Source organism: Nocardioides aromaticivorans, assembly GCF_013408525.1.
Classification (GTDB): Bacteria; Actinomycetota; Actinomycetes; order Propionibacteriales; family Nocardioidaceae; genus Nocardioides; species Nocardioides aromaticivorans.
Map to the genome: position 1 here is coordinate 1,811,994 of NZ_JACBZM010000001.1, position 57,671 is coordinate 1,869,664.

The 57,671-nt window shown below is 72.5% G+C and carries 48 protein-coding genes (2 of these 48 cut by a window edge); 28 read left to right on the forward strand and 20 right to left on the reverse strand.

All coding sequences use genetic code 11. From position 1 onward, the window contains the following. The 3 genes from BJ993_RS08490 to BJ993_RS08500 form a co-directional block, all read right to left on the reverse strand. Positions 1 to 766, reverse strand: partial view of a helix-turn-helix domain-containing protein gene (locus BJ993_RS08490; protein WP_179648416.1) — the start only. It extends 860 nt beyond the left edge of the window; only the first 766 of its 1,626 coding nucleotides appear in the window; its start codon is at positions 764 to 766; its stop codon lies beyond the left edge, outside the window. Positions 767 to 956: 190 nt separating this feature from the next. Further along, positions 957 to 1,685 (reverse strand): hypothetical protein, encoded by a 729-nt coding sequence (locus BJ993_RS08495; RefSeq protein ID WP_179648417.1) that lies wholly within the window; start codon positions 1,683 to 1,685, stop codon positions 957 to 959. 7 nt (positions 1,686 to 1,692) lie between these two features. After that, positions 1,693 to 3,642: a M13 family metallopeptidase gene (locus BJ993_RS08500; RefSeq protein WP_308645520.1), complete on the reverse strand. Its 1,950-nt coding sequence runs from the start codon at positions 3,640 to 3,642 to the stop codon at positions 1,693 to 1,695. A 154-nt stretch (positions 3,643 to 3,796) separates the two neighbouring features. On the opposite strand from BJ993_RS08500, the gene BJ993_RS08505 reads away from it, so the two are divergent. From BJ993_RS08505 to BJ993_RS26555, 3 genes are all read left to right on the forward strand, one after another. Further along, complete coding sequence (locus tag BJ993_RS08505; protein ID WP_179648418.1) at positions 3,797 to 4,312, forward strand: CAP domain-containing protein; 516 nt, start codon at positions 3,797 to 3,799, stop codon at positions 4,310 to 4,312. Between the two features lie 145 nt (positions 4,313 to 4,457). Further along, positions 4,458 to 4,985: a CAP domain-containing protein gene (locus tag BJ993_RS08510; RefSeq protein ID WP_179648419.1), complete on the forward strand. Its 528-nt coding sequence runs from the start codon at positions 4,458 to 4,460 to the stop codon at positions 4,983 to 4,985. Positions 4,986 to 5,034: 49 nt separating this feature from the next. Continuing rightward, the gene (locus BJ993_RS26555; protein ID WP_179648420.1) at positions 5,035 to 5,610 is read left to right on the forward strand and encodes a CAP domain-containing protein; all 576 of its coding nucleotides are present in this window, start codon (positions 5,035 to 5,037) and stop codon (positions 5,608 to 5,610) included. Positions 5,611 to 5,668: 58 nt separating this feature from the next. Here the strand turns inward: BJ993_RS26555 and BJ993_RS08520 are convergent, their stop codons facing one another. Next, positions 5,669 to 6,634 (reverse strand): NADPH:quinone oxidoreductase family protein, encoded by a 966-nt coding sequence (locus BJ993_RS08520; RefSeq protein ID WP_036549370.1) that lies wholly within the window; start codon positions 6,632 to 6,634, stop codon positions 5,669 to 5,671. 30 nt (positions 6,635 to 6,664) lie between these two features. Then, positions 6,665 to 8,026 (reverse strand): GH1 family beta-glucosidase, encoded by a 1,362-nt coding sequence (locus tag BJ993_RS08525; RefSeq protein ID WP_179648421.1) that lies wholly within the window; start codon positions 8,024 to 8,026, stop codon positions 6,665 to 6,667. Positions 8,027 to 8,113: 87 nt separating this feature from the next. Between BJ993_RS08525 and BJ993_RS08530 the strand changes: the two genes are divergently transcribed. Continuing rightward, entirely contained in the window at positions 8,114 to 8,818 is a 705-nt protein-coding gene (locus tag BJ993_RS08530; RefSeq protein ID WP_179648422.1) for a pirin family protein, read from the forward strand. 111 nt (positions 8,819 to 8,929) lie between these two features. On the opposite strand, the gene BJ993_RS08535 is transcribed toward BJ993_RS08530, so the two are convergent. The 3 genes from BJ993_RS08535 to BJ993_RS08545 form a co-directional block, all read right to left on the reverse strand. Then, entirely contained in the window at positions 8,930 to 9,388 is a 459-nt protein-coding gene (locus BJ993_RS08535; RefSeq protein ID WP_036549375.1) for a MarR family winged helix-turn-helix transcriptional regulator, read from the reverse strand. Then, positions 9,385 to 10,101, reverse strand: coding sequence for a GTP cyclohydrolase II (locus BJ993_RS08540; protein WP_179648423.1), 717 nt, complete (start codon positions 10,099 to 10,101; stop codon positions 9,385 to 9,387). Before BJ993_RS08540 ends, BJ993_RS08535 begins: the two co-directional genes overlap by 4 nt. An 84-nt stretch (positions 10,102 to 10,185) precedes the next feature. Beyond that, positions 10,186 to 10,863 carry a TetR/AcrR family transcriptional regulator gene (locus tag BJ993_RS08545; RefSeq protein ID WP_179648424.1) on the reverse strand — a complete coding sequence of 226 codons (678 nt, stop codon included), beginning with the start codon at positions 10,861 to 10,863 and terminating at the stop codon, positions 10,186 to 10,188. Positions 10,864 to 10,995: 132 nt separating this feature from the next. Between BJ993_RS08545 and BJ993_RS08550 the strand changes: the two genes are divergently transcribed. After that, positions 10,996 to 12,129 carry an acyl-CoA dehydrogenase family protein gene (locus BJ993_RS08550; protein ID WP_218864645.1) on the forward strand — a complete coding sequence of 378 codons (1,134 nt, stop codon included), beginning with the start codon at positions 10,996 to 10,998 and terminating at the stop codon, positions 12,127 to 12,129. A gap of 150 nt (positions 12,130 to 12,279) precedes the next feature. Here BJ993_RS08550 and BJ993_RS08555 read toward each other — a convergent pair whose 3' ends face one another. Genes BJ993_RS08555 through BJ993_RS08565 form a run of 3 tightly spaced genes read right to left on the reverse strand, consistent with a single transcriptional unit; the run spans position 12,280 to position 15,072 of the window. After that, on the reverse strand, positions 12,280 to 12,513 hold the full coding sequence (locus tag BJ993_RS08555; RefSeq protein WP_179648426.1) for a hypothetical protein: 234 nt from the start codon (positions 12,511 to 12,513) through the stop codon (positions 12,280 to 12,282). Between the two features lie 37 nt (positions 12,514 to 12,550). Next, positions 12,551 to 13,465, reverse strand: a complete 915-nt coding sequence (locus BJ993_RS08560) for a YegS/Rv2252/BmrU family lipid kinase (protein WP_179648427.1) — start codon at positions 13,463 to 13,465, stop codon at positions 12,551 to 12,553. Further along, on the reverse strand, positions 13,462 to 15,072 hold the full coding sequence (locus BJ993_RS08565; RefSeq protein WP_218864646.1) for an FAD-binding oxidoreductase: 1,611 nt from the start codon (positions 15,070 to 15,072) through the stop codon (positions 13,462 to 13,464). Before BJ993_RS08565 ends, BJ993_RS08560 begins: the two co-directional genes overlap by 4 nt. 17 nt (positions 15,073 to 15,089) lie before the next feature. Between BJ993_RS08565 and BJ993_RS08570 the strand changes: the two genes are divergently transcribed. From BJ993_RS08570 to BJ993_RS08590, 5 genes are all read left to right on the forward strand, one after another. Further along, positions 15,090 to 15,725: a TetR/AcrR family transcriptional regulator gene (locus tag BJ993_RS08570; RefSeq protein ID WP_179648428.1), complete on the forward strand. Its 636-nt coding sequence runs from the start codon at positions 15,090 to 15,092 to the stop codon at positions 15,723 to 15,725. Continuing rightward, a complete protein-coding gene (locus BJ993_RS08575; protein ID WP_179648429.1) occupies positions 15,722 to 17,302 on the forward strand; it encodes a glycerol-3-phosphate dehydrogenase/oxidase in 1,581 nt (526 codons plus the stop codon). The genes BJ993_RS08570 and BJ993_RS08575 overlap by 4 nt, the downstream gene beginning before the upstream one ends. Before the next feature lie 137 nt (positions 17,303 to 17,439). Then, the gene (locus tag BJ993_RS08580) at positions 17,440 to 18,465 is read left to right on the forward strand and encodes a sigma-70 family RNA polymerase sigma factor (RefSeq protein WP_179648430.1); all 1,026 of its coding nucleotides are present in this window, start codon (positions 17,440 to 17,442) and stop codon (positions 18,463 to 18,465) included. 12 nt (positions 18,466 to 18,477) lie between these two features. Beyond that, entirely contained in the window at positions 18,478 to 19,071 is a 594-nt protein-coding gene (locus BJ993_RS08585; RefSeq protein ID WP_179648431.1) for a TIGR03086 family metal-binding protein, read from the forward strand. 10 nt (positions 19,072 to 19,081) lie between these two features. After that, complete coding sequence (locus tag BJ993_RS08590; protein WP_179648432.1) at positions 19,082 to 20,332, forward strand: low temperature requirement protein A; 1,251 nt, start codon at positions 19,082 to 19,084, stop codon at positions 20,330 to 20,332. Here BJ993_RS08590 and BJ993_RS08595 read toward each other — a convergent pair. From BJ993_RS08595 to BJ993_RS08605, 3 genes are all read right to left on the reverse strand, one after another. Beyond that, positions 20,322 to 21,662 carry an MFS transporter gene (locus tag BJ993_RS08595; protein ID WP_179648433.1) on the reverse strand — a complete coding sequence of 447 codons (1,341 nt, stop codon included), beginning with the start codon at positions 21,660 to 21,662 and terminating at the stop codon, positions 20,322 to 20,324. The genes BJ993_RS08590 and BJ993_RS08595 overlap by 11 nt on opposite strands. Before the next feature lie 82 nt (positions 21,663 to 21,744). Further along, a complete protein-coding gene (locus tag BJ993_RS08600; protein WP_179648434.1) occupies positions 21,745 to 23,214 on the reverse strand; it encodes an NAD-dependent succinate-semialdehyde dehydrogenase in 1,470 nt (489 codons plus the stop codon). A gap of 532 nt (positions 23,215 to 23,746) precedes the next feature. After that, on the reverse strand, positions 23,747 to 25,672 hold the full coding sequence (locus tag BJ993_RS08605) for a penicillin-binding transpeptidase domain-containing protein (RefSeq protein WP_179648435.1): 1,926 nt from the start codon (positions 25,670 to 25,672) through the stop codon (positions 23,747 to 23,749). Positions 25,673 to 25,918: 246 nt separating this feature from the next. Here BJ993_RS08605 and BJ993_RS08610 point away from each other — a divergent pair, with 246 nt between their 5' ends. After that, positions 25,919 to 26,278 (forward strand): hypothetical protein, encoded by a 360-nt coding sequence (locus tag BJ993_RS08610; RefSeq protein WP_179648436.1) that lies wholly within the window; start codon positions 25,919 to 25,921, stop codon positions 26,276 to 26,278. A gap of 73 nt (positions 26,279 to 26,351) precedes the next feature. Here the strand turns inward: BJ993_RS08610 and BJ993_RS08615 are convergent, their stop codons facing one another. Then, positions 26,352 to 27,164 carry an SGNH/GDSL hydrolase family protein gene (locus BJ993_RS08615; RefSeq protein WP_179648437.1) on the reverse strand — a complete coding sequence of 271 codons (813 nt, stop codon included), beginning with the start codon at positions 27,162 to 27,164 and terminating at the stop codon, positions 26,352 to 26,354. A gap of 417 nt (positions 27,165 to 27,581) precedes the next feature. Here BJ993_RS08615 and BJ993_RS08620 point away from each other — a divergent pair, with 417 nt between their 5' ends. From BJ993_RS08620 to BJ993_RS08655, 8 genes are all read left to right on the forward strand, one after another. Then, positions 27,582 to 28,241, forward strand: coding sequence for a TetR/AcrR family transcriptional regulator (locus tag BJ993_RS08620; protein ID WP_179648438.1), 660 nt, complete (start codon positions 27,582 to 27,584; stop codon positions 28,239 to 28,241). 262 nt (positions 28,242 to 28,503) lie between these two features. Further along, positions 28,504 to 29,685: a hypothetical protein gene (locus BJ993_RS08625; RefSeq protein WP_179648439.1), complete on the forward strand. Its 1,182-nt coding sequence runs from the start codon at positions 28,504 to 28,506 to the stop codon at positions 29,683 to 29,685. 167 nt (positions 29,686 to 29,852) lie between these two features. Beyond that, positions 29,853 to 32,804 (forward strand): ICP22 family protein, encoded by a 2,952-nt coding sequence (locus BJ993_RS08630; RefSeq protein WP_179648440.1) that lies wholly within the window; start codon positions 29,853 to 29,855, stop codon positions 32,802 to 32,804. Positions 32,805 to 32,846: 42 nt separating this feature from the next. Further along, positions 32,847 to 36,446, forward strand: a complete 3,600-nt coding sequence (locus BJ993_RS08635; RefSeq protein ID WP_179648441.1) for a beta strand repeat-containing protein — start codon at positions 32,847 to 32,849, stop codon at positions 36,444 to 36,446. 96 nt (positions 36,447 to 36,542) lie between these two features. Beyond that, on the forward strand, positions 36,543 to 38,021 hold the full coding sequence (locus BJ993_RS08640; RefSeq protein ID WP_179648442.1) for an FAD/NAD(P)-binding protein: 1,479 nt from the start codon (positions 36,543 to 36,545) through the stop codon (positions 38,019 to 38,021). Then, positions 38,018 to 39,157: a sortase domain-containing protein gene (locus BJ993_RS08645; protein ID WP_179648443.1), complete on the forward strand. Its 1,140-nt coding sequence runs from the start codon at positions 38,018 to 38,020 to the stop codon at positions 39,155 to 39,157. Before BJ993_RS08640 ends, BJ993_RS08645 begins: the two co-directional genes overlap by 4 nt. A 1-nt stretch (position 39,158) precedes the next feature. Further along, positions 39,159 to 39,797, forward strand: a complete 639-nt coding sequence (locus tag BJ993_RS08650) for a class F sortase (protein WP_179648444.1) — start codon at positions 39,159 to 39,161, stop codon at positions 39,795 to 39,797. A 13-nt stretch (positions 39,798 to 39,810) separates the two neighbouring features. Continuing rightward, positions 39,811 to 40,413: a class F sortase gene (locus BJ993_RS08655; RefSeq protein WP_179648445.1), complete on the forward strand. Its 603-nt coding sequence runs from the start codon at positions 39,811 to 39,813 to the stop codon at positions 40,411 to 40,413. 18 nt (positions 40,414 to 40,431) lie between these two features. Here the strand turns inward: BJ993_RS08655 and BJ993_RS08660 are convergent, their stop codons facing one another. After that, entirely contained in the window at positions 40,432 to 40,884 is a 453-nt protein-coding gene (locus BJ993_RS08660; protein WP_179648446.1) for a MerR family transcriptional regulator, read from the reverse strand. A gap of 66 nt (positions 40,885 to 40,950) precedes the next feature. Here BJ993_RS08660 and BJ993_RS08665 point away from each other — a divergent pair, with 66 nt between their 5' ends. Then, positions 40,951 to 41,868 carry an NAD(P)/FAD-dependent oxidoreductase gene (locus BJ993_RS08665; RefSeq protein WP_179648447.1) on the forward strand — a complete coding sequence of 306 codons (918 nt, stop codon included), beginning with the start codon at positions 40,951 to 40,953 and terminating at the stop codon, positions 41,866 to 41,868. Positions 41,869 to 41,950: 82 nt separating this feature from the next. Here the strand turns inward: BJ993_RS08665 and BJ993_RS08670 are convergent, their stop codons facing one another. The 4 genes from BJ993_RS08670 to BJ993_RS08685 all read right to left on the reverse strand — a co-directional run bounded on the left by BJ993_RS08670 (position 41,951) and on the right by BJ993_RS08685 (position 46,619). Next, complete coding sequence (locus BJ993_RS08670) at positions 41,951 to 42,517, reverse strand: aggregation-promoting factor C-terminal-like domain-containing protein (RefSeq protein WP_179648448.1); 567 nt, start codon at positions 42,515 to 42,517, stop codon at positions 41,951 to 41,953. A 187-nt stretch (positions 42,518 to 42,704) separates the two neighbouring features. Then, positions 42,705 to 44,432, reverse strand: coding sequence for a DEAD/DEAH box helicase (locus BJ993_RS08675; protein ID WP_179648449.1), 1,728 nt, complete (start codon positions 44,430 to 44,432; stop codon positions 42,705 to 42,707). A 75-nt stretch (positions 44,433 to 44,507) separates the two neighbouring features. Further along, on the reverse strand, positions 44,508 to 46,343 hold the full coding sequence (gene glmS, locus BJ993_RS08680) for a glutamine--fructose-6-phosphate transaminase (isomerizing) (RefSeq protein ID WP_179648450.1): 1,836 nt from the start codon (positions 46,341 to 46,343) through the stop codon (positions 44,508 to 44,510). Positions 46,344 to 46,355: 12 nt separating this feature from the next. Then, on the reverse strand, positions 46,356 to 46,619 hold the full coding sequence (locus BJ993_RS08685; RefSeq protein WP_036549412.1) for a hypothetical protein: 264 nt from the start codon (positions 46,617 to 46,619) through the stop codon (positions 46,356 to 46,358). A 237-nt stretch (positions 46,620 to 46,856) separates the two neighbouring features. Between BJ993_RS08685 and BJ993_RS25785 the strand changes: the two genes are divergently transcribed. From BJ993_RS25785 to BJ993_RS08720, 8 genes are all read left to right on the forward strand, one after another. Beyond that, positions 46,857 to 46,988 (forward strand): hypothetical protein, encoded by a 132-nt coding sequence (locus BJ993_RS25785; protein ID WP_257026847.1) that lies wholly within the window; start codon positions 46,857 to 46,859, stop codon positions 46,986 to 46,988. A gap of 195 nt (positions 46,989 to 47,183) precedes the next feature. Further along, positions 47,184 to 47,738, forward strand: a complete 555-nt coding sequence (locus tag BJ993_RS08690; RefSeq protein ID WP_036549415.1) for a YceI family protein — start codon at positions 47,184 to 47,186, stop codon at positions 47,736 to 47,738. A gap of 91 nt (positions 47,739 to 47,829) precedes the next feature. Beyond that, the gene (locus BJ993_RS08695) at positions 47,830 to 48,612 is read left to right on the forward strand and encodes a DUF4261 domain-containing protein (RefSeq protein WP_179648451.1); all 783 of its coding nucleotides are present in this window, start codon (positions 47,830 to 47,832) and stop codon (positions 48,610 to 48,612) included. A 33-nt stretch (positions 48,613 to 48,645) separates the two neighbouring features. Beyond that, positions 48,646 to 49,326 carry a lipoyl protein ligase domain-containing protein gene (locus BJ993_RS08700; RefSeq protein ID WP_051932684.1) on the forward strand — a complete coding sequence of 227 codons (681 nt, stop codon included), beginning with the start codon at positions 48,646 to 48,648 and terminating at the stop codon, positions 49,324 to 49,326. A gap of 148 nt (positions 49,327 to 49,474) precedes the next feature. Continuing rightward, entirely contained in the window at positions 49,475 to 50,371 is an 897-nt protein-coding gene (locus BJ993_RS08705) for a LysR family transcriptional regulator (RefSeq protein WP_036549418.1), read from the forward strand. 47 nt (positions 50,372 to 50,418) lie between these two features. Then, positions 50,419 to 53,112 (forward strand): pyruvate dehydrogenase (acetyl-transferring), homodimeric type, encoded by a 2,694-nt coding sequence (gene aceE, locus BJ993_RS08710; RefSeq protein WP_218864649.1) that lies wholly within the window; start codon positions 50,419 to 50,421, stop codon positions 53,110 to 53,112. Positions 53,113 to 53,135: 23 nt separating this feature from the next. Then, complete coding sequence (gene aceF, locus BJ993_RS08715; protein WP_179648452.1) at positions 53,136 to 54,383, forward strand: dihydrolipoyllysine-residue acetyltransferase; 1,248 nt, start codon at positions 53,136 to 53,138, stop codon at positions 54,381 to 54,383. A 52-nt stretch (positions 54,384 to 54,435) separates the two neighbouring features. Continuing rightward, positions 54,436 to 57,671, forward strand: the 5' portion of a protein-coding gene (locus BJ993_RS08720; protein WP_179648453.1) for a pyruvate carboxylase. It continues 163 nt past the right edge of the window; the window shows 3,236 of its 3,399 coding nt (coding positions 1-3,236); the start codon lies at positions 54,436 to 54,438; the stop codon falls past the right edge of the window.

The following is a 57,671-nucleotide window of genomic DNA, read 5'->3' on the forward strand; positions in this document are numbered from 1 at the left end:
CGCGCAGGGTCATCACGGCGGCCGTCGCGGTGTCGCCGACGGCCATCGCGCTGTAGGCCAGCAGCATCAGCACGCCGCGGTCCACGAAGTCGCGAGGCGTCTCCGGCACGTGGGAGGCCACGGCGAGGGACGCCGCGACACCGTCGCCGTCGCCGCCGTACCCCTGGACCAGCGCCACCACCGACCCGACCAGCGTCTCGAGCCGGCTGCCCGGCACGACCGCGGCCAGCATCGGCTCGACCAGCGCCATGGCGTCGTCCACCCGACCCGAGAAGGCAGCGACCCGGACCTGGCAGACCACCATCAGGACGGCGAACGGATGACCCGACCAGACGTCGGCAGGCACCGGCGGCTCAGCGAGGACCGCGCCCGTGTCCTCCATGCGCACCGCGACCATCGCGGCCTCGGCGACGACATAGCGCGTCCCCGCCCACCAGCGTTCGCGGAGGTCGGCGGCGGCGACGAGGTCGCGGGCCGTGCTCCAGGCCTCGCCGGGATCCGCCTCGACGTCGCCGTCGGCGGCGAGGGCCACGGCGGCGGCACAGATCGCCGTGGCCTCGTCGTCGGCCGCCGCGGCGAGCCCGGCCCGCGCGTACGCCGTCGCGTCGGCGAAGTCACCGAGCCAGAACCCCGCCAGCGCGGCCAGGCCCAGGGCCGCCGGGTCGTCGTCCTGCTCCCAGGCCGCGAGGCAGGCGCTGACCGCGGTCTCCGGGGTGCCCTCGGCGAGGTGCCGCAGCACGTCCCCCATCAGCCCCGAGCGGTCCATGTCCCTCAAATTGCCATGCCATCGGGCGGGTGTCTGCGACCTGGTGTCCTCAATTACGACAAATCACCATCGCGCGGAGACCCCGGCAGTCGCGATATTCGTGGTCCGGTGGGCGGTCTCGCCTCGGGCAACCGCAATTGTGGGGATTGCGGTGGAGCCCGGTGGCGAACCAGCCCCCGGCCACCGGCCCTCAGTCGTCGCGCCAGCTCTCGTTGACGAGGTCGGCCTCGACGTTGCCGCGCAGGTCGGTCCACAGGACGACGCCACCGTGGTCGACCTCGTCCACCTTCAGGTAGATCCAGTGCCCACCGTCGGCGACCGGCCGCACGACGTGCGCACGGCTGGCGCTGATGTCCCCGTCGCTGCGGTCGCGCGCCTCCTCGTCGACGGCCACCAGGACCGCAGGGTCGAGGGAGGTCAGGTCGAAGGGCACCCGGTCGCCGGGATCCTCGGCCGACCACTTCGCGAGCCGCTCGCCGTCCCAGCGCCACAGCTCGGCGAGGTCGCCCGCCTGCTCCGGGGGCACCGACATCCGGATCGCGTCGTCGCCCTCGAACCACACGTCGAGGACCTGGGTCGAGCCGGTCCTCGCCTCGAGCGCGGCTGCGACCTCGGCGAGGCCGCGCCCGGTGACGATCGGGACGTGGACCTTCTCGCGGGGGTACGGGTCGGGGGCGTCCTCGCCGCGCGTGGCGTAGAGGAAGCCACCCGTGGCGATCGCGACGCCGCCGACCACGCACGCAGCGACCTGTCCACGGCTCAGCGGCGAGCGGGCCCGTACGACGGCCGGCGGGTCGCCGGCGAGCGGGCGCCCGTCGCGGCCGCGGCTCTCCCGCTCGACCTCGTCGGCGACGGGTCGGCGGTAGGTCCGCCAGCGCGGCTTCGGCGCCGGCCGGTCCTCCCGAGACTGCTGGCTCACCCGGCGATCACCAGATGCGGACCCGGTCACCCGGCTCGAGCCAGAGGCCGTCGCCGGGCGCGGTGCCGAAGACCTCGTGGAACTCGTCGAGGTTGCGCACGATGTTGGCGCGGAACTCGGGCGGGCTGTGCGGGTCGATCGTGAGGTACTGCTGCTCCTGCTCGAGGCGCCGCTTGGTCCGCCACACGTAGGCCCAGTTGAAGAAGAGCTTCTCGCGGTCCTCGACGCTCGCCTCGCCGCCCTGCGCGATGAGGAAGGCGGTGTGGGCGATGGTCAGGCCGCCGAGGTCGCCGATGTTCTCGCCGACGGTGAGCGCGCCGTTGACCTTCTCGTCGGGCAGGTTGCGCGGCGAGAAGCCGTCGTACTGCTCGACGAGCGCCTTCGACTTCACCTCGAAGGCGGCCTTGTCGTCGGGGGTCCACCAGTCGTTGAGGTTGCCCTCGCCGTCGTACTGGGCGCCCTGGTCGTCGAAGCCGTGGCCGACCTCGTGACCGATGACGGCGCCGATGCCGCCGTAGTTCTCGGCCGGCAGCGCGTCCGGGCTGAAGAACGGCTTCTGCAGGATGCCCGCGGGGAAGCAGATCTCGTTGGTCCCGGGGTTGTAGTAGGCGTTGACCGTCTGCGGCAGCATGAACCACTCGTCGCGGTCGACCGGCGCGCCGATCTTGGCGAGCTGGCGGTCGGTCTCGAAGCCCGCCGCGGACTGCGCGTTGGCGACCAGGTCGTCGGGCACGACCACCAGCGCGCTGTAGTCGCGGAAGCGCACCGGGTAGCCGATCTTGGGCCGGAAGGTGTCGAGCTTCTCGTAGGCCCGCTCCTTCGTCTCCTCGGTCATCCAGTCGAGCTTGCTGATGGACTGGCGGTACGCCGCCAGCAGGTTGGCGACCAGCTCGTCCATCATCGCCTTCGACGACGGCGGGAAGTGCCGGGCGACGTACTCCTTGCCGACGGCCTCGCCCATCGCGCCCTCGACGAAGGACACCGCGCGCTTCCAGCGCGCCCGCAGCTCGGGCGTGCCGGACAGCGTGCGGCCGTAGAAGTCGAAGTTGGTCTGCACGAAGTCGTCGGAGAGGTACGGCGCGGCGGAGCGCAGCACGCGCGAGAGGAACCAGTCGCGCCAGGCCTCGATCGGCGTGGCCTCGAGGACGCCCGACAGGTGCTGGAGGTACGACGGCTGGCGGACCACGACCTCCGCGATCGTCGCCTGCGGGCCGCTCAGGTGGCCGCCGAGGTTGGTGATGTAGGCGTCCCAGTCGAAGCCCGGGCACAGCGCCTTGAGCTCGTCGGCGGTCAGCCGGTTGTAGGTCTTCTGGACGTCGCGCGTCTCGGCCCGCTCCCAGTGGCCCTTGGCGAGGTCGGTGTCGAGCTCGAGGATCCGCTGCGCCGCACCGGCCGGGTCCTCGTGGCCGCCGAGGGTCAGCAGGCGGGTGAGGTAGGCGACATAGGCGTCGCGGACCTCCGCGAACTTCTCCTCGCGGTAGTAGGACTCGTCCGGCAGCCCCAGGCCGCCCTGGACCACGTGGAAGAGGTAGCGGTCGGACTGGCGGTCGTCGGTGTCGACGTACGAGCCGAACAGGCCGTAGCCGCCGATCCGCTCGAACTCGCCGAGGAAGGCGGCGACGTCGCGCACGTCGCGCAGCCCGGCAACGGCGTCGACCAGCGGCTGCGCCGGGGCCAGGCCGGCGGCCTCGACCCGGTCGGTGTCCATGAAGGAGTTGTAGAGGTCGGCGATCTTGCGGGCGTCCTCGTCACCGTCGCCGGACGCGGCGAGCTCGGTGATGATCGCCCGCACGTCCTCCTCGGCCTGGTCGGCGAGCTGGACGAACGGGCCCCAGCTGGACCGGTCCGAGGGGATCTCCGCGTCGCGGAGCCAGGTGCCGTTGACGTGGCCGAACAGGTCGTCCTGCGGGCGGATGGCGGGGTCCATGCCGGGACGGGCGTCGTCGAGGATGCTCACGGGATCGAGCCTAGGACCCGGGTCAATCACCGGCTCCAGCTGGTCGGCCGGGCTGGTCGGCCGGGCTGGCCGGTCGGTCGGACACGCCGGGACCTTGGGCCCATTTCCCCGCTCCGCGCTCATCCGGGTACGCCGCCGGGCCGATCCGCCAGCCATGGCAAGACTCCTGGGGCTGGTGCCCTGCATCGTGCTGGGCCTCGTGCTCGCCGCGCTGCCCGCCCCCTCCGAGGCCGCGTCCACGGCGGGGGTGCAGGACGTCGTACCGACGCGGGTGCTGGTGCAGCGGCTGCTCGAGGACCGGGTGCTCGCGCTGACCAACGTCGAGCGCCGCCGCCACGGCTGCCCATCGCTGCGGGCGAACACCTACCTGCGCAAGTCGGCGCGGGGCCACACGGTGACCATGGCGCTGCACGACCTGATGTCCCACCAGCTGCCCGGCGAGCCGTACTTCAGCAAGCGGATCACGCGCGCCGGCTACCGCAACTGGAGCCTGGTCGCGGAGAACGTCGCCCGCGGCTTCAGCGGTCCCGCGGCCGTGGTCCGGGCATGGATGGCCAGCCCCAGCCACCGCCGCAACATCCTCAACTGCCGGCTGCGCGACCTGGGCGTCGGCGTGGTCCTCGACGGGGGCCAGCTGTGGTGGACCCAGAACTTCGGACGGAAGTGGTGAGCGTGCACGACACCCCTGCGACCGGATCCGGCCTCGCGACCGCGGACGCGGTCCGGACGCCGCGTAACGCTAGTCAGTTCGGACTAGTGAATGGCGGACGGAGCATCGATGTGACGACCTCCCCGACTCACGGACCATCGTTGTCATGAACCGGGGGATTCAGAAGCTCTTCATCGCTGCCATCGTCGTCCTGGCCGCCGCTGTCGCGGCCAGCGCCACGCCGGCAGCCACGGCCACCACCGTGACGTCCACGCAGCTGCGGGGTGCGTCGCTCACGCTGACGGTCAACAACATCCTGGAGAACACGGTGGTGGTGCTGACCAACACGCAGCGCGCACTCGCCGGCTGCCGGCCGCTCAAGGTCAACAGCGACCTGCGCCAGGCAGCCCGCACCCACTCCAAGAAGATGGCGGCCGCCAGCACCATGTCGCACCAACTCCCCGGCGAGCTGAGCCTGGGCCGCCGGATCACCCAGACCGGGTACGTCGGCTGGACCCGCGTCGCCGAGAACATCGCCGCCGGCTACACGACCGCCGGCTCCGTGACCCGCGCCTGGTGGGCGAGCGCCAGCCACAAGCGCAACATCACCGACTGCACGCTGCGCGAGGTCGGCGTGGGCGTGGTGTTCAACGGCCTGCGGATGTACTGGACCGTCGACTTCGGCCGCCGCTGACCGAGCGGTCCGTGCCCGGGTGGTTGACACCGCCACCATGATGAGCCCCGTGCGCCCCACCGCTCTCGGGACCTTGATGAACAAGTCCAAGCTCTCGCACGCTGAGCCCCGATCCCTTGGACTTGCTCCTCTCGTGGTCCTGGCCGCCCTGGCCGGCCTGCTCGCCGGCCCCGCCACGCCCTCCGCCGTCGCGTCCGAGGCGACCACCGGCCCCACACCGACCCGGTCGACGCTGACGCTGACGATGGAGGGCGACGCCATGAAGGCCATCAACCGGGCCCGGATGCAGTCCGGCTGTCCGACGCTGAAGGTCACCACCGCACTACGGGTCTCCGCCCGCCGCCACAGCGCCCGGATGGCCCGCCAGGGCACGTTGAGCCACCGGGTGGCCGGCGAGGCGACGCTGTCGCGCAGGGTGGCCGACTCCGGGTACGCCGGCGCGAGCATGCTCGGCGAGGTCATCGCTCTCGGCCCGACCACCGGTTCCGCGGTCGTGCGGATGTGGCTGGCCAGCTCGCTGCACCGCGGCATCCTGCTGGACTGCCGCTACCGCGACTTCGGCGCGGGCGTGGTCCGGGGCGGCAACGGCCGCTACTGGTGGACCGTGGACCTCGGCCGGCGCTGAGGGGACGACCGGGGGTCTCGTGACGGTCGCTGCGCGACCTCCTCGACCACCGCGTGCGTCAGTCGCGGATGCGGACGACCGACTTGCCGAGCGTCGCCCGCGCGTCCATGTCGAGCAGCGCCTGGCCGAACCCGTCGATCGGGTAGACCTTGCCGATCGGCGGCTTCACGACGCCCGCCTCGATCATCGGCACCAGCTGCGCCCACTGCCGGGCCATGTAGCCCGGGTTGGCGAAGGCGTACGCGCCCCACCCGACGCCGCGGACGTCCGCGTTGTTGAGCAGCAGCCGGTTGACCTTGACCTCCGGGATGCCCTCGCCCGCGGCGAACCCGACCACCAGCAGGCGGCCCAGGGGTGCCAGGGAGCGCAGCGAGTCGGTGAACAGCGAGCCGCCGACGACGTCGAGGACGACGTCGACGCCACGGCCGCCGGTGATCTCGCGGGCGGCGTCCTTGAAGCCCTCGACGGCGATCGCGTGGTCCGCCCCGGCCGCGAGCGCGAACGCCCGCTTCTCCTCCGTGCTGGCGACCGCGATCGTGGTGGCGCCCAGGCCCTTGGCGACCTGGAGGGTCGCGGTGCCCACCCCACCCGCGGCGCCGTGCACCAGGACGGTCTCGCCGGCCTTCAGGCCACCGCGCTCGTCGAGGGCGAACAGGGCGGTCAGGTAGTTCATCGGGAGCGCGACGGCCTCGTCGAACGAGATCGCGTCGGGGAGCACGAAGACGTTCTCCGTCGAGCCGACGACCAGCTCCGCGGCGCCGCCGTACCCACCGACGCCGGCGACCCGCTGGCCGGGCTCGAAGCCGTCGCCGGAGACCACGACGCCGGCGAAGTCGACGCCGAGCGTGAACGGCGGCTCCGGGCGCAGCTGGTACTCGCCCCGACTGAGGAGCAGGTCCGGGAAGGAGATGCCGACGGTGTGGACCTCGACCAGCACCTGCCCCGGCGCGGCCACCGCGTCGGGGACCTCGGTGACGACGATGTCGGAGGGACCGGTGGTGGTGAGGACCTGGACGGCGCGCATGGATCGCAGGCTACACAGCCGGGAGCACGCTCAGACGGGGTGCTCCACGCGGTGCCGGGCCACCAGGTCGGCGTACCAGCTGAAGGAGCGCTTGGGGGTGCGCACCTGGGTCTCGAAGTCGACGTGCACCAGCCCGAAGCGCTGCGTGTAGCCCTCGGCCCACTCGAAGTTGTCGACCAGCGACCACGCGTAGTAGCCGCGCACGTCGACGCCGCGCTCGACGGCCTCGGCGACCGCTGCGAGGTGGGCGGCGTGGTAATCGACGCGCTCGTGGTCGTCGACGATGCCGTTCTCGTCGGGCCCCTTGTTGTAGGAGCAGCCGGACTCGGTGATCACGATGGGGGGTACGGCGGCGCGGAGCCGCGCGCGGAACATGATCAGCCACTCGCGCAGCGCGTCGGGCACGACCGGCCAGCCGAAGTCGGTGAGCGGGTAGCCGAGCACGTCGCGGAACTCGAAGGGCAGCTCGGAGGTCTCGTCGGCCGCCCCGATCCGCATCGGGTTGTAGTAGTTGACGCCGTAGAAGTCGAGGGGCTGGCGCATCGTGGCGAAGTCGCCGTCGCGGACGTGGTCCTCGAGCAGCATCATCATCTCGTCGGAGTAGCGCCCCAGCAGCATGCCCTCGAGGTAGTGGCCGTTCCAGAGGGCGTCGAACAGCTTGGCGGCCCCGACGTCGGCGGGGTCGTCGCTGGCCGGCCAGATCGGGGCGTGGTTGTTGGCGCAGCCGACGCTGGTCGCACCGGCCGCACGGAGCGCGATCGCGGCACGGCCGTGGGCGACGAGGAGGTGGTGGCCCACGGGCAGCGCGTCGAACATGAGCGCCTTGCCGGGTGCGTGCATGCCGACGGCGTGGCCCATCAGGGTGACCACGTTCGGCTCGTTGACGGGGACCCAGTCGGCGACCCGGTCGCCGAGGCGTGCCCCGACGATCGCGGCGTAGTCGGCGAACCGCTCGATCGTGATCCGGTTGAGCCACCCGCCGTCGTCCTCGAGCACCTGGGGCAGGTCCCAGTGGAAGAGGGTCGCCATCGGCTTGATGCCGGCCTCGAGGAGCCCGTCGACGAGGCGGTCGTAGAAGTCGAGACCCTTCTCGTTGGCCGGTCCGGAGCCGGTCGGCTGGATCCGCGGCCACGCGATCGAGAAGCGGTAGCCCTCGGCGCCGAGGCGGCGCATCAGCTCGATGTCCTCGGCGTAGCGGTGGTAGTGGTCGCACGCCACCGCACCGCTCGATCCGTCCACGATCCGCCCGGGCTCGGACGCGAAGGTGTCCCAGACCGACGGCCCGCGGCCGTCCTCGGCCACCGCTCCCTCGATCTGGTACGACGCCGTGCTGGTCCCGAAGCGGAATCCCTTCGGCAACCGGCCGGCCAGGTCCCTCACCCTGTCCGCCATTGGGACCACCCTCCCATGACTCCCACGATGGCGCCCGGACGACGGCCTGCCGCGCGTGCGCCATCGGACACAGCCACAATGTCGCACGTGAACGTCGAGATCCGCAGGGGAACTGACCGGTTCGTCGAGCGCGCCCCCGGGCGGCTCACGCGCCACGCCTTCTCGTTCGGTCCGCACCTGGACCCCGACCGGCTCTCGTTCGGTCCGATGGTGTGCCACGACGACCACGTGCTGGGTCGCGGGGCCGGCTTCGAGGAGCACCCGCACGCCGCTCTCGAGATCGTCACGTGGGTCGTCTCGGGGGCCCTCGAGCACCGCGACGGCACCGGCGCGTCGGCCGTCCTGGAGGCCGGCGAGTGCGGCGTGCTGAGCGCCGGCTCGGGGGTGCGTCACTCGGAGATCGCCGGTCAGGACGGGCCGGCCCGCTTCGTCCAGGTCTGGCTCACGCCCGACTCCCCCGACGCCGCCCCCCGGCACGCGAAGGCGGCCGTCCCCGCCGCGCCCGGCGAGGGGCTGGTCCGCGCGGTCGGCCCCGACGGACCGCTCCCCGTGGGCGTCGCCGGCGCGACGCTCGACGTCGCACGGCTCGCCGCCGGGGAGTCGCTGGCGCTGCCCGCCGCCCCGCTCGTCCACGCCTTCGTCGCCACCGGTGCGCTGCTGCGCTCCTCGCTGGCCGAGCCGCTCAGCGCGGGCGACGCGTTCTGCCTGGCCGACGGGGCGTCGTACACGGTGACGGCGGGGGTGCCGACCGAGATGCTGGTCTGGTCGTTCCACCGCGCCGGTGATGACTGACGAGAGTGCGGCCGGGTGGGGTTGCAGGAATCCCCGGCTGACCGGGGATTCCCGCGCTTGCTGACCGTTGCACGCGTCAACAAGCGCAGGTTTCGGCCACCAAGCCGGCGCTCAGGCCTCGCCGAGCTCCGCGTTGCCCACGATCGCGCTGCCGATCGCGGCGAGCTGGCGGACCTGCTCGGGCGTGAGCCGGTCGAAGACGAGCTGGCGCACGTGCGCGACGTGGCTCGGCGCGACCTCCTCGAGCATGGCGAGACCGTCGTCGGTCAGCGTCACGAACTGTCGCCGCTTGTCCTCACCGCACTGCCGCCGCGCGACCCAGCCGCGCTGCTCGAGCGCGGTGATCGCGTGGCTGAGCCGGGACGGGCTGGACGCGGTCAGCCGGGCGAGGTCGCCCATCGTCAGCGTGCGGTCGGGCTGCGACGAGAGGGTGGCCAGCATCCCGTAGTAGTTGTGCGGGATGCCGACCTCCTCGCGCAGCTTCCTGTCGAGCTCCTGCGGGAGGGCGTGCACGATCCGGATGAGCGGCAGCCAGGCCGCCATCTCGTCCTCGTCGAGCCACTGGGTCACGCGGTCAATTCTCCCAGATCACCGAGGTCCAGCGTGTGGGAAGTGTGGTCGCGCTTGACCGCCAGGTAGCGGTGGTTGGCCTCGGACAGGTGGACGCCGGTGGGCACCCGCTCGTCGACGGCGACGCCGTACGCCTCGAGCTGGGCGGCCTTGTCGGGGTTGTTGCTCAGCAGCCGGATCCGCTCGGCGCCGACCGCACGCAGCATCTGGGCGGCGGCGCGGTAGTCGCGCTCGTCCTCGCCGCGACCCAGCGCGAGGTTGGCCTCGTAGGTGTCCAGGCCCGCGTCCTGCAGCGCGTAGGCGTCGAGCTTGGCGTAGAGCCCGATCCCCCGCCCCTCCTGACGCAGGTAGAGCAGGAAGCCGCCCTCGTCGGCGATCCGCTCGACGGCCTCGCGCAGCTGGGGGCCGCAGTCGCAGCGCTCGGAGCCGAAGACGTCGCCGGTCAGGCACTCGCTGTGGGGACGCACGAGCGGCGGCGTACCACCGTCGGGGAGGGCGGCCAGGCGTCCGCGCCAGTCGCCGAGCCCGAGCAGCAGGTGCTCCTTCCCGTCGACCAGGCCGTGGAAGGTGACGACGTCCGCCGTGGTGGAGTAGCCGTCCGGGAAGCGCAGGGGTACGACGACGCGGGTCCGCACCTCGGCGGCCGGTGCGGCGGCGCGCGGGACCTCGGGGACGGCGGTCGCGCGCGGCGCGCGGGTGAGGCAGGTCGTCATGGCCACTCCATCATTTGAAAGTTGAAATGATGAAGGGAGAAGGCGGTGGAGCGACCCGGTATTCCGGGTCGCTGCGAAAAAGATTCAGGCCTCGGGCCGGAACACCATGTCGTCGGGCACCACGACGCCGAACTGCCCGAGGGTGTCGACGAGCACGGCCGCGACCTGCCGGGTCAGCCGCTCGACGAGCTGCTCCTGGGTCTCGTCGTGGTGGTCGAACCACCAGATGATGCTGGCGTCGACCATCCCCATCACGCCGACGAGGACCCCCTCGGGCGGGTCGGCCGAGAGCGGGGTCTCGTGCAGGTAGGAGCGCGCCGCGTCGACGATCTCGCTCAGCAGCCGGGTCCGCCCGAGGCGCGCGCGGTGCAGCGCCTTGGTCTGCTGCTGGGCGGCGAGGAACCGGAACAGGTGCGGGTGCTCGGCGGCCCACGCGACGCACGGGGCGATCAGCCCGCGGATGATCTTGACGGGCGTGCCGGGCGTCGACAGGTACGGGCGCACCCGGCGCAGGAGCTCGGTGGCGGCGTACCGCGCGACCTCGGCGTCGAGCTGCTCCTTGCTCGCGAAGTGGCGGTAGACGTTGGGGCGAGGGATGCCGGCGCGCTCGGCGATCTGGCCCATGCCGACCGCCGCCCCGCCCTCCTCGATCGCGTCGATGGCCGCCTGCACGACCTGGGCGCGGCGCGCGTCGCTCTCCAGCGCCTCCTTGGCGTTGCGCCGGCGCACGGTCGAGTCGACCCACTTCACCACGTCCACCACAGGTCGAGGCTAGCGTGCGGATACACCTTGTATCCATGGTCGTCCGCGTGGCACCCTGTGTGTGATACACGGTGTACCCAGCGCCGTACCCGACCTCTGGACAGGATCACCATGGCCCGCCGCTCTCCCTGGATGAACCAGGATCTCGACGACTTCCGCGACCTCGCCCGCACCTTCTGCGAGAAGGAGATCAAGCCGAACGTCGAGAACTACATCGCCAACAAGCAGGTCGACCGCGACCTGTGGAACAAGGCCGGCGAGGTCGGCCTGCTGTGCCTGTCGATCCCCGAGGAGTACGGCGGGGGCGGCGGGACCTTCGCCCACGAGGCGATCCTCATCGAGGAGCAGGCCCGGGTCGGCGACAGCTCGTGGGGCGTCTCGCTCCACAACGGGATCGTGGCGCACTACATCCTCAACTACGGCACCGAGGAGCAGAAGCACGAGTGGCTCCCCAAGATGGCCAGCGGTGAGGCCGTCGCCGCCATCGCGATGACCGAGCCCGGCACCGGCTCCGACCTGCAGAACGTGCGCACCAAGGCGATCCGCGAGGGCGACGAGTACGTCATCAACGGCTCCAAGACCTTCATCACCAACGGCGCGCAGGCCGACGTCGTCGTCGTGGTCGTGAAGACCAACCCGGAGGAGGCGGCCGCCGGCATCTCGCTGGTGATCGTCCCGACCGACACCCCCGGCTTCTCCCGCGGTCGCGTGCTCGACAAGATCGGCATGAAGGGCCAGGACACCTCCGAGCTCAACTTCGCGGACGTCCGCGTCCCGGTGACCAACCTGCTCGGCAGCGAGGAGGGCCAGGGCTTCATCCAGCTCATGGAGCAGCTCCCGCAGGAGCGCCTCATCGTCGCCGTCTCCAATGTCGCCGCGATGGAGCTCTGCTTCGAGGAGACCATGCGCTACGTCCACGACCGGCACGCCTTCAACCGGCCGATCTGGGGTTTCCAGAACACCAAGTTCAAGATGGCCGAGGTCGCCACCGAGGCCCGCGTCGCGCGCTCCTTCGTCGACGAGTGCATCGGCCTGCACCTCGAGAAGCAGCTCGACATCCCGACCGTGGCGATGGCGAAGCTGTGGTGCTCCGAGCGGGCCCAGAAGGTGGCCGACACGTGCCTCCAGCTGCACGGCGGCTACGGCTACATGAACGAGTACCCGATCGCGCGGGCCTGGGCCGACCTCCGGGTCTCGCAGATCTACGCCGGGACGAGCGAGATCATGAAGGAGATCATCAGCCGGTCGTTGCCGGCTCCGAGCTGAGCCCGTAGCAGGGTGGGAGTTTCACCGGCCGGCCGGTGATTCTCCCGTCCTTGGACGACAAAACTCACGCTTGGACGATGAAGCTCCGTCGTCCAAGCGTGAGTTTCACCGGCCGGCCGGTGAAACTCCCAGACGCCGCCGAACAGGCCCTCAGCCGTCGCAGGTCACGGTGAAGTACGTCGCGTAGGAGTCGCCGGACCAGTCGGACGGGTCCGTCGAACCAATCAGCTTCCCGAGTTCGCGCACGTACCGCTGCCCCTCCTCGGAGCGCAGGTAGGCGTCCGAGAGAGGCGCAGGGCAGTCCTCGGGGTCGTCCTCGCGACTGCTCCATGGCGCCACGAGCAGCGCCAGCAGCAGCGCCACCATTCCTGTCCGCACCCGCACCCGAGCTCCCTCCGCCGGAGCCGAAACGGTACGACGCTCAGGCGATGATCCGCAGCGCTTCCGGCAGGAGCTCCACGACCATCGGCGCACCCGACGCGGGCAGCGGCCCCAGCGCCTCCCCGTCGGCGCCGACGGGCACCGCCCCACCGCCGGCGTAGGCGCCGGAGAGGGTGACCCGGCGCCCGGTCAGCACCTTCACCTCGTCGAGGTCGACGTGCCGGCCGTCGTACACCTTGGGAAGGGAGCGGATCAGGCCGGAGCGCGAGGCGGCCTCGATGACGATGACGTCGAGGAGGCCGTCGGAGACCGAGGCGGCGGGCGCGATGGCCATGCCCTTGCCGTAGTAGCGCGAGTTGGCGACGACGACCGTCGCCGCGAGGTGCCGCGACGTGACGCCGTCGACCTCGAGCGCGCACTCCATCGGGCGGTAGGTCGCCAGGGCGCGGACGGCGGCGACGGGGTACTGCAGCTTCGACGGCAGCCAGTGGGAGCGGTCGACGATCTCGCCGGCGCGGGCATCGACGCCGGCGTAGACGGAGCCGGCGACGACGTGCGTCGTACCGTCCCCGGAGGTGGCGCGCAGCAGGTCGACCCGGCGCTCGGCACCCTCCAGCAGTAGCGCGGCCTGCTCGGCCGTCGTGTGCGGGACCCCGAGCATCCGGGCGAAGTCGTTGCCCCGTCCCGCGGGTACGACGGCCAGCACCCCGTCACGCGCGGCGACCGCGCCCGCGACCGACGACAGCATGCCGTCGCCGCCGACGGCGACGACGACCGCACCGGACGCGACCGCCGCATCGACCAGGGCGGGCGTCTCGGCGACGGAGGTCGTGTAGGTGACCTCGACCGACGCGCCGGCCTCGCGCAGCGCCCGCGTCAGCGGTACGACGACCTTCGGCGCCGACCCGCCGCCGGAGTTCGGGTTGACGAGGAACGCGAAGCTGCGGGTGCTCACGGGATCAACACCCCGGGGTTGAGGATGCCCGTCGGGTCGACCGCCTTCTTGACGGCGCGCAGCACCTCGGCGCCGACCTCGCCGATCTCGGCGGTCAGGTAGGGCTTGTGGTCGGTGCCGACCGCGTGGTGGTGCGTGATCGAGGCGCCGGCGGCGACGATCGCCTCGCAGGCGGCGGCCTTCGCCGGGAGCCAGGCGGCCAGCGGGTCCTCGCCACCCGGGGCGGCGACGGTGAAGTAGAGCGAGCAGCCGGTGGCGTACACGTGCGAGACGTGGCAGAGCACCATCGCCCCGGGGAGCGCCTGCTCGAGCGCGGTCTTCACGCGGGTGTAGAGGTTCTCGCGGTTGCTCCAGAAGGCGACCGTCTCGAGGGTCTCCACGAGCACGCCGTTGTCGAGCAGGCTGTCACGCAGGTACGGCGCGTCGAAGCGCCCGTGCGCCCAGGCCTCGCCCGGCCCGGAGCCCTGCGGGGCACCGCCGAGCGCGGTGAGCGCGGCGGTGACGGCGGCCTTCTTCGCGGCGACCGCGGCGGGGGTGCCCTCGTAGCCGACGACCATCAGGCAGCCCGGGCCCTCACCATCGGCACCGCCCTCGCCACCGATCGCCTCGGGGTCGGCGAGGTTGATCGCGGTCTCGTTCTCGTCGGAGAGGCGGAGGACCGTGGGCAGCAGGTCGGCCTGGGCCAGCTGCCGCATCGCGTCGGCGCCCTCGGCGAAGGACCGCCAGCGCCAGCCCTCGTACTCCTTGACCTCCGGCAGCGGCCGCACCCGGACGGTGACCTCGGTGATCACGCCGAAGGCACCCTCCGAACCGAGGAAGAGCTCGCGCAGGTCGGGGCCGGAGGCGTTCGCCGGCGAGACGCCGAGGCGGACCTCGCCGACCGGCGTGGCGACGCGGAGCGCGACGACCATCGCGTCGAAGCGGCCGTATCCGGCGCTGGACTGGCCGCTGGAGCGGGTGGCCGCGAAGCCGCCGATCGTGGCGTACTCGAACGACTGCGGGAAGTGGCCGAGCATCAGGCCGTGCTGGGCGAGCAGCGCCTCGGCCTCGGGACCGCGCAGACCGGGCTCGAACGTCGCGGTCGAGGAGACGGCATCGAGGGCGAGCAGGCCGCGCATCCGGCCGAGGTCGAGCGAGACCACGCCGGCCAGCCCGGCGGCGTCCGGGTCCGCGACGAGGCCGCCGGTGACCGCCGTACCGCCGCCGAAGGGGACGACCGCGACCCGGTTCTCCTGGGCCCACGCGAGGACGGCGACGACGTCGTCGTGCCCGCCGGGTCGTACGACGACGTCCGGCGCGTCGCCCAGGTCGCCGGCCCGCTGGCGGAGCAGGTCGGGGGTGGACTTGCCGCGGGTGCGGAGGCGGCGGACCCCGTCGTCGGTGACCACGTTGTCCTCGCCGAGGAGCTCGCGCAGCCCGGCGACCAGCTCGTCCGCCAGGCGCGAGGCCGGCACGGCCACGTCCTCGCGGGCAGGGGTGTCCTTGATCGGGAAGACCAGGCCGACGAGGTCGCGGACGCCGTCCGGCAGGCCGGTCGCGTGGGCCGGGTCGCCCCAGCGGGTGGCGGGCATCTCGGGCTGGAGGACGGTGGGTCGCTCGGTCGTCATGTGTTACAGTGTTACACATGACGTCACATCGTCACAACCACGAGTCTGACCCGGTGGTCGAGGAGGTCGCGCAGCGACCGTCCCGAGACCCCGGCACCCAGAACGCCTACCTCGACGCCGCCCGCGAGTGCATCCTCGACGTCGGCTGGCGGCGTACGACGCTGACCGAGGTCGCGCGCCGGGCCGGCGTCTCGCGGATGACGATCTACCGCGCGTGGTCCGACATGCCCGCCCTGCTGGGCGACCTGATGACGCGCGAGTGGACCGGGCTGGTCGCCGGCCAGGTCGACCTCGCCGGTGAGCCGACGCCTGTCCGCGTCGCCGACGCCGTGGCCGCCACGGTCGAGGCGCTGCGCGACAACGAGCTGTTCACGCGCATCGTCGAGCTCGACCCCGAGCTGATCCTCCCCTACCTGCTCGCCCGGCGCGGCCGCTCGCAGGAGCTGATCATCGGCGTCCTCGCGGGCGCCGTCACCGAGGGCCAGCGCCGCGGCACCATCCGCGACGGCGATCCCGTCGCGATCGCGCGTGGGCTCGTGCTCGCCGCCCACGGCTTCGTCCTCTCGGCCCACACCATGCTCGACGAGGCCGTGGACGCCACCGCCCTCGACGCCGAGCTCCACACCCTCATCGTCCGGAGCCTCACGCCATGACCCCTCGCAGGATCACCCCCGGCCTCGCCGGCGCACCCACCGACGTCGACGTCGTCGTGATCGGCCTCGGCGTCACCGGCGCCGGCGTCGCCCTCGACGCCGCCTCCCGCGGCCTCAGTGTGCTCGCGGTCGACGCCCACGACCTGGCGTTCGGTACGTCGCGCTTCTCCTCCAAGCTGGTGCACGGCGGCCTGCGCTATCTCGCCTCCGGGCAGGTCGCGATCGCCCACGAGAGCGCCGTCGAGCGCGGGATCCTGATGGAGACCACCGCGCCGCACCTCACCCGGCCGCTGCCCTCGCTCATCCCGCTCGCCCCCGGCGTGAGCCGTCCGATGGGCCTGCTGGCCGGCGCCGGCTTCCTCGGTGGCGACCTGCTCCGCCGGGCGGCGCGCACCAGCGCCGACACCCTCCCCCGGCCGCGCCGGCTCACGGCCGCCGAGGCTCGTCGTCTCGCGCCCCCGCTGCGGACCGACGGCCTGCGCGGCGGGCTGCTCGGCTGGGACGGACAGCTCGAGGACGACGCCCGGCTGGTCACGACCATCGCCCGGACGGCGGCCGAGCGCGGCGCCGCCGTCCACACCCACGCGCGGGTCCTGTCCGCGACCGGCACCGCGGTCGAGCTCCGCGACGAGCTGACCGGTGCGCCGCTGTCGGTGACCTGCCGGACCGTCGTCAACGCGGCCGGCGTCTGGGCAGGCGACCTCGTCGACGACGTACGGCTGCGACCCTCGCGGGGCACCCACCTGGTGCTGCGCGCCGAGGCGCTGCCGAAGCTGTCGGTCGCGGTCTTCGCGCCGATCCCGGGCGAGACCAACCGGTTCGTGCTCGTCCTGCCGCAGCCCGACGGCCAGTTCTACGTCGGCCTGACCGACGAGCCGGTCGACGGCCCCGTCCCCGACGTCGCCGAGCCCACCGAGGTCGAGATCGGCTTCCTGCTGGACGTGGTCTCGGCGTCCTTCTCGCGTCAGCTGCGCCGCTCCGACGTCGTCGGCGCCTTCGCCGGCCTCCGCCCGCTGCTCGACGGCGGCGAGGGCTCGACCGCCGACCTGTCGCGCAAGCACGCCGTCCTCACCTCGCGCACCGGCGTCGTGACGATCGTCGGCGGCAAGCTGACGACCTACCGCCGGATGGCCGAGGACGCCGTCGATGCCGCCGTCGCCTCGGCCGGCCTCGCCGCCGGCCCCTGCGTGACCGCGACGCTCCCCCTGCTCGGCGCCGCCCCGCGCGAAGCCCTCGCCGAGGAGGCGGCTCGCGCCGGCTCGCCCGGTGCGGCCCGCCTGGTCCGCCGGTACGGCGCCGACGCCGGCCTCGCACTGACCGCGGCCGTCGAGGCGTCCGGCTGGTCGGAGGCCGAGCTGCTCGCGCCCATCGCGCCCGGCCACCCGACGATCCCGACCGTCTGGGCCGAGCTCTTCTTCGGCATCACCCACGAGGGGGCCGCCGACGTCGCGGACCTGCTCGACCGTCGTACCCGCATCGGGCTCGTGCCCGACGACCGCGCCGTGGCCCTGCCTGCCGCGGAGCGGGTGCTGGAGGCGTGCAGGAATCCCCGCCGGAGCGGGGAAACTCGCGCTTAGTGCCGGTTGCAACCGTCACCAAGCGCAGGAACACCCGCTCAGGCGGGGATTCCTGCATCCCCACCGATGAGTTTTCGGGATGCCCCCGGTCAGCAGATCAGGCACACTGGCGAGACACGGGGGCAGCGATGGGAACGATGGTGACCGAACAGAAGACCGAGCAGGCCGACCCGACCACACAGAAGGCGCCGGCGAGCGACGAGCTCGCCGACTTCGACACCCTCACCGGGCGCTACCAGCGCGAGCTGATGGCCCACTGCTACCGGATGAGCGGGTCGGTCCACGAGGCGGAGGACCTCGTCCAGGAGACCTTCCTGCGCGCGTGGAAGGCCTCCGCCAGCTTCCAGGGCCGCAGCTCCGTGCGCACCTGGCTCTACAAGATCGCCACCAACGTCTGCCTCACCAACCTGGAGAGCAAGCCGCGCCGGCCGCTCCCCACCGGCCTGGGCACCGCCGACTCGGCGCCGTCCGACGAGCTGCTCGAGGACCACGAGGTGCCGTGGCTGGAGCCGATCCCGGACGCCGCGGTCGAGGTGGCCGAGCGCGACACGATCCGGCTCGCGTTCGTCGCCGCCCTGCAGCACCTCCCGGCCCGCCAGCGCGCGGTCCTGATCCTGCGCGACGTGCTGCGCTGGTCGGCCGCCGAGACCGCGACGGCGCTCGACACGACGACCGCCGCCGTGAACTCCGCGCTCCAGCGCGCCCACGCCCAGGTCGCCGAGCGGGGGCTGACGCCCGACACCGTCGAGCCCGACCTCGACCAGGCCCAGCGGACCCTGCTCGACGCCTACCTGCAGGCGTTCTGGCGCAAGGACATCGACCAGATCGTCCAGCTGCTCAAGTACGACGCCACCTGGGACATGCCGCCGTTCCTCAACCACTTCCGCGGCTGCGACGCGATCGGCGAGCTGATCGGCACCAAGTGCCCCGGCGGCACCAACGACATGCCGATGGTCGAGACGGTCGCCAACGGCCAGCCCGCCTTCGGCCTCTACATGCGCCAGCCCGACGGCCACTTCGAGCCGTTCCACCTGCAGGTGCTGCAGATGACCGGCTCCGGCGACGACCTGCGGGTGGAGCACGTGACCGCGTTCTTCGACCACCGGCTGTTCGCGCGGTTCGGGCTGCCCGAGCGGCTGCCTGCCGATTACGTGCCGGCCTGACCGGGCGACGACATGACCGCCGAGCCCGCCCCGGACGGACTCGTCGCGGGACTCGACGTGCTGCAGCGCGCGCTCGACTACACCCGTGCCGCGCTCGCCACGATCACCTGCGCCGACGTCGACCGGCCCACGCCCTGCGCCGGCTGGACCCTCGCCGACCTGCTCGCCCACATGGAGGACGCCCTCGACGCGTTCGCCGAGGCAGCCGACGGCGCGGTCGGACTCAGCAGCGCCGCCCCCTCACCGCTCGAGCAGCGCGTCCAGCGGCTGCAGGCGAAGGCGTGCGCGCTGCTGACCGCCTGGCTCTCAGCGGCCTCGCCGGTCGTCGACGTCGCGGGGCACCCGCTCCCCGTCGACACGGTCGCCCGGATCGCCGCCCTCGAGATCACCGTCCACGGCTGGGACGTCGGTCGTACGACGACCAGGGGCACGCCGATCCCCGAACGGCTCGCCGCCGACCTGCTCCCCACCGCGCTCCAGGTCGCGCTCAGCGACGACCCGCGGTTCGCTCCGCCCGTCCCGGTGCCGGTGGAGGCCCCCGCCGGGGTGCACGTGCTGGCGCTGCTGGGTCGCCGGTCGTCGTACCCGGGTAGCTCGTCCTCCTAGACTGCGCGGCATGCCGGAGCCGCAGGAGCACGCTGTCCGCCACCGCAGCCGCCGGATGACCGGCCGCGACCCGCACGAGTCGCACCGGGTCGCGACACCGCTGGAGCTGCTGTTCGACCTGACCTTCGTGGTCGCCTTCGGCACCGCGGCCAACGAGCTGGCGCACGCGCTGGCGGCCGACCACGTCGGCAGCGGGATCGCGGCGTTCGCGTTCGCGACCTTCGGCATCTCGTGGGCGTGGATCAACTTCACCTGGTTCGCCTCGGCCTACGACACCGACGACTGGATCTACCGGCTGACCACCATGCTGCAGATGGTCGGCGTGCTGATCTTCGCGCTCGGCATCCACCCGATGTTCGAGTCCGTCACCGAGCACGGCGAGACCCTCGACAACGACGTCATCGTCTGGGGCTACGTCGTGATGCGGGTCGCGATGCTCTTCCAGTGGTGGCGCGCCGGGCGGCACGACCCCGACCGCGGCCCCGCCTGCCGGACCTACATCGTCTCGATCGCCGCCGCCCAGGTCCTGTGGTGCGTGCTGGCGCTGGTCGACCTGCCCGTGGGTACGACGTTCGCGCTGATCATCGTGCCCTTCCTGATCGAGGTCGGCGGGCCGGCGTACGCGGAGAACCGCCGGGGCGGCACCCCGTGGCACGCCCACCACATCGCCGAGCGCTACGGCCTGATGGTCATCATCACGCTCGGCGAGGGGATGATCGGCACGATGGCCGCCATCAACGTCCTGGCGGAGGGCGGCCTGACCTGGGAGATCGGCCTGTTCACCGTCGCCGGCACGGCCCTCACCTTCGGCACCTGGTGGTGCTACTTCGTGGTGCCGACGGGCGAGATCCTGCATGCCCGCCGCGAGCGCTCCTTCGGCTTCGGGTACGGCGCCATCGGGCTCTTCGGCAGCATCGTGGCCATCGGCGCGGGACTGCACGTGGCGGCGTACTTCCTCGACCACCACGCCGAGATCGGGCTGACCGCCACGGTGCTGACCGTGGTCGTCCCCGTCGCCCTGTTCATCGCGGTCTTCTACACCGGCTACACCGTGCTGACCCGGTCGTTCCACCTGTTCCACCTGGTCCTGCTGCTGATCACCGCGGCGACGCTGGTCGCACCGGTGCTGATGGCGCAGGCCGAGGTCGACCTGGAGTGGTGCCTGCTCGTCCTCTCCCTCGCACCGTGGGTGTCGGTCGTCGGCTACGAGACGGTCGGCTACCGCCACAACGTCGAGGTGCTCGAGAGGCTCAGGGACTGACGGCGGCCGGCTCCTCGCGCAGCGGGTGGGCCAGCTCGTCGGCGGGCAGGCGCGCCCAGACGATGGCGACCGCCGCGGTCACGCCGGGCACGACCGCGGCGATCGCGAAGGTCCACTGCAACCCGATCAGGTCGGCCACCGGGCCGGCGAGCGCCATCGAGACCGGCATCAGGCTGATCGAGACGAAGAAGTCGAGCGAGGCGACCCGGCCGAGCAGCTCCGGCGGCACCCGCCGCTGCAGCAGGGTGCCACAGATGACCATCGGCGCCGAGAAGAGCACGCCGATCACGAAGGCGGCGGCCGCCACCTGCCAGACCGCCGTCGCGAAGCCGATCGCCAGGAAGGGCAGGCAGCCGACGCCCCACATCAGGTTCATCCAGGTCAGGTAGCGCCGGGGCATCGGGAGCGAGCCGACCACGAGCGAGCCGACGGCGCCACCGATGCCGAAGCAGGCCATCACCACGGCGTGGTCGCCGGGGCCGCCGCCCAGCTCGTCCTTCATCAGGAACGGGACGAGGACCTCGAGCGGGCCCATCATCACCAGGATCATGATCGACGCGAAGAGCAGCGTGGCCAGCAACCACGGCGTGCGCACCATGTAGGCGAAGCCCTCGCGCATGTCCGCGACCGCGCTCGCCACCGCGTGCGCCGCCCCTCCCGCCCCGGCCTCGCGGTCGGGAGTGGGGAGGTCGCGTCGTACGGCGGTCAGGGGGACCCGCGCCAGGACGGCCAGCCCGAGCAGGTAGGCGCCCGCCGCCACCGCGATCGCGGCCGACGAGGACGCCGCACCGACCACGGCACCGGCGACAGCGGGTCCGAGCGCCTGCCCGATCGTCGGCCGCACCATGCCCTCGAAGCCGTTGACGGCGAGCAGGTCCTCCTCGGGCACGAGCGCCGGCAGCCAGGCCGAGTAGGCCGGGTAGTAGAAGGCCATGGCACAGCCGGCGGTGAACGCGACGGCGGCGAGGTGCCAGAGCTGGGTGAGGTCCGCGAACGAGAGCACCGCGACGAGCGCCATGCCCGCGAGCTCGACCGACGTGGTGACGAGCAGGATGAGCTTCTGCGGGACCCGGTCGGCGACCACGCCGCCGAGCAGCGCGGGCAACAGGACACCCACGGCGCCGGCCGTGCTGACGACGGAGAGCGCGCTCGCGCCACCGCCGATCCGGATGACCTCCCACACCAGGGCCACGACCCAGACGCCGCCACCGAAGGAGGTCAGCAGCAGCGCCGTCCCCAGCCACCGGTACGACGCGTGCCGGAACGGCATGAACGCGCGCGGCAGCCGCCGCGCCCGGGTCGGGGGAAGGGGGGTGAGCTGATCGGTCATGGTCGTCCTCCAGTGTGCAGAGGAGGACCGACAGCAGCCATCGATTTCATCGGCCCGGCTCCCGCGCCGGCGCCGACCGCGGTCAGGAGACCGGCAGGGCGACGTACGTCGTGTCGAGGTACTCCTCGATCCCCTCGAAGCCACCCTCCCGGCCGAACCCGCTCGCCTTCACCCCGCCGAACGGCGCCGCCGGGTTGGACACCAGGCCGGTGTTGATGCCGAGCATCCCGGTCTCGAGTCGCTCCGCCAGCCGGATCGTGCGGGCGAGGTCGCGGGTGTAGGCGTAGGCCGCGAGCCCGTACTCCGTCGCGTTCGCCAGCGCGATCGCCTGGTCCTCACTGGTGAAGGTCGTGATCGGCGCGACCGGCCCGAAGGTCTCCTTGGTCACCGCGTCCGCGTCCGCCGGTACGTCGACCAGGACGGTCGGCGGGAAGAAGTAGCCGTCGCCCGCCGGGGCCTCGCCGCCGGTCAGCACGCGGGCACCCCGCTCGACCGCGTCAGCCACCGTCGCGGACACCGAGGCGACGGCCTTCGCGTCGATGAGCGGACCGACCTGCACCCCGACGTCCTGGCCCCGCCCGACGCGGAGCGCGCCCATCCGCTGCGCGAGCCGCTCGGCGAAGTCCGCCGCGACGGACTCCTCCACGAGGAAGCGGTTGGCCGACGTACAGGCCTCACCCATGTTGCGCATCTTGGCGACCATCGCGCCCTCGACGGCCGCGTCCAGGTCGGCGTCGGCGAAGACGAGGAAGGGCGCATTGCCGCCCAGCTCCATCGACACCCGCTGCAGCTGGCCCGCGGACTGCTCGACGATCTTCTTGCCGACGACGGTGGACCCGGTGAAGCTCACCTTCCGCAGCCGCGCGTCGGCCTGCAGCGTGCTGCTCAACCCGCCCGAGTCGCTGGTCGTCACGACGTTGAGCACCCCGGCGGGCAGCCCGGCCTCCGCCAGCAGCGCCGCCAGGTAGAGCATGGTCAGCGGCGTCTGCGCCGCCGGCTTGACCACCATCGTGCAGCCGGCCGCGATCGCCGGACCGATCTTGCGGGTCCCCATCGCGAGCGGGAAGTTCCACGGGGTGATGAACAGGCACGGACCGACCGGCTTGCGCACCGTCAGCAGGCGACTGCCGCCGGCCGGGTTCTGCATCCACCGGCCGTGGATCCGGACCGCCTCCTCCGAGAACCAGCGCAGGAACTCCGCACCGTAGGTGACCTCCCCCTTCGCCTCCGCGATGGGCTTGCCCATCTCCAGGCTCATCACCAGAGCGAGGTCGTCGGCATGCTGGGTCACCAGCGCGAACGCCCGTCGCAGGATCTCGCCCCGCTCGCGCGGCGCCGTCGCCGCCCAGTCCGCCTGCGCCGCGACCGCCGCGTCGAGGGCCGCCCGCGCATCGTCGAGCGTCCCGTCGGCGACATCGGTGAGCACCGACCCGTCCGCCGGGTCGATGACGTCGATCCGGCCACCGCCGCTCCCGGGGACCCACGCGCCCCCGACGTACAGCTGACGGTGCGACTCCGGGAGCAGGTGGCCGAGGCGTTCGCGGAAGCTCATGACCTCACTCTGGCACCTCACCGGCTGGATCGGCAGGGTGGCCGAGCGGGACCTTGGTCCCGGGTCCGCCGACCGAACGGAGGATTCTCCGATGATCCCCCTTGACCCGCTTGAGCACGGGGTTAGAGTTGTCCTGTCGTACTTCGGAGGGAGCACCGATAACGACAAGAGCCCCTCGTCGACCCCATGCGATGAGGGGCTCGCTCCATTTTTCTTGCGCGAGCTCGGCTTCGCCGTAGAGCGGGCAGCAAGCTGCCGGAGACGGCTCTCGCCGCGCTGCCGCGCCGCAGTTGTCTTCCGTAGGCCAAGCCTTGGAATGGCGGCAAGCCGACACTGCATGGTCGGGGGCGCGAGCGCGGCTTCGCCGTAGAGCGGGCAGCAAGCTGCCGGAGACGGCTCTCGCCGCGCTGCCGCGCCGCAGTCGACTTCCGTAGGCCAAGCCTCGGCGGATAAGCGCGCGGCCGCCCGACACCGACCACGCGCAAGACCTCCCAGCGCACGGCCGTCCGACACCGACCACGATCAAGGCCCCTCAGCGAGCCGCGCGCAGGAACTCCTCCAGCAGCGGACCCGCCGTCCGCGAGCCCGACTCACCGGTCTGCACGAAGACCGCGACCGCGAGGTCGCCCTGGGCGGCGATCATCCACGCGTGCGTGCGGATGGTGCCGCCGTCGGCGTACTCGGCCGTGCCGGTCTTGGCGATGACCGGACCGCCGGGGAGGTCGGCCAGGCCGCGGCCGCTGCCGTTGGTGACCACCCGGCGCAGCATCGCCTTGAGCTGCCGTGCCTCGGCGGCCGAGAGCGGCTCGGCCTCCGACGGCACGGAGACATCGACCCCGTCCACGAGGTGGGGTACGACGGTCGTGCCGGCCTGCACGCTCGCGATCACCGTGGCCATCGCCATCGGCGAGGCGAGCACCTTGCCCTGGCCGATCAGGTCGGCGGCGCCCTCGGTCTCGCTCGCCGGCGGCGGGACCTCGCCGAAGTAGGCGGGGAAGCCGAGGTCGTGGTCGATGCCGAGGCCGAGGCTCGCGGCCGCGTCGGCGAGGTCACCGTCCTTCACCTTCGCGCGGGCACCGATCAGGGCGGTGTTGCACGACTGCGCGATCGCCTCCTCGAGCGGGATCGTGCCGATCGCGGACGACGGGTAGTCGGAGTAGTTCTTGAACCGCTTGCCGTTGACCGTGACGGTCGGCGTGCACTGCACCTGCGTCTGGGGGGTGAGGCCGGCGCGCAGCAGCGCGAGGGAGGTGACCGACTTGAAGGTGGAGCCGGGGGCGAACTGGCCGAAGGTGGCGTAGTTCTGGCCGCCGGTGCCGGCGCCGTTGGCGGCCGCCAGGATCGAGCCGTCGCTGGGGCGGATCGCCACGAGGGCGCTGGCGGGCGTGACTCCGCCGAGCACCCGCTCGGCGAGGGTCTGCAGCCGACGGTCGAGGGTGAGCGCCAGCGGCTTGCCGGCGGCCGGCTCGGCGAGGAAGAGCTCGCGCTCCTCGCCGCCATCGGCCGGGACGGCGTGGACCGAGCGGCCGGTGGTGCCGCGCAGCTGCTCGTCGTAGCGGGCCTGGAGGCCGGAGACACCAGCGACGTCGCCCGGGCGGTAGGCGTCGGGATCCTTCTCGACCATCTCGGCGGTGACCGGGCCGACCCGACCGAGGATCGGGGCGGCGAAGTCGCGGGTCGGCGCGAGCGCCTGCTCGCCGGTGACCCGGTGGGCGCCGGCGATGCCCTCGATCCCCGTCCGGACCGCTGCGGGAATATCGTTCGCACGGTAGGTGATCGCCTCGACGAACGCCTTGTCCCCGGCCCCCTTCACGGCCTTCACGAACGGCGCGACCTCGATGTCGACCAGCTCGGCCAGCGCCCGCGCGGACGCCGGCGCCGCGGCGGCCGTCACCTTGGTGCGGTCGATCCCGATCCGGACGACGGGCCGCTCGGTGACCAGCTTCTCGCCGCCGGCGCCGGTGATCTCGCCACGCTGCGCGAGGAGCGTGGTCGCGTCGAGCGTCTCCCCGTCGGCGAGGCTGGGCTCGACGATGCTCGGTGCCCACGCGACGGCCCACCCGTCGCCGTCCGCCAGCGCGACGGTCGTGTCGTAGGTCCACGGGTCGCCTCCGGCGACGACGGGCCAGGTCCAGGTCAGGGTCGCCGTCGGCTTGTCCGCCTCGCCGTCGACCTCGGCGACCTCGACGCTCGGCGCGATCCCGTCCATGCCGTCGATGACGGCGGCGTACTCCTTCGCGACGGTGGCGGGGTCCGTGCCGGTCCAGGTCACCGCGGCCAGCGGATCGCTCGCCGTGCTGGCACCGTCGGCCGGCGCGGCCGCCGTGGCCAGGGCGGTGGCAAGCCCCTCCGCGGCCTTGCGCGCGCCGTCGTCACCGTCGGAGCCGCCGCCGGAGCAGGCCGTCAGGCCGAGCGCCGAGACGAGCAGGAAGGAGGTGGCCACCGAGGATCGCCGCATGCGGCTGTTCTACCAGCCACACCCGACGGTCCCGGTCGCGCAAGGGCCGCAGGGACCAGCGGCCATCCACAGGATCTGAGGGGTCCTCCGCCCGTGCCCGCGGGCGTACGACGTCGTTGAACAGAACACTCGGGGGACCGGTTCGATATCACCCGGGCGTCAGTCGGCGCCTCGACCATGGGGGTTTCCGTGAAGCATCGACCCACTCACCGCAAGTCAACGCGCACGCGTTCCAGGTTCGTCGCCGTGGCGGCGACAGCCCTGGCCGCGGGCTTCCTGGCCACGCCTTCTTCCCAGGCGTGGGACGACGACCCGCACGTCGTCGTCAAGGGGGGAGGCGGCTGCCAGCAGCTGTTCTTCCAGGCCAGCGCCGTGCAGTTCTACCTCGACAACGGCGAGACCTCATCCAGCGCCTTCGTCAAGGGCTCCTACAAGGTGGACTTCTACAACATCTCCGGCACGCCCGCCAACGGCAACGCGGGCTACGCCGTCGTGGAGTGCTCCAACGTGTTCAAACCCGCCCAGAAGTACTACTGGTACCGCGCCGTCTCGATCCAGAGGCCGCGCGTCGGCAACGCCCAGACGATCAACCTCGGTGGCGGATGATCCCGACCACCCCGATCCTGTGAAAGGCGTCGGGTGCGGCTGCTCGCAGCCGCACCCGACGTCTTTTTGTCCGTCAGCCGACGAGCAGCCCCGCCACCAGCGGCTTGTAGCCGGACGAGTGTCCGAGCCGGTTCGGGTGGTAGCTCTCGCTGACCGGGTTGGACAGGCCGTTGAGCCACTCGACGTCGTCACAGACCGCGTGGCCGACGAAGCGGGAGGTGGGGTTGGCCCACTTGAAGCCCTTGGCGCTCGCGGCCGCCGACAGCTTGCTGTTCAGCAGGTCCGCCGTCTGGTTCAGCCGGGTCTCCTCGGCGGGGCTGAACCAGGTCGCCGCATTGCAGTCCTCGCCCATGAACAGCCGCGGATAGCCGACGACCACGACGACGGCGTTCGGGGCCTTGCTCCTGATGGACGCGTAGAGGGTGCCCAGCCGGCCGGGCAGCGTGTTGTTGATGAACGACTGGGCCGTGTTGATCGCTCCGTCGCAGTCCGACATCCACCCCGGCTGGGCGCACTCCGTGATGACACCGGTGAAGCCGGCGTCGTTGCCGCCGACCGAGATCGTGACGTACGACGTCGACGAGCTCAGCGCGCTCAGTTGGCTGTTGGTGACGGTGCTCGTGGTGGCGCCGGAGCAGGCCTTGAAGCTCAGGCTGTAGCCCTTCGCGGAGGCGACCAGCTTGGGGTAGGCGTAGTTCGACCGCTGGCAGCTCGTGCCGTCGTCGATGTAGCTGCGGGTGCCGACGCCCGAGGAGTAGGAGTCGCCGAGAGCGACGTACACGGGTGCGGCGGCGTGCGCGGCGGGCGGTATGGCGACCAGGCCGACCAGCGCCGCGGAGAGGACCGAGCCGAGGGAGAGGAGCAGGCGGAGCGACGACCGAGACATGGAACCACCTTCGGGAGAGCCAGTGTGATCTGGGTCACTACACCATGAAGTGGTGACGTCGTCACCCGCCCGCGACGAACGCCCTGCCAATGCACCGCGAAGGTCCGGACGCCTCGGACGGGCCCGGCACCACATCCGAGAACAGGCGGGCAACCCGCAGGCACAGGGCTGTCAACCCGTTGGTAGCGTCGGCGATGCGTCGGGACGATGTCCCGGAGTGCACCCCCGCGGCCGGCCCGGCGACTCGGATGTCAGGCCGGCCGCGGGAGGGAGCACCGCAGGGCCCGTCAGGGCGAACGGTGTTCGCACTCGAGCGTACGACCACCGCATCGGGGCGGGAGGGCACGGATGGGCACAGGGGTCCGCGGAGCGCACCCGAACCGTCAGGCGCAGCAACGCGCCGCGACGTACGACGCGATGGTGAACACTGCTCGCACCCTCCTGGCCGAGGGTCACGACCTGACCCTGCGCGGCGTCGCCGCGGCGATGGGCGTGAGTCCGGCCGGTCTCTACCGCTACGTCACGAACCTCGACGAGCTCCTGGACCTGGTGGCCGCGTCGATCGACGAGAGCGTGGCCGCCGACCTCGTCGCGGCCGTCGAGGCGATCTCGGCGGACGACGTGACCAAGCGCTGGCTCGTCGCCTGGGTCCGGCTGCGTCGCTGGGCGCTGCGCCACCAGGACGAGTTCCGCCTGGTCCTGGCGCGACCCCGCAGTGGCGAGGTGTCGATCCGCGAGGTCTCCGATGCGTTCCTCGGCACGTGCCTGTGCGCCCTCACGACCCACCAGGACGTCCGGATGCCTCCCGTCCCTCCGGCCGCCGAGCAGACCGTCGTCGCCCTGGCCGAGCGACCGGGATCCAGCCCCTGGCCGGCCACCCTGGCCTGGCTGCACACGCGCGTGCTCGCCTCGCTCCACGGGGTGGTCGCCCTCGAGGTGACGGGCTACCTCGACCCGGCACTGGTCCGGAGCGCCGCGGTGTTCCGCGCGACGATGGTCGAGTGGCTGGCGCGCCTCGTCCGGGCCGACGAGCTCGGCGCCCTGCTGGCCGTGCTCGATGCCGAGCTCGCGGGCTGAGCTCCGGGCCGACACCGAAAATTCTCCCGGAAGCTTCTGGACAGTTGCCAAGACCCGGGTGCAGGATGACCACAGATTGACAGCCGTTTGACAGCCGGGATCCCCCAGATCCCGGACTGGTTGATCGTCTGAGGTGGCGACTGATGTCGCATTCCGAGCACCGAGGGCAGCAGAACGGTTCGCCTCTTCCACGTCAGGGCCCGGCATCACGGACCCGAGGTGGCGCGGCGGACTCACCCCCCTTGAGCTCCGGGAGACCGAGATGGCAGCAGCCACTGCGACCGCCGTGGGCGGTCAGGTGCGCTCGCGGGCCGTGCGCCGCACCTGCTGGCGCCTCACCGTCCTCCTCGGCCTGTCCTGGGCCGCGCTGCTCCTCCTCGGCGGCACCGCCCATGCCGCGTGCGACGACGCCACCTGCGAGCAGCCCGCCGCTCCCGCGCAGCCCGGGGCCGAGGTGCCGATGGTCGGCGAGCTCCTTGCGAACGCCGACGAGCCCACGACACCGCAGCCCCTCCGCCAGGTCGCAGACCTGACCGCCACTGCCCTCGACGGCCTCCGCGGTACGACGCCCGCGCACACGCCGGACCCGGCCGCCGCCGTCGACGCCCTGCCCGCCCTCCCGGCCGCAGGGGCCCACACTCCGGCCGCTGCGGCGCCGAGCACCGGCATCGACGCGGCCGGCCTCCTGACGAACACCGTTCGCGACACCGTCGAGGCCACCGGCGAGAAGCTGACGCTGAAGGACGTTCCCTCGATCCGCGCCACCGTCACCCCGCTCGTCGACTCCCTCACCCGCCAGGTCGTCGGCACCGCGGACGACGCGGTCGACACCGTCGAGACCCTCGCCGCGCCCCTGCCCCTGGCCGGCGGGCTGGCGCAGACGCTGCGCACCGCGGTCGGCACGCTCAGCCTGGCCAGCCAGCTCGCCGTCGACGCGACCGATGCGGTGACCGGCTCCGTCGACGAGGTCGTCGGTACGACGGCCGCCGTCATCGCGCCGGTCGTGGAGCAGGTGACCCACCCGGCCGGCACCGGCGACTCCGCCGGACCGACCACCGGCGCCGGGCCGGCCCCCTCCGCCGCGGACGCCGCGACGGGTCCCGCCCTCGGCGTGGTGACGGTCCGCCTCGACGCGCCGCACGCGGACCTGGCCTCCGGCACGCGCACCCTGTCCGGGCCGGCGGTCCCGCCGCCCGACGCCGTCGCCCTCACGCCCGTGGCGCAGCCCGCAGCGGACACCGTCACCGCCCTCCCGGTTCCGGTGTCCGGCGCAGGCTTCACCCCCGGCACCGGCGGCGCCGCCTCGGCGCCCCGGCCCGACCACCCGCTGGCGCGGGTCGCACCCGAGCCCCTGGCGGCTCGTCCCGCGACCGCTCCGGTGGCGTGCCCCGCCGGTCCGATGCCGGGCACCCCGGCCGCCGACCCGGCCTTCTCACCGGACTGAACCAGGGACGCCACGTCCTCTGAGTGACGTGGCAGCCGGCACCGCCGACGTACGGCGGAGGGCCCACCTCCCGACGTACGGGCCGGCCTTCGAAGGACAACCGCTCTGCTCGCTCGACCGTTCGCAGTCGCACTTTCTTCGAACTTCCCTGAACCAGGAGAACCAGCATGTCCATGCAACCCCGCGCTTCGCGCAACACGGGCTGGCAGCCCATCGGGCTCGCCACGCCCCTGGAGCCTGACGCCACCGTCCGCAGCATCGCGGTCGCTCGCGCCAGCCGGTCCGCCCGGACCCTCATCGCCCCCGGTGTCGCGCTCGCCGCGACCCTCGGCGTCGTCTCGTCGGCCGCCGCTCAGGTCGGTGTGATGCCGACCCCGGGCGCCGACGTCTCGGTCACCTCGACGCCGCACGCGGACGCCGGTGGCGCCGGTACGACGCCGACCACGACCTCGACCAAGACCTCCACGAAGACCTCCACGAAGACCTCCACGAAGACCTCGACGACACTGTCCGGGTCCGCACTCTCGGGCCTGCCGATCGTCGGCGGCTTCCTCGGCACCGACGTCCTCGGCGGAGGGATCTTCACCGGCGGCCTGTTCGGTGGGGAGACCGTCCAGACCTCGGCGAGCAACGGCTCGACCAGCTCCTCGGGGGGCCACTCCGGCGGCCACACCCAGGGCGGCGACGCCTGCGACTTCTTCCTCGACCACATGTGGAAGAACGAGGACGGCATCCCCGTCATCGGCACCAACCAGCACTTCCTGACGTTCCACACCGACCCCGACTACAAGAACCTGATCCTGTCGCTCGCGAGCGGTGCGATCGGGAACTCGGAGATGCCGATCATCGACATCTACGGCGGGCCGCTCGGCTGGATCCCGATCTTCAACCCGTCGCACGTCCGCGGCCACGGCACGGACTACGTCACGCTGCTCACGGGCTGCGGCGGCATGGGGATCCCGATCGACCCGAAGACCCTCAGCGTCGACCTCGACAAGCTGCCCACGCCGGAGAAGGTGACCGCCCTCATCCAGGACGGCCTGCCGACCCTGCCGTCGCTGCCGAAGCTGCTCGACCCGAACTACCTCTACGACACCCTCGCGATCACCGAGATCATGAACCGCCTCGGGCCCGAGACCGTGCTGACGCCGGACGAGTACCTCGCCTTCGCCGGCAACAACTTCGACGCCTTCCGCCTGCTCTGGCAGACGGCGCTCGAGAAGGTCGGCAGCGGCGATCCCGCCGCCGTCCTCGAGGTCCTGCAGATCACCGACAACATCAAGACCCTCGAGTCGCTCGGACTCCCCGGCCTGCCCGGGAGCGACTCGCCGAACGGCGACCTCACCGGTGACATCCCGGTCGTCGGCGACCTGCTCGCCGGGGTCATGACCGGAGACGTCGAAGGGGCGCTGCCGACCGGCGACCTCACCAGCGGCATCCCGGTCCTGGGCGGCATCCTCGGCGGCGGTACGAAGGCCCCGGCCGGCTCGATCGTCATCGGCGGCAAGACCTACCCGGTCGAGGGCGACACCGTCACCGTCGACGGGGTCAAGTACGCCGTGCGCGACGGCAAGGTGACCATCGGCGGCAAGACCTACACCGTGACGGTGCCCGACGGCGACGACCCGGCGGGATCCCCGACGGCCGGACTGCCGGTCCTGGGCGACCTCCTCGGCGGCGGATCGTCGCCCGTCGCGGGCCTGCCGATCGTCGGCGACCTGCTGGGCGGATCCCCGTCCGGCGACGAGCCCGGCGACGAGCCCGGTGACGAGCCCGGTGACGAGCCCGGTGACGAGCCCGGTGACGAGCCCGGTGACGAGCCCGGCGACGAGCCCGGCGACGAGCCCGGCGACGAGCCCGCTGGCGGTCTCCCGATCCTGGGCGACCTCCTCGGCGGCGGTTCCTCGCCCGTTGCGGGCCTGCCGATCGTCGGCGACCTGCTGGGCGGAGCCCCGTCCGACAACCCCGGCGACAACCCCGGCGACAACCCCGGCGACAACCCCGGCGACAACCCCGGCGACAACCCGGGCGACAACCCGGGCGACAACCCGGGCGACAACCCCGGTGACGACGACCCGTCCGACAACCCCGGCGACAACCCCGGTGACGACGACCCGTCCGACAACCCCGGCGACAACCCCGGTGACGACGACCCGTCCGACAACCCCGGCGACAACCCCGGCGACGACCCCGGTGACGACGACCCGTCCGACAACCCCGGCGACAACCCCGGTGGTTCCGGCGGTCACGCGACCGGCACCGTCACCGTGGGCGGCGTGACCTACCAGGTCCGCGGCGGCACCGTGACCATCAACGGCGCCCAGTACCCGGTCCGCAACGGCACCGTGACCGTCAACGGCGTCGCCTACCCGGTCACGCCGAGGACGCCGGGCAGCCCGCCCGTCGACACCCCGCAGGGCACGGTGACGTTCAGCCTCGGCTCGCCCAAGGTGAACGGCCAGAGCTCGCCGAACGCTCCCGGAGCCGTGATCCCGGTGGGCGGGCAGGTGACCTACACGGTCCCGGTGACCAACACCGGCACCCTCCCGATCACCACGCTGACCGCCAAGGCGTCGGACGGCGGCACGCTGACCGGCGGCCGGCTCCCGCTCCGGCCGGGACAGACCACGACGCTCACCTACACGACGACGGCCAAGCCCGGCGCGCAGGCGGTGACCTTCTCGATCGTGGCCTCGAACCCGAACGGGCAGCAGCAGGGCAAGACGTGCTCGGCGGTCTACACCGGCACCGTCCAGCACGGTCAGCTCGTGTCGACCGACGGCCTGATGGTCGACGGGAAGGCCACCAGTGACGCCGTTCGCTACACCTTCCACTCGACCGACCCCGCCAAGGTGTCCTTCCAGGTCACCAACTCCGGGGACGCCCCGCTGCGCAACGTCAGCGCGTCGTCGCCGGCCGGCCAGGTCACCGGGGGCAAGGCCACGCTGCAGCCCGGCGAGTCCGCCTGGTACACGGTCGTCGTCCAGCCGCGGTCCGGCCTGAACTCGGTGCCGGTCAGCTTCAGCGGCACCGACGCGAGCGGCAAGACCACCACCGTGAAGGAGTCGTTCGACTACACGCTCTGCACCTGCGCGTCGCCGGCGACCCCCGAGGCCTGAGGAATGTCGATGACAACGAAACCCTGGATGAGGCGGTCCGTCGTGACCGGCTTGGCCGTGGGAGGGTTTCTCCTCCTCGGCGTGGGCTCCGCCCACGCCGAGGACGGGGACAGTCCCACACCGGTCGAGTCGCTCACCGGGACCGTCACCACGCTGCTCGGCGCGGACGGGCCACTCGGAGGAGACACCTCCGGCCACTCCGCTCCGACGGACCTGCGTCCGACGCACGGGACCCCGGTCTTCCCCGAGACGAATGTCGAGGCGGAGATCGCCGAGCCCGACCCGATGCCCCTGCCGGAGCCGGTGGAGCTGACGGAGCCGGAGCAGATCTACACGATCCAGCCGGTGGACGAGGCGACTGACGGGAGTGCTCCCTCGGAGAGCACCTCCGACTCCGACCTCGCCGCCACGTCGGATCCCGCGCCGGCGACCGTCGCCGACACCGCGTCGGAGGCAGCCCCGCGGCCGGCCGACGGCTGCGCGTGCAACCTCACGATGGGTACGCCGACCGTCAACGGCCGGACGGCAGGGGCACCGGGCACCGCCCAGGTCCCCGCGGACCGGGCCGCGACGATCGCCGTACCGGTCTCCAACACGGGCAACGTCACCGTGACCAACCTGGCCGTCTCCGGCCCGGGCGGGAGGATGACGTGCGGCAGCACCACGCTCGCCGTCGACGCATCGACGACGTGCACCGGGTCGTGGACGCCGGGTGCCGGCAGCCGGAGCGCCCCGATCCGTGCCACCGCGTCCACGCCCGGGGGCAGGGTGACGGGCTCGGCACTGCTCTTCGCCACCGGTCTCGCGACCGGCGGTGGCGTGCCGGGCAACCCGGGCAGCGGTACGCCGGACAAGGGTTGCTCCTGCGACCTGACCTCCGGTACCCCCAGCGTCGGCGGCAAGGCTGCTGGCGGCGCCGGGACCGCAGAGGTGCCGGTGGGTACGACCACCACGGTGTCGATCCCGGTGTCGAACACGGGCACCAGGACCGTGTCGAACCTGTCGGCCACCAGCCCGGAGGGCCCGCTCACGTGTGCCGACACCGAGCTGGCGCCGACCGAGTCGACGACCTGCTCCCGCCAGGTGCGGGCCGAGACCGGCGACCAGGTCGTGCCCATCACCATCTACGGCACGACCTCCGACGGTCGCCGGACGACTGCCCAGGGCATCGCCCACGTGACCGGTGTGCCGGACGATGACGACGGATCGGACAACCCGGGAGGATCGGACGACCCGGGCGACACCACCGACGGCACCATCAAGGTCGGCGGCGTCACCTACCCCGTCACCGACGGCACCGTCACCATCGGCGGGGTCAAGTACCCGGTCAAGAACGGCACCGTCACCATCGGCGGAGTGGCCTACCCGGTCACCCCGACCCACGGCGGGACCGACAACCCGGGCGACACCACCGACGGCACCATCAAGGTCGGCGGCGTCACCTACCCCGTCAAGAACGGCACCGTCACCATCGACGGCGTCAGGTACCCCGTCAAGAACGGCACCGTCACCATCGGCGGCGTGGCCTACCCGGTCACCCCGACCCACGGCGGGGCCACGGGCACCATCACCGTGAACGGGGTCACGTACCCGGTCACCGACGGCACCGTCACCATCGGCGGGGTCAGGTACCCCGTCAAGAACGGCACCGTCACCATCGGCGGCGTGGCCTACCCGGTCACCCCGACCCACGGCGGGGCCACGGGCACCATCACCGTGAACGGGGTCACGTACCCGGTCACCGACGGCACCGTCACCATCGGCGGGGTCAAGTACCCCGTCAAGAACGGCACCGTCACCATCGGCGGCGTGGCCTACCCGGTCACCCCCACCCACGGCGGGGCCACGGGCACCATCACCGTCAACGGGGTCACGTACCCGGTCACCGACGGCACCGTCACCATCGGCGGGGTCACGTACCCCGTCAAGAACGGCACCGTCACCATCGGCGGCGTGGCCTACCCGGTCACCCCCACCGACGGCGGGACCGACAACCCGGGCGCCACCACCGACGGCACCATCAAGGTCGGCGGCGTCACCTACCCCGTCAAGAACGGCACCGTCACCGTCAACGGAGTGAAGTACCCCGTCAAGAACGGCACCGTCACCATCGGCGGCGTGGCCTACCCGGTCACCCCCACCCACGGGACCGACAACCCGGGCGCCACCACCGACGGCACCATCAAGGTCGGCGGCGTCACCTACCCCGTCAAGAACGGCACCGTCACCGTCAACGGAGTGAAGTACCCGGTCAAGAACGGCACCGTCACCATCGGCGGCGTGGCCTACCCGGTCACCCCGACCCACGGCGGGGCCACGGGCACCATCACCGTGAACGGGGTCACGTACCCGGTCACCGACGGCACCGTCACCATCGGCGGGGTCAACTACCCGGTCAAGAACGGCACCGTCACCATCGGCGGAGTGGCCTACCCGGTCACCCCCACCGACGGCGGGACCGACAACCCGGGCGACACCACCAACGGCACCATCAAGGTCGGCGGCGTCACCTACCCCGTCAAGAACGGCACCGTCACCATCGACGGCGTCAAGTACCCCGTCAAGAACGGCACCGTCACCATCGGCGGCGTGAGCTACCCGGTCACCACGTCCGGCGGCACCGACGGGTCTGGGGGGCCCGACGGATCCGACGGCCAGGCGAGCGGGAGCATCACCGTTGACGGCGTGACCTACCCGGTCGCGGACGGCTCGGCCACCGTGGACGGGGTCGCGTACCCCGTGCACGACGGCACCGTGACGATCGACGGCGTGGCCTACCCGGTGACGCCGAGCGACGACGGTTCGGACGGCCACGGCTCCGACGGTCACGGGTCCGACGACCCCGGTGGGTCGGACGACCCCGGCGGGTCCGGCGACAACGGTCCGTTGGCGATCACCGACCCGACCGTCAACGGCAAGGCCGCCGACGCCCCCGGGTCACTGGACGCCGAGGCCCACAAGGCGGCGACGGTGGAGTTCGACGTGACCAACACCGGTGACGTGGACGTGACCGGGCTGTCCGGCCAGGTCGGCTCCGGCGACATCCGTTGCACGGAGACCGAGCTCGCCCCGGGCGAGTCGACCACCTGCCGTGGGCGGGTCGTCCCGCGCGTCGGTGCGCAGACCACACCGGTCCAGGTGTCGGCTGCGACCGCCGACGGCGGGAGTACGACGTCGGTCCGGGCGCTCCGGCTCTCGGGTGTCGCGCCGAGCACCGGCGGCCACGCCGGTGGTCACGCTGGCCCGTCCGGCGGGACGCCCGGCGGCGGAGCATCCGGCGGCATGCCGGGCGCCCACTCCGGCGGGATGCCCGGCGCCCACTCCGGTGGGATGTCGGGCGGGGTCCCGGCGGCCCACGCCGGCGGCTCGGTGCACTCCGGCACCGGGACGTCCGACGGCGCGATCGTCGGCGGCGTACCGGCTCCGGACGGCATGACCGGCCAGGGCCACGGCCACCCGGCCGACGGCGGCTTCCCCATGCCCCGCGGGGGCGTGGAGGCCGGCGGCGGCGGCACGGCGGCTGAGCTGCCGGTCGTCGGTCACGAGCAGGACGACGAGGGCAACCTCCTCGTCTGGCTGCTCCTCCTCGCAGGCGCTGGTGTCGTCGTGGCCCAGCGCGTGCGTACCCGCAGCTCGCGCTGACCCAGCCCGGGCACCCGCTGACGGGGTGCGGCGCCTCCTCCCTTCCGCCGCACCCCGTCAGTCCCCCGCACGTCCCCTCCTTCCGAGAGGCCCCCGATGACCATCTCCCCCGAGAAGCCCGCGACCCAGGACGCCGAACGGCTCGTCAGCGACGAGCAGCTCGCCGCCACCAACATCCCGGTCACCCGCACGGCGACGGTGGCGACGATCGGCGGCGGCCTCGGGTCGTTCGCGCTGGTCGACCGCCTCCGGGTCGCCGGCCTGCCCACCGACGAGATCGTGGTCGTCGGCGACGCCACCTCCCCCGGCGCCGCATTCCTCGCACGCTGTGCAGCCCTCGGCCTCGACGACGACAGCCGCCTGCGCAGCGAGTCCGCGGCCCGCCTCGACAACCTCTGGGGCTTCCCCGGGTACGCCGGCCACGAGGCCCGTCGTACCCGCAGCCTCCGTCCCCTCGCCCAGCTCCTCCTCGAGGGCGTGTACGGCGACGGGTACCGCCCGACCGTCGGGATCGTCCGCGACGCGCTGGACCGCGAGGCCCGGCGGATCGGCTGGCGTGCGATGACGACGCGCGTCCCGGCGGAGTACCTCTTCAAGCGCAGCGGCGGCGGCTACTTCGTCATCGTCCGCGAGCGCGGCGAGCTCGCGGCGATCCGTTGCGACCACGTCCACCTGGCGCTCGGCAGCCCCGGGCCGCGGGTCACGCCCGAGGTCGCGGCGTACCGCGAGCAGTTCCCCGACAGCACCCTCCTGACCACCGCGTACGACGACAACGACGCCGCGCTCGCGACCGTCGCCCGGCGCGGGGGCGACGTGATCGTCCGGGGCGCCGGCGAGGCCGCGCTGCAGCTGCTCCGACGCCTGACCGAGGCGCGGGAGCGCCACGGCCGCGACCTCCACGTATGGCACGTCGTGCGCAGCTGGCCGGACGGCTCGAGCGGCCGCGACGAGCGCCTGGGCTTTCGCCACCAGGCGCTCGACTTCCCGCGCTCGGCGTACACCGGGAGCCTGCGCGACGAGCTGGCCACCCTCGACGAGCCCGCCCGCGGCGCGGCCATCGAGGAGCTCGGCGCCGCGTCCGTGCGCCCCCACCGCCGCGATCCTCTCGCCGCCGCCCGCGCCGAGGGGTGGTACGACGCCGTGGTCGGCGAGGTCGACCGCATCACCGAGCAGGACGGCCGGCTCTCGGCGAGCGTCCGGCTGCAGAACGGCAAGCGGATGACGGTGAACGGGGAGCACTTCTTCGACGCCGTCGGCCTCGACACCGACACCGCGGCCCACCCGCTCGTCGCGGACCTCGTCGCCTTCAGCCCGGTCACCACCAACGCCCTCGGCGGCCTGCGGGTCGACGAGCAGTGGGCGGTCGACGGCGGCGCCAGCGGCGACGGGCGGATGTTCGCGACCGGGAGCACCGCCCGTGGGGCGCTGCTCGGCCCGGTCGACTCGTTCCTGGGGCTGCAGCAGGCGGCGCTGTCCGTCGCCGACACGCTGGCCGCGGCCGGCGTCGGCGCCCCCCTCACCCCGCTGCGGTCGGCCCGCGGCTGGTTCCAGTGGATCGGAGGGACGTCGCTGTGACCCCCACCCTCGCCGGACGCCTGCAGACCCGGCTGGCGCTCAGCCTCCTCGTCGGCGTCCCCCTGTCCCTGCTCGCGGCGATCCTGCTCGGCGCACTGGGGTGGGGGGACGCCCTGCGCGGCCTCGCCGCGATCACGGTCCTCGGCTGCGGCTGGGACGCGCTCTTCCAGGCCGTTCAGGAGCGCCGTTGGGACCGCGACTGGCCGCGGCTGCTGACGCTCCTGTCGTGGCTCCCCGAGGCCGCCGGGTCGTGGCTGGTGCTCCGGGCGTTCGACGCCGCGGCGCCGCCGGGCACCCACCTGGCCTTCTTCACGCTGGTGTGGGGCGGGATGCTCGCGGCCCGCGCGGCCGTGCTGCCCGTCCTGCTGCCCCGGTGGCGGCACCAGGGCCAGCGCCTGGCCGGTGCCCTGCCCCTTGCCCGACCGGCCGCCGCGTCGACGCCCGAGCCGGCCAGCCAGCCGGCGCGGACCAGGCTGTCGATCGGCACCACCTTCCCCGGCCTGCGCCCGGGCCACCGGCAGCTCGCGATGCTCGCGCTGTTCGTCGGCGTCGTCGGCTCGATCGTCTTCCTCGCGCCGCTCTTCGACCGCGAGCCGACGACCTCGGCGGCCAGCGACACCGGGCCGGGCGGCCCCGGCGGCGGGGACGCGATGTCCGCGGACATGGCGCACCACGGCGCCGACGACCGCACGTGGAACACCCACCACCGCGTCCGTCCGACGTCGATCGAGTTCCCCGCCGCCCACCTGTCCGCGTCGCTGGCGAAGGTCCGCCAGGACGCCTCGGGCGTGCTGGTCGCGCCGGATCCAGCGAAGCCCGCCTGGTTCAGCCGGGGCGCCGCTCCGGGGCAGGCGGGTCCGGCCGTGCTCATCGGCTCCGTCGACGGGGCGTTCGCCGGTCTCGAGAAGGCCGCTCCCGGCCAGTCGCTCCGGATCGTCCGCGCCGACGGCAGCCAGGTCTTCTTCACCGTCGACCGCGTCGCCGAGGTGGACGCCCGCTCCTTCCCGACCCGGAAGGTGTACGGCGCCGCCGAGGACCCGCTGCTGCGGCTGGTCGGCTACGACGACTCGTCCGGCCGCAACACCATCGTCTTCGCCCGCGCGGTGATGATGGTGCAGGCGCCGGCCAAGGGCTGACATGGGCGCCCGGCGTACCCTTCCGCGGCCCCGGGTCGGGCGGCGCGCCGCCGTGCTCGCGTCGGGGGTCGCGCTGGGGCTCGCCCTCCTCGCGCTGACGGACGACGACGCGACGACGGCGGACCGCCCGGGCACGGTCGTGGCGGAGCAGCCCGCCCCCGCCCCGCAAGCGACGGCGGGGCGTCGGCCCGTGCGCTTGCGGGTCCCCCGGATCGGTATCGACACCGGCCTCCTGCGGCTCGGGCTCACGGCCCGCCGCGAGCTCGAGGTGCCACCCATGCGGAAGGCCGACACCGCGGGTTGGTACGACCGCTCCCCCGTTCCCGGCGACGCCGGGCCCTCGGTCCTGGCCGGGCACGTCGACTCCCGCTCGGGGCCGGCCGTCTTCTACCGGTTGCGCGAGCTGCGCCGCGGCGACCGGGTCGTGGTCGACCGCGACGACGGCCGGCGCGCGACCTTCACCGTCGACCGGGTCGACGTGGTGACCAAGTCCGCCTTCCCCACCCGCCGCGTGTACGGCGCCACGACCCGCCCCGAGCTCCGGCTGATCACCTGCGGCGGCACCTTCGACCACGCCACCGACGACTACCTCTCCAATGTCGTCGTCTTCGCCCACCTCACCCACCTCACGACCGCCTGAACCGGAGGGCCCCATGACCAGCACGTCCACCGTCAGCCGCCAGCGACGCGTCGTCGTCGCGGGCTTCGCCGCCTGCCTGGTCCTCGGCGTCGGCGCCGTCGCGTTCGGAGGCGGTACGACGGCCTCCCCGGAGCCCGAGTCCGCGCCGACGACCGGGGCCACCGCCGCCACGCTGCCCGCGTCGCGCCCGGTGCGGATCCACATCGACCGGCTCGACGTCACCGCGAAGGTGCGCGTGCTGCGGGCCGCTGACGACGGCGCGACGCTCGCCCTGCCGCCGCTGCGCGCCACCGGCTGGGACGCCACGTCGGCGACGCCCGGCGAGGCCGGCATCACCGTGGTGACGGGCTACATCGCCCGCACCACCCGTGAGCCGGGCGTGCTGAAGGGGCTGGCCCGGCTGCGCGAGGGCGACGTGGTGACCCTGCGCCGCAAGGACGGCCGGAGCGTCGACTACCGGGTCACCGGCATCGCCTACTACCCCCAGGGCCGGTTCCCCGCGAAGCACGTGTTCTCCCGGACCACCCGCCCCGAGCTGCGCCTGATCAGCACCGGCGGCCCGCTGCACCGCGGCGACCCGCTCGGCAACGCGGTCGTCACGGCGGTCGCCGACTGAGCCTGCGGACCGACCCCGTCAGCCGTGGGTCGACGCGTGCCGGGCGAGCAGCGGGAGGCCCCTCGTCGTACCGGCGACGATGTCCTCGACGTGCGCCTGGAAGCCGGGGCAGGTGGTGATGTCGTGGGCGCGGCACTCCAGCGCGTGCTGGGTGAGGTGGCGTGAGCGCTCGAGCTCGGCCTGGCGCCGGTCGAGCTCGTCGAGGTGGGCGCGCAGTGCGTCGCGCCGCCCGTCGGTGGAGGCGTCGACGAGCGTCCGGATCTGCTCGAGGCTCATCCCGGAGGCCTTGCTGGCGATGATCGTCGCCACGCGGTAGGCGTCGTCCTCGCCGTACACGCGACGACCGGCGGCGTCGCGCTCCGGCGCCAGCAGGCCCCGTTCCTCCCAGTGCCGCAGCACGTGGGGCTCGAGCTCGAAGCGCTCGGCGAGGTCGCCGATCGACCAGCGGATGTCACGACGGCTTGACTTCATGTCCACATGAAGTCACATGCTCGTGACCAGCGTCAACCCACGGACTCGTGCAGGAAAGGGATCACCATGAATGACATCCACGACGTCGCCGTCATCGGCGCCGGATCGGCCGGGCTGCAGGCCGCACAGACCCTCGGCCGGATGCACCAGCGCACCCTGGTGCTCGGCACCGACCGCTACCGCAACGACCCGACCGGCCACATGCACAACTTCCTCGGCCACGACGGCGCCCCGCCGGCCGAGCTGCGCACGGCCGCCCGCAAGGACGCCGAGGCGTACGACGACGTCGAGCTCCGCGACGCCGAGGTGCTCCGCATCTCGGGTGGGCTCGGCGACTTCGTCCTCGAGCTCGCCGGCGAGGAGCCGGTGCGTGCGCGCCGGGTGCTGCTGGCGAGCGGCGTGCGCGACACCCTCCCCGACGTCCCGGGCGTCGCGGAGGAGTTCGGCGACCTGGTCGCCCACTGCCCGTTCTGCCACGGCCACGAGTTCGCGGGCACCCGCGTCGGCATCCTCGGCTCCGCGCCGCACGTCGCCGCGATGGCGTCGATGGTCGGGCCGATCGCGCGCGAGGTGGTCGTCCTCGCCCACGGGGGCGAGCTCGACGACGCCACGACGGCGAGCCTCGCCCGGCTCGGGGTCCCGGTCGTGGCGGGCGCCGTGGTCGCCGTACACCGGGAGGGCGAGGGGCTCCTCGTCGACGTCGCCGGCGAGGAGCCGGTCGCGCTCGGTGGGCTCTTCGTCAAGACCGACTGGGCGCTGGCCGCACCGTACGCGGGCCAGCTCGGCCTCGAGCTGTCCGAGACGGGCGCGGTCGTGGTCGACGCCTTCGGCCGGACCAGCGTCCCCGGCGTGTACGCCGCCGGCGACATGGCCCAGGGCCCGGGTCTCCCGATGCCGATGGCCTCGGTGCTGGTGGCCGCGTCGGGCGGCCTGGTCGCGGCCGCCGCCTGCGTGCAGGACGCCGCGCTGGCCCGGATCGCCTGACGCGCCGCCGGGATAGTCCCGGACGAAAAGCACCGAGTCCCCGGCGATTCTGGTGCTTTTCGTCCGGGACTATCCCGAGCGGTCAGTACCAGCCGACGGCCTCGGAGTGCGCCCACGCCTTCTGGGGCGTGCCGTAGCGGGCGCCGATGTAGGCCAGGCCCCAGTTGATCTGGGTCTCCGGGTTGGTGCGCCAGTCGCTGCCGACGACGGCCATCTTGGTGCCGGGCAGCGACTGGGGGATGCCGTAGGCGCCGGAGCTCGGGTTCTCGGCGAGGTGGTTCCAGCCGGACTCGCGCTGCCAGAGCGCGTCGAGGTAGGCCCACTGCTCCTCGGGGAAGCCGAACTCGATCATCAGCTGGTAGCCGAGCGCCCGGTTGGAGCCGCGGTCCACGTCGGCCGGGATCGGGGCCTGCGGGAGGTTCTTCGCGATCCGCTCGGCCCGGCGGGCGAGCTGCGCCATGATCTCGACGTCCGGTACGTCGGCCCGGGCACCGGACCGCGAGAGCTCGTCCGTGCGCGGTGTCGGCGTCGGGGTCGGCGCGGCACTCGTCGGCGGTGCCGGGTCGGGAGTGGCCTCAGGGGTCGCCGCGGTCCCGCACGCGGTCGCGAGCAGCGCGACGGCGGCGCACAGCGCGGACCGACCCCCCATGGGAGTCGACCGTACGTCAGTCGCGGGGCTTGCGCGACCGATTGCGGTCACGCGGCTGAGTGGCGCCGTCGCGAGCGCCGTGAGGCGCGTGCGATGGCAAGGCGCCGTCGCGAAGGCATGCTGGGCGCACGTCGAGCGTCGGCAACGCAGCCGGCGCGCGTGCATCGCGGCGCGCAGCAGGCGCCACTCAGCCGCGTGACCGCTTAGGCGGACCGTAGTCCTTCGCCAGCTCGATGAGCTTGCCGCTGATCCGGGTGTTCTTCAGCCGCTCCCACTGGTCCGGGCTGAGCTGCGCGGGCAGCTCGACGATCGAGTAGTCCGGCCGGATCGTGATCTTGCCGAAGTCGCGACGGTCGAGGCCGCCCTCGTTGGCAAGGGCGCCGACGATCTGGCGGGGCTCGACGCGGTGCCGCTTGCCGACCTGGATCTTGTAGGCCTGGAAGTTGCCGCCGGAGCGCGGCGCACGGTCGCGTCCGCCCCGGTCGCCGCGGTCGCCCCGGTCGAAGCGGTCGCCACCGCGACGGTCGTCGCGGTCGTCGTACTCGCGACGGGGGCGGCGCTCCGGCTCGGGCTCGGGCTCGAGGAGGAGCGGGGTGTCGCCCTGCATCACGATCGCCAGGGCGGCGGCGACGTCGACCTCGGGGACGTCGTGCTCCTTGATGTAGTGGCTCACCACGTCGCGGAAGAAGGAGATGCTCGGCGACTCGAGCGCGGCGGTGATCTGGTCGTCGAAGCGGCTCAGCCGCGACTCGTTGATCGCGTCGACGCTCGGGAGCTGCATCTGCTCGAGGGTGGAGCGGGTGGCCTTCTCGATGTGCTTGAGGAGGTAGCGCTCGCGCGGGGTGATGAACGAGATCGCGTCACCGCTGCGGCCGGCACGGCCGGTGCGGCCGATCCGGTGCACGTAGGCCTCGGTGTCGGTCGGGATGTCGTAGTTGAAGACGTGGCTGATCCGGGGCACGTCGATGCCGCGCGCGGCGACGTCGGTCGCGACGAGGATGTCGAGCTTGCCGTCCTTGAGCTGGTTGACGGTCCGCTCGCGCTGCGCCTGCACGATGTCGCCGTTGATGGCGGCGGCGCTGTAGCCGCGGGCGCGCAGCTTCTCGGCGAGGGTCTCGGTCTCGTTCTTCGTGCGGACGAAGACGATGGCGCCCTCGAAGTTCTCGACCTCGAGGATCCGGGTCAGCGCGTCGACCTTCTGCGGGTAGCTGACGATCAGGTAGCGCTGCCGGATGTTCTCGGCGGTCCGGGTCTTGCGCTCGATGGCGATCTCGACCGGGTCCTTGAGGTAGGTCTGCGACAGCGCGCGGATCTGCTTCGGCATCGTGGCCGAGAAGAGCGCGACCTGCTTGTCGGCCGGGGTGTCGGCGAGGATCGTCTCGACGTCCTCCGCGAAGCCCATGTTGAGCATCTCGTCGGCCTCGTCGAGGACGAGGAAGCGCAGCTCGGTGAGGTCGAGCGTGCCCTTCTCGAGGTGGTCCATGATCCGGCCCGGCGTGCCGACGACGATGTCGACGCCACGGCGCAGCGCGGACAGCTGGACGCCGTAGCCCTGGCCGCCGTAGACGGGGAGGACGCTGACGCCGCGCAGGTTGGCGGCGTACTTCTCGAACGCCTCGCAGACCTGCAGGGCCAGCTCGCGCGTCGGCGCGAGCACCAGCGCCTGTGGCTGTCCCTCGGTACGACGCTGGGTGAGGTCGAGCTGGTCGAGGATCGGCAGCGCGAAGGCCGCCGTCTTGCCGGTGCCGGTCTGGGCGAGGCCCATCACGTCGCGCCCCTGGAGCAGGTGCGGGATCGTCTGCGCCTGGATCGCCGACGGCGTCTCGTAGCCGACGTCGGTCAGCGCCTGCAGGATCCGGTCGCCGAGGCCGAGGTCGGCAAAAGTCGTGGTCTCGTTCTCAGCGGTCTCACTCACCCGACAAGGGTAGTGGCGTGAGGCATTTCACGCCGGATCGTCGGCGCGGTGCCGTGCGTCACGCCCGTGCCGCGCTCACTCCACGGTGACGGACTTCGCGAGGTTGCGGGGCTTGTCGATGTCGTGGCCCAGCGACAGCGCGGCGTGGTAGGCGAGCACCTGCAGCGGGATGGTCAGCAGGATCGGGTCGAGCTCGCGCTCGTTCTTCGGTACGTCGATCCGCTCGACCTTGCCCGCCAGGTCACCCAGGTCGACGCCGGCGTGGGTGACCACCGTGAGCGGGCCGCCCCGGGCCGCGATCTCGTGCAGGGCGGCCACGTTGCGCTCGACGAGCTCGTCGTCGGGGACGATCGCGACGGTCGGCACCGCGGTGGAGATCAGCGCGAGCGGGCCGTGCTTGAGCTCGCTGGTCTGGTAGGCCTCGGCGTGGCGGTAGCTGATCTCCTTGAACTTCTGCGCGCCCTCGCGGGCCACGGGGAAGCCGCGCACCCGCCCGATGAAGAACAGGCTCTCCGCCTCGGCCAGCGACTTCGCGACGACCGCGAGCTCCGGCTCCGCAGCGAGCACCTGGTCGATCTGGCCCGGGATCGCGTTGAGGCCGGCGATGAGCCGGCGGCCGTCGGCGATGGAGAGGTCGCGCACCCGGCCGAGCTGGACGGCGAGCATCGCGAAGGCGAGGTACATGTTGGTCAGGGCCTTGGTCGAGGCGACCGCGACCTCCGGGCCGGCGTGCAGGTAGATGCCGCCGTCGACCTCGCGGGCGATCGCCGAGCCGACGACGTTGACCAGGCCGATCACGAAGCCGCCCTTGCGCTGGATCTCCTGGACCGCGAGCAGGGTGTCGATGGTCTCGCCGGACTGGCTCACGGCGACGTACAGCGTGTCCGGCTCGACGATCGGGTTGCGGTAGCGGAACTCGCTGGCCGCCTCGGCGTCGGCGGGGATCCGGGCCAGCTCCTCGATGAGCGAGGCGCCCATCTGACCGACGTAGTACGCCGACCCGCAGCCCAGGATCTTGACCCGCTTGACCGCGCGCAGCTCGCGGGCGTCGAGGTTGAGGCCGCCGAGGTGGCCGGTGCCGAACTTGTCGTCCAGCCGGCCGCGGAGGACCGCCTCGGCGCGGGCGGGCTGCTCGAGCATCTCCTTGTGCATGAAGGACTCGTGGTCGCCGGCGTCGTACGCCTCGGGGTCGATGTCGACCTCCTTGGCCCGGCGGTCGGTGGCGGAGAGGCCGGAGGCGTCGATGCGCCAGGTCTTGAAGCCGCCCGCGGTCACGGTCGCCATCTCGCCGTCGTCGAGGTGGGCGACGGTGGTCGTGTAGCGGACGACGGCCGCGAGGTCGGACGCGACGTGCATCTCGTGGTCGCCGACGCCGATGATCAGCGGGCTTCCGTTGCGGGCCACGACGATCCGGTCCGGGAAGTCGGCGTGGGTGACCGCGATGCCGTAGGTGCCCTCGACCCGGGACAGCGCCTCGGCGGTCCGCGCCTCGAGGGTCTTGGCACCCGAGCGGGCGATGAGGTGGGCGAGCACCTCGGTGTCGGTGTCGGAGGCCAGCTCGACCCCGGCCCCGGACAGCTCGGCCCGCAGCGCGGCGGCGTTGTCGATGATGCCGTTGTGGACGACGGCCACGCGGCCCGCCTCGTCGGTGTGCGGGTGGGCGTTGACGTCGTTGGCCGGGCCGTGGGTCGCCCAGCGGGTGTGCCCGATGCCGATCTTGCCGCCGAAGCGCTTCGGCAGACCGTCGCCGAGGTCGCGGACGCGGCCGGCCTGCTTGGCGACCTTGATCCCGCTCGAGCCGAGGACCGCGAGGCCGGCCGAGTCGTAGCCGCGGTGCTCCAGCCGGGTCAGGCCCTCGAGCAGGAGGGGGGCCGCCTGCTGCCCACCGATGTATCCGACGATGCCGCACATGTGAATCCGCCTCTATCCGTAGATCATCCGGCGCAGTTGGCGCTCGGAGAGTTCGGGCGCGGCCACGACGTGGCCGCGCAGCTCCTCCTGGAGTCGAGCGAAGATCTCGGCGTTCCTGCCGCCGTAGGTCTTCAGCTCCGCGTGCCGTCGCCGGACCCACTCCTCGACCGGCTCGTCGTGGAAGGACAGGACGTCCTCGACGAGCCGTGACGCCTCGGCGGTGGTGAGCCCGCTGCTCTCCTCCACGTGGCGGACGAGCCGCGGGTCGACGTACACATCGCCGAGCGTGCATCCAGAACGGGTGAAACTCAAGTTCCTGCCCGAAATCGGGCAGGAACTGACCGCACCGAAAGCGGGCCCCGGGCAGCGGACACCCGGGGTGGAGCGGGCAGCCCTCGCGAGAGGGCTCATTCGTGGTCCAGGTGGAGCAGGGAGGGGCTGGATCCCCATTCCGGTGGCGCGGGGTGGAGAACGTGCTACTCTGGTGAACACAAGGTGAACAGGAGGTGTCTCATGACCAACACCGAAGTGTCGACCCGGCTCGAGATGCGCTGGGTTCCCGTGACCGACGCCAGCGGCCGCACCCACATGGAGGCCGTGTGGATCGAGGTCGGCCAGCCGACCACGGCAGCTCACGCCGCCTGACACACCCCCCAGACAGCCCGAAGGCGCCCCGCACTCGCGGGGCGCCTTCGCTGTTTTCCCGGGGCCGATCGGGTACCGACCACAGATGTTCACCTCCGTGACCCAGGTCACCCCTTGCCACGGAATGGTTGACGTGTCACCATTGCTCTATTGCTTGACGTTTCAAACATCCACGACAGCACCCAAGGAGTCCCCATGACCGAGAACGCAGCCCTCACCGACATCTCCGGCGACTACACCCTCGACGTCGCCCACAGCCGCCTCGGCTTCGTGGCCCGCCACGCGGTCGTCACCAAGGTCCGCGGCCAGTTCAGCGACTGGAGCGCCACCGCCCACATCGACACCGCCAACCCCGCCGCCTCCTCGGTCACGCTGACCATCAACCCGGCCAGCGTCAGCACCGGCAGCGCCGACCGCGACGGTCACCTGCAGTCCCCCGACTTCTTCGACGTGGCGCAGTACCCCGAGTGGAAGTTCGTCTCCACCGAGGTCAGCCGCGACGGCAACGAGTGGACCATCACCGGCGACCTGACCATCAAGGACGTCACCAAGCCGGTCACCATCGAGTTCGAGGAGAACGGCTCCGCCAAGGACCCGTTCGGCAACGTCCGCGTGGGCTTCGAGGGTGACGTCACCGTCAACCGCAAGGACTGGGGCCTGACCTGGAACGCCGCGCTCGAGACCGGCGGCGTCCTCGTCTCCGAGAAGATCAAGCTCGAGTTCGACATCTCGGCGATCAAGACCGCCTGACGCCCCGGGGCTCACCCCCTGCGTCGTACGACGCCCGGCCGGATCTGCGGATCCAGCCGGGCGTCGTCGCGTTCGGGCCTAGGGTCGGACCATGACATTGCTCGCGGTCCTCGTCCAGGACGCCCCCGAGCCCGACCGGGAGCGGATCAGCAGCACGGCGCTCGCCGTGCGGCTGCTGACCGACTGGCGCGACCTCGACAACGCGCGGCTGGTGCCGAGCGACGGCTCGCTCGCCTACGACGGCCTCTCGGTCCTGTGGTCCACGATCGACGCGCCCTACCCGGACGACCTCACGGCGTACTGCGCCCACAGCCGGCTCTGGCCGCCGACCGTCCCGCCGCCGCTCGACCACACCCGCCACACACTGGTGACGACCTTCCCCACCGACGCCGGCCGGGCCGGCGCCGCGCTGCTCACGAAGGCCGTCGCGTCGATGGTCGCGCTCGACCCGACGATCCGCGCCGTGCTGTGGGCGCCGGCCGACCACGTGGTCCTGCCGGCCGCCTTCCGTGAGCTCGCCCTCGACGGGCAACCCTCCTCGCTGATGCTCACGTGGGTCGCGTGCAACGTCGACGCCCACCCCGACGGGCACCTGACGGGCCACACCCGCGGGCTCGGCGCCCTCGGCCTGATGGACGTGGAGATCCCGTCGACCGGCCGCGACGCGGGCGAGACGCTCGAGCAGCTCCACGGGCTGGCGCAGTACCAGCTCGCCGACGGCGGGGTGATCGCCGACGGCGACACCGTCGGCGGCAGCGCCCGGGAGCAGATCGTCGTCCGGCACGCCCCGTCGGCGTACGACCCCGGCGTGACCGTGCTGCGCCTCGAGCCCGGTGCGAGCCCGCGCAGGCGCGGCCTGTTCCGGCGCGCCTGACCCGCCGCCACGAGCCTGCGGCACAATCCGCCCATGCGGCTGCTCGAGCTCACCGGGTCGATCGCGGACTTCCACGCCCGCCCGATCCCCGACGACCTGCCGGAGGCCGAGGCCTGGTCCTACCGGCCGCCCGGCCGCGGCCTCGTGCTCGGGAGCGCGCAGCAGGAGTCGATCGCCGACCTCGCCGCCGCCGAGCGGGCCGGCATCGCCGTCGCCAAGCGGCGCAGCGGCGGTGGGGCGGTGTACGTCGACCCGGCGCGCTGCGTGTGGGTGGACGTCGTGCTGCCGCCCCACGACGAGCGGTGGAGCGACGACGTGCGGGAGGCGACGTACTGGCTGGGCGAAGCCTGGCAGCGCGCGCTCGCCTCGCTCGGGATCGACACCCGCCTCTACCGCGGCGGCCTGGAGCAGACGCCGTGGGGACGGCTGGTCTGCTTCGCGGCGCTCGGGCCCGGCGAGGTGCTGGTCGGCGACCGCAAGCTCGTCGGCATCTCCCAGCGCCGCACCCGCGCCGGGGCGCGCTTCCAGTGCATCGCCTACGACCGGTGGGACGCGCACGACGTCCTCGACCTGCTCGACCTCTCCGACGCCGACCGGACCGCCGCGGCCGCGGACCTCGCCACCCGCGCCACGGGCGTGGGCGACCACCTCGACGCGCTCCGCGCCGCGATCGTCGCCGAGCTGCTCGGGTCCGGGCGCACGCCGGTCGAGTAGCCGCGCGCGAGGGGACGTCATGCGAACCGTGCGCGATGACGCTCGATTCGTATGACGTCATCGGCGGCGACCCCGTGCAACCGACCACGCTCGACCAGCAGGGAAAGTGCCCCTCGCCTGACGACCCATGCGCTGACAACATGGATGGGTGGACCTCGACACCATCCGTGCATTCCTCGCGGTCGCCGACGGGCAGACCGTCACCGAGACGGCCGAGCGCGCGCACCGCACGCAGCCGGCGGTGTCGCGGGCGCTGGCCCGCCTCGAGCGGGACGTGGGTACGCCGCTGCTGCAGCGCGTCGGCCGCGGCCTCGTCCTCACCCCGGCCGGGCGGGAGCTGGTGCGGCACGCCCGGGACACCCTCGACGCCTACGAGCGCGGGGTCCGCTCGGTGCAGGACGCCACGGCCCCGGACGGCGGGTTCGTGCCGCTGGCCTTCCTGCACACGCTGGGCACGTGGCTGGTCCCGGAGCTGATCCGGGAGTTCCGCACGCAGCGGCCGAACGTCCGCTTCGACCTGCGCCAGCACGGCGACGCCGGCCTCGTCGACGACCTGCTCAACGGCGTGGTCGACCTGGCGGTCACCGGCGACCGCCCGCAGCTCGCGCCGCTGGAGGGCCGGCGGCTCTTCCTGGAGCCGCTGCGGCTGGTGGTCCCGCCGGACCACCGGCTCGCCACCCGTCGTACGGCGCGGCTGGCGGATGTCGCGGACGAGCAGTTCATCGTGCTGAAGCCGGGCTTCAGCCTGCGCGCGGTGACCGAGGACCTGTGCGGGCAGGTCGGCTTCGAGCCGCGGATCGGGTTCGAGGGCGAGGAGGTCGAGACGATCCGCGGCCTCGTCTCGGCGGGCCTCGGGGTGGCCCTGCTGCCCGAGCTGCGCGGCAGCGCCGCCGCGACCGCGCCCTCGTTGAAGGTCACCGACGTCAACGCCTCCCGCGAGATCGGCCTGGCCTGGGTCAAGGACCGGCGGCTGCCGCCGGCGTCCGAGCACTTCCGTGAGCACGCGCTCCGGACCAGCCGGAAGATCCATGTCACAGACGCATGATTTGAGTCAGAACTAGGCATTGGACGCATTCCGGATCCTCACGCACGATGGTGACGCCCATCACCACCGACCGGAGGACACGGATGCCGGACATCGACCCCGCCGAGACCCAGGAGTGGCGCGACGCCCTCGCCGCCGTCCTGGAGTTCGAGGGCGAGGAGCGCACGAAGTTCCTCCTCGACCAGGTCATGGAGGAGGCGCAGCGACTCGGCTCGCGGGTCCCGTTCGTCGCCACGACCCCCTACGTCAACACCGTCGCCCCCGAGGACGAGCCGACCCACCCGGGCGACCGCGCCGTGGAGCACCGGATCCGCTCCGCGATCCGCTGGAACGCGCTGGCCATGGTGCTGCGCGCCAACAAGGACTCGACCGAGCTCGGCGGCCACCTCGCCAGCTTCCAGTCCGCCGCGACGCTCTACGACGTCGGCTTCCAGCACTTCTGGCACGCCGCGACCGACGAGCCCGGCAAGGAGCACGGCGGCGACCTCGTCTACGTGCAGGGCCACCTCTCCCCCGGCATCTACGCCCGGGCGTTCCTCGAGGGCCGGCTCACCGAGGCGCAGCTCGACAACTTCCGCCAGGAGACCGGCGGCAAGGGGCTGTCGTCGTACCCGCACCCCTGGCTGATGCCCGACTTCTGGCAGTTCCCGACCGTCTCCATGGGCCTGGGCCCGCTGATGGCGATCTACCAGGCGCGCTTCCTCAAGTACCTCCACGCGCGCGGCCTGGCCAACACCGCCGGCCGCAAGGTGTGGGCCTTCCTCGGCGACGGCGAGACCGACGAGCCGGAGTCGCTCGGCGCGATCTCGATGGCGGCGCGGGAGAAGCTCGACAACCTCGTCTTCGTCGTCAACTGCAACCTGCAGCGCCTCGACGGCCCGGTGCGCGGCAACGGCAAGATCATCCAGGAGCTCGAGGGCGTCTTCCGCGGCGCCGGCTGGAATGTCGTCAAGCTGATCTGGGGCTCCGGCTGGGACCAGCTGCTCGCCCAGGACACCACCGGTGCGCTCAAGCGCCGGATGATGGAGTGCGTCGACGGCGAGTACCAGACCTTCAAGTCCAAGGACGGCGGCTACGTCCGCGAGCACTTCTTCGGCACCGACCCGGTGCTCAAGGAGATGGTCAAGGACTGGAGCGACGACGAGATCTGGCGCCTGACCCGCGGTGGCCACGACCCGCAGAAGGTGTACGCCGCCTACGCGGCCGCGAACGCCCACGCCGGCTCGCCCACCGTCGTACTCGCGAAGACCGTCAAGGGCTACGGCCTCGGCGCGGCCGGCGAGGCGATGAACATCAGCCACCAGGCCAAGAAGGTCGCCGAGCCCGCGCTGCGCGCCTTCCGCGACCGCTTCTCCATCCCGATCGGCGACGAGCAGCTGCTCGACCTGCCCTACCTGTCCTTCGCGGAGGGCTCGGAGGAGCACACCTACCTCCACGCCCGACGCAAGGAGCTCGGCGGCTACCTGCCGCAGCGTCGGCAGAAGTCCACCGCGCTGGAGGTCCCGGGCGTCGAGGCGCTCGGCCAGACCGCCGGCTCGAACGGCCGTGCAATTTCGACGACGATGGCGTTCGTCCAGATCCTGACGAAGCTGCTGCGCGACAAGGAGGTCGGCAAGCGGGTCGTCCCGATCGTCCCCGACGAGGCGCGCACCTTCGGCATGGAGGGCCTCTTCCGCCAGGTGGGGATCTGGGCGCAGAGCGGCCAGCTCTACACGCCGGAGGACGCCGACCAGCTGATGTTCTACAAGGAGGACGCCAGCGGGCAGATCCTCCAGGAGGGCATCAACGAGGCCGGCGCCATGTCGTCGTGGATCGCCGCCGCGACGTCGTACTCCACCAACGACACCCCGATGATCCCGTTCTACATCTACTACTCGATGTTCGGGTTCCAGCGGATCGGCGACCTCGCCTGGGCCGCCGGCGACATGCGGGCGCGGGGCTTCCTCCTCGGCGGCACCGCCGGCCGGACCACGCTCAACGGCGAGGGCCTGCAGCACGAGGACGGCCACAGCCACCTCCAGGCCGCGATGATCCCGAACTGCGTCTCCTACGACCCGACCTACGCCTACGAGCTGGCGGTCATCGTCGCCGACGGCCTGCGCCGGATGTACGTCGAGCAGGAGGACGTCTTCTACTACCTCACGCTCATGAACGAGAACTACGAGCACCCGGCCATGCCGGAGGGCGTCGAGGAGGGCATCCTCAAGGGGCTCTACCGCCTCAAGGCCGGCAAGGGCCGCGGCAACGCGAAGGTCAACCTGCTCGGCTCCGGCACCATCCTCAACGAGGTCGTGGCCGCCGCGGACCTGCTCGCCGCCGACTTCGGCATCAAGGCCGACGTCTGGAGTGCGCCCAGCTTCACCGAGCTGCGCCGCGACGGGCTGGCGACCGAGCGCTGGAACATGCTCCACCCGCTCGAGGAGCAGCGGACGTCGTACGTCGAGCAGTGCCTGGGCGCGAAGCCGGTGCCGGTCGTCGCGGCCACCGACTACATGAAGTCGTACGCCGACCAGATCCGCCCGTTCGTGCCGGGCCGCTACACGGTGCTGGGCACCGACGGCTTCGGCCGCTCCGACTACCGGCGCAACCTGCGCCACCACTTCGAGGTGGACCGCCACCACGTCGTCGTCGCGGCGCTCAGCAGCCTGGCTGCCGAGGGCACCGTCCCCGGCGACGTGGTCGCCCAGGCGATCGAGAAGTACGGCATCGACCCCGACCGGCCCGACCCGGCCCACGCGTGAGGACAGCAACAGTGGAGAGCCCCATGGAGATTCGCGTTCCCGACATCGGCGACTTCACCGACGTACCCGTGATCGAGGTGCTCGTCACCCCGGGCACGGAGGTACGCGCCGAGGACCCGCTCATCACCCTCGAGACCGACAAGGCCACGATGGAGGTGCCCTCGCCCGTCGACGGGACGATCGTGTCCCTGTCCGTCGCCATCGGCGACAAGGTCAGCCAGGGCAGTGTCATCGCGATCGCCGAGGTCGCCGGTGCCGCGGAGCCCGCCCCGGCCCCGGTGGTCGAGGAGACCGCCACCCCGGTGGTCGAGGAGGTTGCGCAGCAACCGTCACGAGACCCCGAGACGTCGACGCCCGAGCCGACCACCGTCTCCGCCTCCGGCAACGTCCGGGCCACCCCGCTGGTACGCCGCCTCGCGACCGAGCTCGAGGTCGACCTGGCCGCCGTGTCCGGCTCCGGCCCGAAGGGCCGGATCACCAAGCAGGACCTGCTCGGGCACTACGAGAAGTCCCTCGCCCCGGCGAATGCGGCCGGCGGCACCGGCATCCCGCCGATCCCCGAGGTCGACTTCTCGAAGTTCGGCCCGGTCCGCACCGTCCCGCTCTCGCGGATCAAGAAGCTGTCGGGCCCGCACCTGCACCGCTCGTGGCTCAACGTCCCGCACGTGACCCACGCCGACGAGGCCGACATCACCGAGCTCGACGCCTACCGCCGCGAGCTCGACGCGGCCGCGAAGGCCGAGGGCTACCGGGTCACGCTGCTCAGCTTCCTGCTGAAGGCCTCGGCGTCGGCGCTGCGGAAGTACCCCGAGCTCAACAGCTCGCTGTCGGGCGAGGACCTCGTCCTCAAGGACTACGTCAACATCGGCGTCGCCGTCGACACCCCTGACGGCCTGGTCGTACCCGTGGTCAAGGACGTCGACCGCAAGGGCATCGGCGAGCTCAGCCGCGACCTCGGCGAGCTGTCGGCGAAGGCGCGCGACGGCAAGCTCAGCGCGTCGGACATGCAGGGCGCGACCTTCACGATCAGCAGCCTGGGCGGCATCGGCGGCACCCACTTCACGCCGATCGTCAACGCGCCCGAGGTGGCCATCCTCGGCGTCGTACGCTCGAAGATGGCTCCGGTCTGGGACGGAGAGGCTTTCGTTCCGCGCCTGATGCTGCCACTGTGCCTCTCGTACGACCACCGCGTGATCGATGGCGCCCTCGCGGCCCGCTTCACGGCGCACCTGGCACACCTTGCCGCCGACGTACGCCGCCTGGTCCTCTGACGTACCGCCCGACCGTTCCACACCGAGGTTCCGACCACCCCCAGGAGCACCGATGTTCACCAAGGTCCTTGTCGCCAACCGCGGCGAGATCGCGATCCGCGCCTTCCGCGCCGCCTACGAGCTGGGGATCAGGACGGTCGCCGTCTTCCCCCACGAGGACCGGGGCTCGGAGCACCGGCTGAAGGCGGACGAGGCCTACGAGATCGGTGAGCGGGGGCACCCGGTGCGGGCCTACCTCGACCCGGAGGCCATCGTCGCGACGGCGGTGGCCTGCGGGGCGGACGCGATCTACCCCGGCTACGGCTTCCTCTCGGAGAACCCGGCGCTCGCCGAGGCCTGTGCCGAGGCCGGCATCACCTTCATCGGGCCGGACTCGACGGTGCTGGAGCTGACCGGCAACAAGGCGCGCGCGATCGCGGCGGCCAAGGCGGCCGGCGTACCGACCCTGCAGAGCGTCGACCCGTCGACCGACGTCGACGCCCTCGTCGCGGCGGCGGAGGCCATCCCGGCGCCGCTCTTCGTCAAGGCCGTCGCCGGTGGCGGCGGCCGCGGCATGCGTCGCGTCGACGACCGGGCCCAGCTGCGCGAGGCGATCGAGACCTGCATGCGCGAGGCGGAGGCGGCCTTCGGCGACCCGACCGTCTTCATCGAGCAGGCCGTCGTCGACCCGCGCCACATCGAGGTGCAGGTCCTCGCCGACGGCACCGGCACGGACGAGGGCACGATCCACCTCTACGAGCGGGACTGCTCCGTGCAGCGGCGCCACCAGAAGGTCGTGGAGATCGCCCCGGCGCCCAACCTGGACCCGGAGATCCGCGACCGGATGTGCGCCGACGCGGTGCGCTTCGCGCGCGAGATCGGCTACAAGAACGCCGGCACCGTGGAGTTCCTGCTCGACCCCGCCGGCAACTACGTCTTCATCGAGATGAACCCCCGCATCCAGGTCGAGCACACGGTGACCGAGGAGGTCACCGACGTCGACCTCGTGCAGTCGCAGATGCGGATCGCGGCCGGCGAGACCCTGGCCGACCTCGGCCTGGCCCAGTCCGAGATCGTGCTGCGCGGCTCCGCACTGCAGTGCCGGATCACCACCGAGGACCCCGCCAACGGCTTCCGTCCCGACACCGGCGTCATCACGACCTACCGCTCCCCCGGCGGTGGCGGCGTCCGCGTCGACGGCGGCACCGTCTACACCGGCGCCGAGGTCTCCGCCCACTTCGACTCGATGCTCGCGAAGCTGACCTGTCGCGGCCGGACCTTCGAGAAGGCCGCCGAGAAGGCGCGGCGGGCGGTGGCGGAGTTCCGCATCCGCGGCGTCTCCACGAACATCCCCTTCCTGCAGGCCGTCCTCGAGGACCCCGACTTCGTCGCGGGCGGCGTCACGACGTCGTTCATCGAGACCCACCCGCAGCTGCTCCAGGCCCGCGGCTCCGGCGACCGCGGCAGCAAGCTGCTCGCCTTCCTCGCCGATGTCACCGTCAACAAGCCGTACGGCGCCGCGCGGGCCTCGGTCGACCCGGCGTCCAAGCTGCCGGCGCTGGACCTGTCGCTCCCCGTCCCGGACGGCTCCCGCCAGCAGCTGCTCGCCGTGGGCCCGGAGGCCTTCGCCGCCGAGCTGCGCGCCCGCACCGGCGTCGCGGTCACCGACACCACCTTCCGCGACGCCCACCAGTCGCTGCTCGCGACCCGCGTGCGCACCATCGACCTGCTCGGCGTCGCCGACCACGTCGCCCGGCTCACGCCGGAGCTGTGGTCGCTGGAGGCGTGGGGTGGCGCGACCTACGACGTCGCGCTCCGCTTCCTCGCCGAGGACCCGTGGGAGCGGCTCGCCGCGCTGCGCGAGGCCGTGCCCAACATCTGCCTGCAGATGCTGCTCCGCGGGCGCAACACGGTCGGCTACACGCCGTACCCGACGGCGGTGACGGAGGCCTTCGTCGAGGAGGCGGCCGCCACCGGCATCGACGTCTTCCGGATCTTCGACGCGCTCAACGACGTCTCGCAGATGCGGCCCGCGATCGACGCGGTGCGCGCGACCGGCACGACGGTCGCCGAGGTCGCGCTCTGCTACACCGGCGACCTGTCCTCGCCGGGCGAGAGGCTCTACACGCTCGACTACTACCTGCGCCTGGCCGAGCAGATCGTCGACGCCGGGGCGCACGTGCTGGCGATCAAGGACATGGCCGGCCTGCTCCGGGCCCCCGCCGCGCGGACGCTGGTCACCGCGCTGCGCGAGCGCTTCGACCTGCCGGTGCACCTGCACACGCACGACACCCCCGGCGGCCAGCTCGCCACCCTGCTCGCCGCGATCGACGCCGGCGTGGACGCGGTCGACGCGGCCTGCGCCTCGATGTCCGGTACGACGTCGCAGCCGGCCCTGTCCGCGCTGGTCGCCACCACCGACCACTCGCCGCGGACCACGGGTCTCTCGCTCGACGGCGTCAACGCCCTCGAGCCCTACTGGGAGGCGACCCGCCGGCTCTACGCACCCTTCGAGTCCGGCCTGCCGGCCCCGACCGGCCGCGTCTACACGCACGAGATCCCCGGCGGCCAGCTCTCCAACCTGCGCCAGCAGGCGATCGCGCTCGGCCTCGGCGAGAAGTTCGAGCAGGTCGAGGACATGTACGCCGCCGCCAACCGGATCCTCGGCAATGTCCCGAAGGTGACCCCGTCGTCGAAGGTGATCGGCGACCTCGCCCTGTCCCTGGTCGCCGCCGGCGCCGACCCGGCCGCGTTCGAGGCCGACCCCGGTCGCTTCGACATCCCCGACTCCGTCGTCGGCTTCCTCAACGGCGAGCTCGGCGACCCGCCCGGCGGCTGGCCCGAGCCGTTCCGCTCGAAGGCCCTGGCCGGCAAGTCGTGGACGGCGCCCGAGCCGGTGCTGTCCGACGAGGACGCCGCGGCGTTGGAGACCGCTGATCGATCGGTGCGTCGTCGTACCCTCAACCGGCTGCTCTTCCCCGCGCCCACCCGGGCCTTCGACGAGGCCCGCCAGGCGTACGGCGACGTGTCGGTCCTGCCGACCCGCGACTACCTCTACGGCCTGTCCCAGGGCGAGGAGCACGAGGTCGAGCTCGAGGAGGGCGTCACCCTCCTGCTCGGCGTCGAGGCGGTCAGCGAGCCCGACGAGCGCGGCTTCCGCACGGTCATGTGCACCATCAACGGCCAGCTCCGCCCGGTCTCCGTGCGGGACCGGTCGGTGTCCGCCGAGGTGCCCGTCGCCGAGAAGGCCGACCCCGCACGCGAGGGCCACGTCGCCGCTCCGTTCCAGGGCACGGTCACCCCGTCGGT

Bases quoted from the DNA above. Each gene is read 5' to 3' on its own strand.
- aceF (WP_179648452.1), top strand. From the start codon at position 53,136: ATGGAGATTCGCGTTCCCGACATCGGCGACTTCACCGACGTACCCGTG.
- BJ993_RS08660 (WP_179648446.1), bottom strand. From the start codon at position 40,884: ATGAAGTCAAGCCGTCGTGACATCCGCTGGTCGATCGGCGACCTCGCC.
- BJ993_RS08665 (WP_179648447.1), top strand. From the start codon at position 40,951: ATGAATGACATCCACGACGTCGCCGTCATCGGCGCCGGATCGGCCGGG.
- BJ993_RS08595 (WP_179648433.1), bottom strand. From the start codon at position 21,662: ATGACCGATCAGCTCACCCCCCTTCCCCCGACCCGGGCGCGGCGGCTG.
- BJ993_RS08520 (WP_036549370.1), bottom strand. From the start codon at position 6,634: ATGCGCGCCGTCCAGGTCCTCACCACCACCGGTCCCTCCGACATCGTC.
- BJ993_RS08580 (WP_179648430.1), top strand. From the start codon at position 17,440: ATGGTGACCGAACAGAAGACCGAGCAGGCCGACCCGACCACACAGAAG.
- BJ993_RS08565 (WP_218864646.1), bottom strand. From the start codon at position 15,072: ATGACGACCGAGCGACCCACCGTCCTCCAGCCCGAGATGCCCGCCACC.
- BJ993_RS08670 (WP_179648448.1), bottom strand. From the start codon at position 42,517: ATGGGGGGTCGGTCCGCGCTGTGCGCCGCCGTCGCGCTGCTCGCGACC.
- BJ993_RS08550 (WP_218864645.1), top strand. From the start codon at position 10,996: ATGAACCAGGATCTCGACGACTTCCGCGACCTCGCCCGCACCTTCTGC.
- BJ993_RS08640 (WP_179648442.1), top strand. From the start codon at position 36,543: ATGACCATCTCCCCCGAGAAGCCCGCGACCCAGGACGCCGAACGGCTC.
- BJ993_RS08605 (WP_179648435.1), bottom strand. From the start codon at position 25,672: ATGCGGCGATCCTCGGTGGCCACCTCCTTCCTGCTCGTCTCGGCGCTC.
- BJ993_RS08600 (WP_179648434.1), bottom strand. From the start codon at position 23,214: ATGAGCTTCCGCGAACGCCTCGGCCACCTGCTCCCGGAGTCGCACCGT.
- BJ993_RS08540 (WP_179648423.1), bottom strand. From the start codon at position 10,101: ATGACGACCTGCCTCACCCGCGCGCCGCGCGCGACCGCCGTCCCCGAG.
- aceE (WP_218864649.1), top strand. From the start codon at position 50,419: ATGGTGACGCCCATCACCACCGACCGGAGGACACGGATGCCGGACATC.
- BJ993_RS08695 (WP_179648451.1), top strand. From the start codon at position 47,830: ATGACATTGCTCGCGGTCCTCGTCCAGGACGCCCCCGAGCCCGACCGG.
- BJ993_RS08585 (WP_179648431.1), top strand. From the start codon at position 18,478: ATGACCGCCGAGCCCGCCCCGGACGGACTCGTCGCGGGACTCGACGTG.
- BJ993_RS08620 (WP_179648438.1), top strand. From the start codon at position 27,582: ATGGTGAACACTGCTCGCACCCTCCTGGCCGAGGGTCACGACCTGACC.
- BJ993_RS08510 (WP_179648419.1), top strand. From the start codon at position 4,458: ATGAACCGGGGGATTCAGAAGCTCTTCATCGCTGCCATCGTCGTCCTG.
- glmS (WP_179648450.1), bottom strand. From the start codon at position 46,343: ATGTGCGGCATCGTCGGATACATCGGTGGGCAGCAGGCGGCCCCCCTC.
- BJ993_RS08700 (WP_051932684.1), top strand. From the start codon at position 48,646: ATGCGGCTGCTCGAGCTCACCGGGTCGATCGCGGACTTCCACGCCCGC.
- BJ993_RS08590 (WP_179648432.1), top strand. From the start codon at position 19,082: ATGCCGGAGCCGCAGGAGCACGCTGTCCGCCACCGCAGCCGCCGGATG.
- BJ993_RS08625 (WP_179648439.1), top strand. From the start codon at position 28,504: ATGGCAGCAGCCACTGCGACCGCCGTGGGCGGTCAGGTGCGCTCGCGG.
- BJ993_RS08650 (WP_179648444.1), top strand. From the start codon at position 39,159: ATGGGCGCCCGGCGTACCCTTCCGCGGCCCCGGGTCGGGCGGCGCGCC.
- BJ993_RS08690 (WP_036549415.1), top strand. From the start codon at position 47,184: ATGACCGAGAACGCAGCCCTCACCGACATCTCCGGCGACTACACCCTC.
- BJ993_RS08575 (WP_179648429.1), top strand. From the start codon at position 15,722: ATGACCCCTCGCAGGATCACCCCCGGCCTCGCCGGCGCACCCACCGAC.
- BJ993_RS08505 (WP_179648418.1), top strand. From the start codon at position 3,797: ATGGCAAGACTCCTGGGGCTGGTGCCCTGCATCGTGCTGGGCCTCGTG.
- BJ993_RS25785 (WP_257026847.1), top strand. From the start codon at position 46,857: ATGACCAACACCGAAGTGTCGACCCGGCTCGAGATGCGCTGGGTTCCC.
- BJ993_RS08615 (WP_179648437.1), bottom strand. From the start codon at position 27,164: ATGTCTCGGTCGTCGCTCCGCCTGCTCCTCTCCCTCGGCTCGGTCCTC.
- BJ993_RS08630 (WP_179648440.1), top strand. From the start codon at position 29,853: ATGTCCATGCAACCCCGCGCTTCGCGCAACACGGGCTGGCAGCCCATC.
- BJ993_RS08525 (WP_179648421.1), bottom strand. From the start codon at position 8,026: ATGGCGGACAGGGTGAGGGACCTGGCCGGCCGGTTGCCGAAGGGATTC.
- BJ993_RS08570 (WP_179648428.1), top strand. From the start codon at position 15,090: ATGACGTCACATCGTCACAACCACGAGTCTGACCCGGTGGTCGAGGAG.
- BJ993_RS08655 (WP_179648445.1), top strand. From the start codon at position 39,811: ATGACCAGCACGTCCACCGTCAGCCGCCAGCGACGCGTCGTCGTCGCG.